Here is a 45,735-nt window from a genome sequence, read left to right as displayed (position 1 = left end):
ACCGGCTATGAGTTCGCCTACCTCGATGAGCCAACCTACGTGCTGCCAGAGACGAACCGTGACGGTTCGGTCTGGACGACGACGCTGGTGATCTTGGCCGGCCTCACCGCTGCGGCCAGCATCGGTCTCCGGGTGCGAGGTGCCAGGCGCGCCTAGGTCTCCTCTGTGCCGAGCGCCGACCTCCGTCGACGACAGGCAACACTGAAGAGCATCTAACTGGATCGATTCTGGTCGCGCTCGCTGCACGAAGCGCAGCGCTGGAGACGCGGTGTCTTGGGAAGCAGACGCTCTACCAACTGAGCTACTCCCGCGTGGGGGGTGAGGATAGCGTATGGGCCCGCCGTGCTGGCTCCGACAGGAAGGCGATGCTCAAGCACCACGAGCCATGGGGGTGCCTCGCACGGGGGATCGGGTTCGCGTGGCGATCCGTTCGAGCTGCTGGGCAACAAAGAGGGTCGCCTCCAATGGTGCCGTGGTGTTTGCAGCGCCCTCTGTGATCAGAGCGAAGTCCTCGATCATGAGTTGGAAGGGGTCAACGGGTGCGAAAGTTTCCTCGACGCCAGCCAGGGTCAGGGCGCTTGGTGCGTGCCACGAGGTGAATGCCTCGCCAGTGGTGAAGTCAATCGTGGTGTCCGAGCCCCTGACCTTAATGTGCTGTACAGGAGATCGAGTGAAGGAGACGACCGACGTTGCGCTGATTGTTTTATTGATCCGCGCCGTGAAGGAGGTTGTCATGTCAACGCCACGTGCGCCAAGCTCCCGCTCGACCGTGTCGTAGTCGATCTGCGCCATGTTTCCAGTCAGCGCCGACCAGAGATGCAGCTGATACGGGCCAAGGTCGAGCAGACTGCCACCACCCATCGCGGGGTCAAGGCGGTAGTTGTCGGGTGCATCCAGGACGAAGGAGAAGCCGGAGTCGATCGTGGTGATTGGACCGATTGCGCCACGTGCAACAAGCTCAGTGAGGCGGCGCATGCGGGGGTGCCACTTGAACCAGATCGCCTCCATCAACGTGCGCTGGCACTCGGCGGCAGTGGCGATCATGGTCTGGGCTTCACTCGTAGATGTGGCGAAGGGCTTTTCGCAGAGCACGTGCTTGCCGGCTTTGAGTGCAGCGATCACCCACGCCGCGTGCAGGTGGTTCGGAAGGCTGATGTAGACCGCATCGACCTTTGGGTCGGCGAGTAGGGCGGTGTAGTCAGAGTAGGAAGTCGTGGCACTCAACGCTCGGGCTTTAGTGAGGTCGCGAGACGCCGCTGCCTGAAGGTGTGCACCTGGGCTGGTGTGAACGGCGGGAGCGAGCGCACGGGAGGCTACATAACCCGCGCCAATGAACCCCCAGCGAAGCGGTGCCATCTAGCGGCTGATGAGCGCGGGCCGAATGAGTGCACCGGAGGTCAGTGCGGACTCCTCGGCCGCCTGCATGATCGCAACGACATCGCGTGACTGCTCAGCGGTAACGGGCATTACTGTTCCGCTCTGCAGGTATGCGCCAACGCTTGTGTGGAATGACGTGGCTGGGCGATCCATGAGGGGAATATGAGTGGCTGCACCATCCTTGTGTACCGTGATGATCGCTGGCAGATCGGCAACCGCGCCAGTCCCCGAAGTGTCCCAGTCGCCAACGATCGCCCCCTTGGTTCCAAGGACGTAGAACTTGGGCTTGCGCGCAGCGGCAAGGTCAGAATTGATGAAGGTTGCCTGCGCGTTTCCCTCAAAGTTGATGGTCACCTGCGCGTGGTCTGCATTCGTCGTGTGGTGCCAGACCCGCTTCTGATTGAGACCCGAAACGCTCTGAATCTTCGCAGGCACCACCGCCATGATCTGATCAATGAAGTGACTCCCCCAATCGAAGATCGCGCCACCTGAAACATCGGTCATTGAGTGCCATAGGGCGCACGGCTCGGAGTAACCGCCAACAAAACTTTCATAGGAGAACACCTCACCGATCTCTCCACGGTCAATCAGCGCCTTCAAGGTGATGAAATCTTGGTCGTAGCGCCGATTCTGGTAGACGACGAGCAGGAGGCGATTGGCCTTGGCCAGAGCCATCAGCTCATCGCACTCGTCTGTGGTCAGTGCCATCGGCTTCTCAAGAATGACGTTCAGGCCAAGCGTCAAGGCACGCTGTGCCCACCTAAAGTGACTGTTTGGAGGCGTGGAGATGACGACAAGGTCGATCCCGGATCGTTCAAGCATTAGTTCGGCGTCCGTGAAGGTTTGAAGGTCGGGGGAGATGGCGAGGGCGGCGCGGATGCGATCCGGATTGGTGTCACAGACCGCGGTGAGGGTTAGCCCAGGAGCCGAGCGGATCGCGCGGTGGTGCTCGTCTCCGATCGCACCATAGGCGAGGAGCCCGACCTTGAATGAGGAGTATGGCACTTGATGCTCCTTTCGGTGTTTGCGCAAGTGTAGAGAAAGTGGGTTCTAGACGTGCGGTGGAGGGGTTGAAGGGAGCCAAGCGCGGGTAAATGTGGGTGCGAGACGCTACGCTCTGGCCATGGAGTTTGAGCACCGTTGGCTCGGAAGAATCGGCTACGACGAGGCGCATGCCCTGCAGCGAGCGCTGCTGGCTGAGCGGGCTGCGGGTCGTGGTTGCGACACCCTGCTCACGTTGGAGCACGAGCCGGTGATGACCCTCGGGCGTAACGCCGACCCTACACACCTGCTCCTCGCAGAGTCGGACTACGCCGCGCGCGGCATCGCCGTGCGACACGTGGAGCGCGGCGGTGAGGTGACCTATCACGGCCCTGGACACCTGGTGATGTATCCGATCGTGGCGCTGCGCGAGAACGGCATCTCGCTGCGCGTGCACATTCGTGCGCTGGAGGCGGCGCTAATGGCCGCGTGTGCGGCGTTTGGCATTGCAGCGGAGCGGCGTGATGGAGCACCTGGTTGCTGGGTGGGCGACCGCAAGATCGGTGCGGTCGGCGTGCGCGTAGAGCGTGGTGTTGCCTGGCACGGCCTCGCTCTCAATGTTGGGCGGGATCTTGCACCGTTCGATTTAATCAATCCGTGTGGTCACGCCGGCGTCGTCTCCACCTCGATCGCCCTGGAGCAAGATTGGGCGGCGGCGGCACGCGGCGAGCGCGATTTGATTGGTGCTGCTGCACCAGATCTTCGGAGCGTGGCGGATCTCGTTGCTCGTGCATACGAGAGCGAACTTGCCGCGTACGGCACGAGCACTAGCGTTCATGTGAACAGCGCGGTTCCTGCAGCTGCCGGGGGTTCACGATGAGCGGTGATATCTGGGAGCTGCGTCGCGATGAGATCACCGGGTGGTGGTCGGCAACCGTGGTGGACCGCGAGTTTGAGCCGCAACGATTCCACGAATCGCGGACGTCGGGTGCTCGGGAAGAGGAGTGCGCTAACTGTGCACAAGCCGATGCGTCGACGGTAACGCGACGCGTGCTGCGCCAGGGCGCCTTTCACTCCGTTGGGACGCGCGCGGATGCCGCCGCAGGGGAATCTGGATTTCTCACGCTGAGCGATGTGGATCGCGCCGGCTCGTGGTCAACGTTGATCGCGCCAGGTCGCGAGCATGGTGAACTCGACGAGGTGCCGGTGGCCGTGGTTTCGGCGTTCTTGATGGCAATCCGCGATCACCTACGCAGCGCGCGCGACTTAGGCGCGACTGCGTACATTCAATATGTGCGCAACGCAGGGGGCCAGGCTGGTGCCATGACCGATCACCTCTGCTTTGAGGCCTACGACCTGCCGCAGGTGCCGCACCGACTCGCCGAAGAGATTGGTGGCGCAGCGCGCCTCTCGATTCGCGCCGGCGGCTGCGCCTACTGCCACCTCGTCGCCGATGAGTCGCAAGGCGGGCGACGCATGCTCCATCGCGATCCGTTCGGCCTGGTCGTTGCCCCATTTGCCAGCCGTTCGGCGTTTGAGACCTGGATCGTTCCGAACAACCACAGCGCCGACTTCGCCGACACCGATGCGGCGACGATCAACGGATTCGCCAGCACCCTGCAGACCGCGGTCCGGGCACTACGGGCGATCGGCATGCCGCCCTACAACCTGATGCTGCATACGGCGCCCCTGCGCGAGCGGGTCGACGGCACCTATCACTGGCACTGGGAGCTCCACCCGCGCCTCCGCCCGATCGGTGGGCTGGAACTCGCCTCAGGCATCCCCGTGGTACCGATCTCCCCTGAGGAGGCGGTTGTGGAACTGCGCCGCGCCCTGGCCTAGCCGCCCTGCTATCGTTCCGCAGCACCCGCAACGTGGTCGGCAGAGATCGGCCGGCGGGGCAAAGGAGTGAGCCATGGCACGACAGGTGATGAACGCCGAAGAGATCCGCAGGGCACTGACCCGCATCTCTCATGAAATCATTGAGAAAGAGGGGACCGAAGGTCTCGTCGTCGTTGGCATTCAGCGCCGCGGCGTACCGCTTGCCAAGATCATTGTTGACGCGATCAAAGAGCACGAAGGCGTCACCGTTGAGTCGGGGACCCTCGACATCAGCTTCTACCGCGATGATCTTTCGACGATCGCCGTTGCCCCAGTGCACCGTGGCACCTCAATCCCTGGCGACATCACCGGCAAGACGATCATCTTGGTTGACGACGTGCTCTATACGGGCCGTACGATTCGCGCCGGCCTCGACGCACTCATCGACTACGGCCGCCCAAAGGCGATCCGCCTCGTCGCACTGATTGATCGCGGCCACCGTGAGCTGCCAATTCGTGCCGATCATGTGGGGAAGAACATCCCAACGACCAGCGAAGAGGTCGTGCGCGTCTGCGTACAGGAGATCGACGGCGAAGAGCTCGTCAAGGTGGAGCTGCTCGCCGAGCATCTCGCCGCGAACGAGGCGGCCGCCAAGGCGAAGGGCTGAACCGGCACAAGGAGGGTTGACGATGGTCACCCAGGCCGCCCCGACTGAGGAGCGCAGCCGCCGCCATCTGCTTGACGTCGCCGGCCTCGATTGGCGTTCACTCCAGAAGCTCCTGGTGAGCGCGGGTGAGATGCAGCAACTCCTCGACTCTCCCGCTGGTGGCAGTGATGCCCTGCGCGGTGTCGGCGTTACCACCCTCTTCTACGAGCCCTCAACCCGCACGCGCATCTCGTTTGAAGCGGCCGCCACGGCACTGGGCGCCCGCGTCACCACCTTCAACGTCGCCACCTCGTCCGTAGGTAAGGGGGAGTCGCTGATCGATACCGTCCGCACCCTTGAGGCGCTGCGCAGCCAGGTGATCGTGCTGCGCCATGAGCGCGCTGGTGCAGCATGGCTCGCCGCACGCCACTTCGGCGGGAGCATCGTCAATGCGGGCGACGGCTGGCATGCGCATCCAACGCAGGCGCTCCTCGACCTCTCGGTGCTCTCACGGCACCTCGGTGACAGTGGCGGATCCCTTACGGGTCGACGAATCGCCATCGTCGGTGACCTGCTGCATAGCCGCGTCGCGCGCTCCAACCTGCACACGCTCACCGCAGCGGGTGCCACCGTGGTGCTGACTGGCCCTGCGTCGCTCACCACCGGATTCGCCGAACATGCGGCGTCGTTCCGCGACACGCCAGGGAGCGTGCAGCTCGTGGCAACCATTGACGAGGCGCTGCATAACGCCGATGCGGTGATGGCGCTGCGCATTCAGCGCGAACGACTCACTCCTGGCGAGCTCGATTCGCTTGAGTCGTATCGGGCCGCGTGGGGGCTGACCGAGGCGCGACTTGCTGCGCTCGCACCACACGCGCTGGTGCTGCACCCAGGGCCCATGAACGAAGGGGTCGAGATCGACCCCGACGTTGCCGACGGCCCACGCAGCCTCGTCCTGGAGCAGGTACGCGCGGGGATTCCGATGCGCATGGCCGTTTTGGCGCAGGTGGTGAGTGGGGCGCGCGCATGACCGATCTGCTGACCGCGAACTTTGCTGGTCACTGGGTGGTTGATCCCGTCGCTGAGCTCGCCGGTGTCGCAGATGTCAGCGTCGCCGCAGGTCAGGTCGTGTCGGTGACCTGGCGCGATGGCGAAGCGGCGGCACGCGCCTGCTGGGCGGCCGGTGCGAACCCTGGCCCTAGCGATCCAACCGTGGCACTCCTGCCGGCGCTGATCGACCTGCATGCCCACTTTCGACAGCCTGGGGCGAACGCGTCGGAGGATGTCGAGAGCGGCACGCGTGCCGCAGCACACGGTGGGTACGGCACCGTCGCACTGATGCCCAATACCGAGCCAGCCGCCGACAACGCCGAGACGCTTCGGGCAGCGATCGCGGGCGAGCGCCACGGCGTGCAACTCCTCTCCATTGGCGCTGCCACCGTTGGTCGAGCCGGAACGCAGGTGAGCGATGTGGCGACGCTGGTCAAGGCTGGAGCCATCGCCATCTCCGACGACGGGAGCCCCATCGCTGATCGCAATGTCTTCCGCGCTGCACTGCTCGCCGCTGCAGCTGCAGGGATTCCACTGATTGAGCATTGCGAAGAGCCGTCACTCACGGCTGGCGGTGAGGCTGCCGACGGACTCGTCGCCTCGCGACTCGGGCTGCGAGCCTGGCCCGCTGCTGGAGAGCTCCGCGCCGTCGAGAGCGCCATCGCCGTGCTGCGTGATGTTGCTACCTCTGCGCCAACAGCGCGTCTACACCTGACGCACCTCTCAACAGCGGCGGCACTCGCGGCGGTACGTTCTGCACAGGGTGAGGGTCTAGCGCTCACCTGTGATGTCACGCCGCACCACATCGCGCTGACCGATGCGTGGATTGCTGGCGATCGACGCTGGGCATGGGAGGTTGCGAGTGGTCACGAGTTCCTCACCCCAACCGCTGATGCCTTCGATTCGAACCTGCGCGTCTGTCCGCCACTGCGCGCCTTTGGCGATGCGGCCGCCTGCCGCGAGGCGCTCCGTAGCGGCACCGCACTCGCAATCGGCACTGACCATGCGCCGCACTCGCGCGAGAAGAAGGAGGTGGAGTTCGGACTTGCCGCCAATGGGATCGCCGGCATCGAGACGAGCCTCAGCGTTGCGCTCGCCGCGCATCGCGCAGGGGAACTCTCACTGGCGACGATCGTTGCTGCTCTTACGACAGGGCCAGCGCGACTGCTCGGTGTCGCCGCAGCGGGTGTGACTCCGGGTGCTGTGGCATCGCTCGTACAGATTGATCTCGCAGCGAGTTGGTGTCCGAGCCGCGCAACGTTGCAGGGGCGCAGCATCAACACGCCGCTGGTTGGGCGAGAGCTCCCTGGCGTGGTGCAGCTGACCGTTCTAGAGGGCCGCCAGGCCTATAAGAGGTACGTCGCGAAGTGCGCCACAATAGTCCCATGAGCACCACACCTACACCCGAGGTCATGCCCGAATACAAAGGGGGGCCACTCAACGCCGACCGCGGCCCCGGCCTCGGCTGCTTCTGGATTCAGGCGGTGGCGCTCGTCATCGCGATGATCATGGCGCCGCTCTCGGCGGTGCTGAACTGGCCCGCCCCGATTGCGATCGGGCTCCTCTTCCTTGTGGTGATCCTCCTCCTCCTCGTGGGGCAGACCTCGATCTTCCTGCTGCGCCTCGTGGCGGCCGACCGGAAGGGGCGCCGCGCACCGATGCGGAGCGCCACGAAGACGGTGGGACAGCTTGAGGATGAGTCGAAGGACGACAAGGGGAGCGGCGGCGTGGGAGAATCCCGCTAATGCCAGTGCTTGCAACCTACTTCTCGATTCGACGGGGGCGCGACCCCTTCTTTAAGTTTTTCATGCGCACCCTCTTCCCGCGCACGGTGAAGGAGTACGAGAAGAAGTTCGGCATTAAGTTCATCGGCTGGTACAACGTGGCGCACGGTTGGGACTTTGACAACGTGATCATGTTCGACCTACCCGACTACGCCACCCTCGACAAGCTCGAAGCCGACGAATCGTCACGCGCCCTCGGCCATCGCGCGGGCGAGTGGATGTTCGAGCGCCATCACTCCATGTTCCTGCGCGAGCGACTCTCTTCAGATCTGGAGTACACGGGCTGATGATCTTCGGTCGAAAGCCAAAGGTTGAGGCTCTCCCGGTAGAAGGGACGCCCGTGATCTCGCAAGATGCTGCGCGCCGTTACGCCGACGCCGCCGAAGCGGCAGGCTCCGAGCGAATGCTGGCGATTGAACATGCGACCGAGCGGCTGAGCCGCTACCTACGCGAGCACCGCAACGTGTTGCAGAGCGCAGGCCCACTCATCCTCGCGGGCACGGCTGACGCCGCAGAGCTCGTGTTGGAGGAAGAGGGCGGCTTCACCATGAGCTCAACCGATGCTGAGGGCGTTGCCTCGATGGACCGCGTCAGCATCTCTGAGGTGGTGGAGCTCTGGGGCGCCGCTGACCTTTACGACCGAATTGAGGCGGCACTGCGTGCAGCCGCTGGACTTGCGCCACGACCAACCGGTGCGATCGTGGCGGGCCTCGGCGTGGCCGGGGACGACCGCGCGTCGGTCTGATTCGCGATGGGCAGCACGCCCGTCGCCGGTGAACTTCTCGCGATTGGCGAACTAGCCCCTGGGCGCATCTCCCTAGAGTTCCGCGCACCAAACCTGATCGCCGCACTGCGCCCTGGTCACGCGCTCCACCTGGTACGTCCGGAGTCGGGCGGCTATCGCGTGCGTCGCGTCGCTCCCGTCTCGCGCGTCGACCTCATTCGCGGGAGCGTTGAGGTTGCGCTGCAGCCACGAGCCGATGGCGGCCAAGACGCACTCGCCGGGCTACGCATTGGCGAAGTCATTGAACTGATCGGACCGATCGGTCAGCCGATCCTGATCAATAAGGCCACGATGCGACTACTGCTCATCGCCGACGGCGAAGGGTTCGCCTGGGTCCGTGCGCTGGCAATTGCTGCTACGAGTGCGGGGATCAGTGTGACGATGCTCCAGCAGGCGGAGACGGCGGCTGACCTGCCACCAGCCAGCCTCCTCCCCGATGTTGTGGAGATCGTCGCCGCTACGAGCGATGGCAGCATCGGCCACCGCGGCACCGTCGCCGACCTGCTCGCCGAATACGCCGCCTGGGCGGATCAGGCGGTCGTCGCAGGTGCCGCCGACATTCGAGCCGCTGCAACATCTGCCGCCCTTCGGCGCCGCACCGCAGATCGCACCACGGCAAGTGGCAAGCCTGCACGCGCCCGCACCGCGCCTGCTGGCGACCGTGCGCCGTGGCTCCAAGCGCTGCTGGCACACGAGATCGGCTGTGGCATTGGCGCCTGCGGTGGCTGCACCGTGGCAACGCGCGCCGGCCAGGTGCGCCTCTGTCGCGAAGGTCCAGCGGTCGACGCAATCGGCTCCGCATCGAAGGGTGGTGCATAAGTGCCCCCACGCAAGCGCACGAAGGTGGCTGCGCCGCGCACGAGCCGAACCGCGCAGATTGCGGTGCAGGCGAACGAACGCATCAATCCGCTCACCGTTGACCTTGCCGTCACCCTTGGCACCGAGCACCCGCTACGACTGGAGCGACCGATTGTTGTCGCCAGTGGGCCACTCGGCTTTGGTAACGAGGCTGGTGGCGCAATTGACCTGCGAGAGGTCGGCCTCTTCGTTGTGCGCGGCATCTCACTACGACCACGCTTTGGCGGCCTGATGCCACGGCTGGTGGAGGTGCCTGGCGGCCTGATGCATGCGGTGAACCGCGAGAATCCGGGTGCTGATGAGGTGATTGATCGACACGGCGCAAGTTGGCGCTCCGCTCCGTGCGCAGTTGCCCTCTCCCTCGTCGCCTCCTCGGTGAAGGAGCTTGCACAGCTGATCGCCCGAGTGGAACGGCGTGCCGACGAGCTCGGCATCGCGGCGCTCGAGATTGATCTCACCGCCCCGTGTGACGGCCTCGATGGTGGCCGATGGGAGTCTTCGGCGGATGAGTCGCTGCGCCTGATTGACACGGCACGCGGCGCGACCGACCGACCACTCATCGCGAAGGTCTCGTCGGCGGCGAGTGAGCTTCGCCGTTTGGCGAGCGAATCAATCGATGCGGGGATTGATGTCCTCTCTGTGAGCGGATCACCGCACGGCTTTCTCCCTGATCGCGCGCGGCGTGGGCCAGCCTTAGCGGCGGGCATCGGTGAACTCTCTGGGCCGCTGGTGCGCCCCGTCGCACTCGCGGCGATCGCTGAGGCGGCGAGTGGTGCCGGTGCGCCGATCATTGGCGGGGGAGGGATCGGCTCACCGGCCGATGCTCTCGACGCCTTCGCTGCGGGCGCAAGCGCAGTGAGTCTTGGAACCGCACTCTGGGCAGACCCGCGACTCCCTGGAGCGGTGGGTGATTCGCTGCGGCGTGCTGTGGCTGCCCGTGGTGAGACCAGCGTTCTCGCGCTGCGCGGGAGCGCGCTAGGCTCTCGCCATGAGTGAACCACTTCGCCCACTGCGCGAGTCACTGACGCCGCCCACCGGCTACCCCGCCGCCCCGGTTGATCCGCGTGATCGCGCAGCAACGGCGCAGCGAATCGAGGGCCTGCTGCTTGCCACCGGCGCGCTGCAACGCGGCCACTTCCTGCTGAAGAGCGGACGCCATGGCGACCAGTACCTCGAGAAGTGGTCGCTCCTGCAGCATCCATCTGCCGCTGCAGAGATCACGCATGCACTCGCCGTGCAGAGCCTTGAGAACGTTCAGGCGCTTGGTGGTGACATTGACCTCGTCGTTGGGCCAACTACGGGCGGCGTCCTGTTGGCATATGAGGTGGGCCGACTCCTCGGGGTGCGCGGCCTCTTCGCTGAGGAGGTGCGTGGCACCGACGGCGCCACGCGTCGCGAGTTCCGTCGTGGCTTTCAGATTCCACCACGTGCTCGCGTCCTGTTGGTTGATGACATTCTGACGACGGGCGGGTCACTGCAGGCACTCCTCCCGCCGCTCTATGCCGCGGGTGCCCATCCGATCGCCGCCGCGGTTGTGGCAAGTCGCACGCCGGGGCTCAGCTCCATTGAGGCAGAGGGACGAGATCCAATTCCACTGATCGCTGGGATCACGCTGAACTTGCCGACATATGAGCCAGCTGACTGCCCACTCTGCGCGGCGGGGGAGCCGATCGGCGCCCCTGGGAGCAGTGGGCGCTAGTTAGTTCGCGGCGAGTTCGGCGAGCGCAGCGTCGAGCTCCTCTGGGCTAACGATCCCCTCGAGGGAGCGCAGGATGCGCCCGTCGCCTCCGACCGTAAAGATCCATGGCTCAACCGGCACCTGCCACGCCGTGACGATGCTCGTCGCCTGAAGCCCTCCGCCGGTTGCAAGTACCGGGAGCAAGCGGGTGCCGTTCCAACTCATCTGATACGGCTCAACGTGCAGCATCACGACCCCCGGATGTCGATCGGCAGCGTCCTTCAAAAGTGTGAGTGTTGGCCCACACGCCTGTGAGACACAGAACGCCGGCGAGGCGAAGGCGATGAGGAAGGGGGTGCCTGTTGCAAGGAGCTCTGTGGCTGAGTTCGTGTAGAAGTCGGCGCGTGGCTCTGTATCTGTTGATACGCCCGCAACGCCCTGTGGGCTTGTGGCTGCGATCGGTGTCACCACGTTCGGCGCCGCATCACCTGGACGCGGTGCAGTGCCATTTGCCTGCACGAAGGAGGTGAAGCGGACGAGCACCGTAGCGCCAGCGGCGTCAGTGCCACTGATGACGAGTCCGATCTCACGCGCGCCAACGGGGATTTCGGTGGTGCCGATGAAGAAGCCGCGTACGTCGGTGATCGCCCATGCGAAGGGGAGTGGCGATGAAGCGGCGAGCGGTGTGCAGCCGTCGGTAGTGATGTCGAAGATTTCGCTCTTCAGCGTCCAGGCGGGGGAGCCGAGTGGGAAGCTGGCGCCGTCGATGAGTCCGAGGATGAGTCGAGTTGCACCAGGGGCAAGGTCGCTATTTACCAGCATGGGGAGTGGCCCAGTGGAGCTCGCCTGACCCGCGGCTGGCCATACGTCGGTGCAGCCGCTCCTAGCGCTTCCGCCACCGCTGGCGCTGGGGGAGGGGGTGTCGCCACCGCAGGCGACGAGCGCCACACAGAGGGTGGCGAGAACGGTGCTCTGCAGGTATTTCTTCACATACTCAGTATATCCCACGTTTCTGGGGCTCGGCGTACCATCTACGTATGAAGAGTTTCCGCGCAACACTACGAATTCTGCTCGGTGCCACGATCGGCCTCGTGGTGATCGGCGTCATCGTTCGTGCAACGGAGTCGGGGATGGGCTGCCCAGATTGGCCCCTCTGCTACGGTCAGGTGATCCCGCCAACGACTGATTCAGGCGACGTCATTGCCTATAAGGCGTGGCTCGAGTGGATCCACCGCACCATCGCGGCGGTGATTGGACTGATCGTTCTGGCGTTAGTCTTCATCGCGCTGCGAAACCTGAAGGGCCGCCGATCGCTGCAGGGGGCCTCAATCGCCCTCCTCGCGCTCGTCCTCTTCCAGGCCTGGCTCGGACGTCAAACCGTTCTTGAATCTAACTCAGGGGCATCTGTGACCGCGCATCTCGCCTCGGCGATGGCTTTCGTCGGGTTGCAAGTTTGGATGCTTGCCAGGAGTGGATACGATGAAACCCTCGCCGGTATTCGCCGCGCGAGCGGGAGCGTCGTGGCACCAATCGTTGCCGCGGGAGCCATCTACGCGCTGCTCCTCTTCGGCTCGAATGTGACGGGCACCGACACGGGCCTGCTCTACCCGGACTGGCCACTGATGGGTGGCACCCTCTTTCCGCCAATTACCGAACTCTCGACGCCGATGATCGTGCACCGCTACGCGACCGCGATTGTGGCGCTCATCCTGATCTCGGCGCTCTGGATCGTTCGCCGCGAGAAGGGGAGTCCTGCTCGCGTCCGCCAACTGCTCACCTACGCCGCAGTGGTCTTCACCGTGCAGTGCGTGATCGGTGCCATTCAGATCTTCACGAAGCTCGCACCGTGGACTCAGACGCTCCATGTCGCCCTCGCAACCATGATCTGGATCCTGACCGTCGGCGCCGCGTCCATCGCACTGCTTGAGGGGCGTGGCGCGGGTCGCAGCTTAGCCGTCGCAGCAGAGCGCGCGCCACAGACTCGTCGTGAGACGCTCGCCGCCTACATCGCACTGACGAAGCCGCGGATCGTCGAGCTGCTACTGATTACCACCGTTCCGGCCATGCTCCTCGCAGCGCAGGGATTTCCGCCAATCACGCTCATTGCCGCCACGCTCGTTGGTGGGAGCCTCAGTGCGGCGAGTGCCAACGTCTTCAACTGCATTATTGACGCCGATATCGACGCGCAGATGGCGCGTACCGCCGCACGCCCGCTCGTCACCGGCCGTATCAGTGTTGGCGCGGCACTCCTCTTTGCGAGCACTCTTGGCGTTGCGAGCTTTATCTTTCTGGCGCTGACGACAACGATCATGGCGGCGTTCATCTCGCTTCTCGCCATCGCCTTCTACGTGCTCATCTATACGTTGATCCTGAAGCGCTCAACCCCACAGAACATCGTGATTGGTGGAGCGGCGGGTGCCCTTCCACCGGTGATCGGCTGGGCCGCGGTGACGGGCGATATCTCGCTGGTGCCGATCCTCCTCTTCGCCCTCGTCTTCTACTGGACGCCGCCACACTTCTGGGCGCTCGCACTGCGCATCGGTCCCGACTACGCCGCCGCGGGGGTGCCGATGCTCCCCGTCACCGCTGGACCAGTAGAGACTGCGCGGCAGATCTGGCTCTATACGATTCTTCTTGTGGCAATGAGCCTGATGCTTTGGGCGGTGGCTGGGATGGGCCTCGTCTATCTAGGAGTCGCCGTAGTGGGCGGCGGGATCTTTCTGCTGCGCGCCTGGCGCCTGCGCAGCGATGTGCTCGGCGATGGACTGCTGCGTGGCGCGACGCGCCTCTATCGCTTCTCGATCAGCTACCTCACGCTGATCTTCGCCGCGATCGCGATCGACTCAATCCTGCCGCGCTAACGGCAAGGCCTTAGCGTCGATCGGCCGCCGCTGCCTGTCGCTCCGCGCGACCGCCACGATCAAGTCTGCCGAGCCAGAACTGCACCTGCGGCCCGATGGTGAAGGCGAACCAGATCGTGCCGAAGCCGAAGGTGCCACCGAGCACGATCCCCAAGACGCCCACCACGACCTCAATGGCGGTGCGCATCTTCCAGATCGGTTGTCCGGTGCGGTGGTGGAGCCCGGTCATCAGACCGTCGCGCGGTCCAGGGCCGTTACCGCTGCCAATGTAGATGCCGGAGCCGATGCCAACGATCGCAGTGCCAGCGATGGCGAGTGCACCAGCGAGCAGTGGCGCTGTGGCGATCTCTGCTGCGGGCGGGACGCCAGCAAGGGCGAGGAGGGCAAGCTCCACGTTCATCATCCAGCCGATCACCACGATGTTGCTGAGGGTCCCCAATCCAGGGCGCTGTCGAAGGGGGATCCAGAGAAGCAGCACGAAGATGCCGCTGAGCTGGGCGGCGGTGCCGATCTGAATGCCAAGCTGAAAGCTCAGTCCTTGATGCAGGATCTCCCATGACGGCAGTCCGACTCCTGCCGCAAGCATGAAGACGAGTCCTGTGGCGAAGACCACCTGACCAGCGATGGATTGCGGGAAGCGCTTCAGCGCATCGGCGGTGATCGCTTGCGAGAGCCAGTTGCTGCGCGGTGTGGTCATGCGATCCCCCTTACTGCGGCGTGGCTGCTGCGCGGCGAAGGCGGTCCGCAATTGCCGAACCGAGGCCGCCCTCAGGATAGGGGGCGGCGATGATTCTCGCGGCGGGTACTGCACGGCGGATCAGATTGGCCTCAAGTTCATGCAGTCGCTCGAAGAGGTGGGCGGCGGCGGCGACTGGATCCAGCGTTTCGGAGAGCGCAACGCTCGCATAAACGGTGACCCCCGCAGCCGCGGCGAGCGCCTCCAGGCGCGTGAGGGCTGCACGATCTGGTGCGAGGAGTGCGCACTCTGTAACGCCAGGAGGGAACGTCGTCGTTACCAAAAGAAGCGGGACCATCGGCGCATAGTGCGACTCGGTCATACCGGGCGCCTGCAGCCGCACGCCAGGCTGCGCCGTTGGTGCAGCAGCAACGGCGCCGCCGTGATCGGCGAGCACACGTGCGAGATCCTCAAGGGGGATGCCGCCGTGCCGCAAGAGGCGCGCAGGCCCGGCACTGTCAAGCGCGACCACGCTCGACTCAACGCCAATCTCCGTTGCCTCGCCGAGCAGCACGGCGTCAATGCGTCCATCGAGCTGTTCGAGCACATGGTCGGCGGTGGTGGGCGAGAGGCGACCGAAGCGATTCGCGCTTGGTGCAGCAATCGGCGTTCCCGCCGCGCGAATCAGTGCCAGCGCCGTCTCGTGTCGCGGCAGGCGCACGCCAACAGTCTCGAGCCCGGCACGCACCAAGCCAGGCACCTCAGGTCGCGCCGCGGCAACGATCGTGAGTGCTCCTGGCCAGAAGGCATCTGCAAGAAGTGTGATGCGCGGATCGGCGAGCGCAGCGTCGGTGAAGAGGTGGGTTAGATCGGCGCGATCGGCGATGTGCACGATGAGCGGGTCAAAGGTTGGGCGACCCTTCGCCTCAAAGATGCGCGCGACCGCTGGCGCATCAAACGCGCTCGCTCCGAGTCCGTAGACCGTCTCGGTGGGGAAGGCGACGAGGCCGCCAGCCCAAATGATCGCCGCGGCACGCGGCATTGACTCGGCGGCGGAGTGTGGCGTTCGTGCGCGCAGGCGTTCGGTGATCACGCCGGTCGCGCCACGTCAATCATCAGCGCGGCGTGATCCGATGGCGACTCACCCTTGCGTCCGTCACGGTCCACACCGCTGCTCACGATCGCACCAGCGCGTGGCTCCACGAGCAGGTGATCGATGCGCATCCCCCAGCCGCGGTGGAAGGCGCCGCCGCGGTAGTCCCACCAGGTGAACGGTGCACGCTCCCCATCAGGGGCGACGGCCTGCGCCGCATCAAGCAGCCCAAGGTCAACGAGGGCGTTCCAAGCGCCGCGCTCCCGTGGGGTGACATGTGTGGCGCCGACCAGTGCGGCTGGGTCCCACACATCGGCATCGGTCGGAGCCACATTGAAATCACCGCCCAGAAGTAGCGGGGCAGGCTCGGCGATGCGCGCCGCCGACCAGGCGCGCAGTGCGCCGTACCAGTGCAGCTTGGCGTGGAAGTGTGGCGCGTCCACCTCGCGTCCATTCGGCGCGTAGACCGACGCAACGCGCAGGCCGCCACAAATGGCACTGATCAGGCGCGGCTCACTGAGCAGGTCGGGAAGTGTGGCGTCGCCTCCCTGCGGCGCGTAGTCGGCGATGCTCTCCTGCACCTCGCTGAGGCCGTGTCGCGATGCGATCAAGACGCCGTTGCGCCCACCTGCGCCGAGGGCGGCAACTTCGTAGGAACGCGTCGAGAAGAGCCCTTCTGGAATCTGGGAGGGGTCGCACTTCGTCTCCTGCAGCAGCACGATGTCTGGCTGCGCTGAATCGAGCCAGGCGGCGACGCGCTCAGCGCGGGCGCGAAGGCCGTTGACGTTCCAGGTGGCGATGCGCAGGGTGGGTGCGGTCATGGGTGCCCCAGGCGCTAGGAGCGAGGTCCGCGCAAGATTGCGCCGATGATTCCCGCGTCGAGTGGCGCGCCCTCCTCGCCGGTGGGATCTGACTCTTCTGTGATGGGGTGGAGTCCGAGTGCGGTGAGTGCGGCAATAGCCGTCTGCAGCTGCGCGTCGGGGACGCCGAGGTGGAGCGATCCGTCTGACTCCGGGGCGCCCATGATCCCGTCAACAGGGATACCCGCCGCGGCGAGCGCAGAGGTAACGGCGGCTAGGCTGCCGACCTTCGGGGAGACCGCAACGGTAAACCAGCCGCTCATGCGCCAATCATAGGGGTGGAGCTGCGCCGACGGGTGCGATCCGGGCGCACCCCCAGAGGGGCACGCCCGGAGCCACTTACAGTTCGGCTGGTGCGCCCTTTGCTCCGCCACGGAGCGGGATCTCCTCGATCAGCGTTGCGGCGACAAGCGCCACGAGGCTGGCCACCACGGAGAGCCAGAAGATCGAGCCGATCGCATCGGCAATACCAGACTTGATCGCCGGAAAGAAGGCGTCAAGATACTGCACAGGGATCAGGCCGATCAGGGCCTGGTCGAACTTTCCACCAACATTGGTCAGCTGCGAAAGGTTGCCGCCAATCGCGGTGAAGAACGGGGTGAAGGTGCCCGCTGGGGCCGCCTTCGCCAACTCGGTTGGGATGGTGGTCGCAAGCTGCCCACCGAAGTAGGAGCCGACGAGCGCCAAGCCTACCGACCCGCCGACCTGGCGGAAGAAGGTGAGATTTGACGTCGCTGCGCCAAGGAACTTGAATGGCACCGCGTTCTGCACCACGATCGTGAAGACCGACAGGGTCGGCCCAATGCCGAGACCGGCGAGGAACATCCAGAGGCGCAAGGCCCATGGATCGGTGTCCGCCTTGATGTTCGTCAGCAGCACTGAGGCTGCTGCAACTACCACGATGGCACCGAGGATTAGCGTCTTATAGCGTCCACTTCGTGCAACGATTAGCCCGGCGGCGACCGAGCTGATGATCACACCCAGTAGAAGCGGAAGTGTGGCGTAGCCAGAGCTCGTCGCCGTCTCACCGAGCACTGTCTGGAAGTAGCGCGGCAAGAAGATGATCGAGGTAAAGAATCCGATTGAGGCGAAGAACGAGGCCGCAGCGGCGGCCGCAAATGTGCGGTTACGGAAGAGCTCGAGCGGAATGATCGGCTCTTCGACCCTCGCCTCAATGAAAAGGAAGAGGCCAAGGAGTGCGAGTCCGAGCGAGATGAGCCCCGCAACCTCTAGGGTCGCAAATGCGTTGGTCTGTACGTTGGTGAGGCCGATAAGTACAGGAATAATTCCGGCGGCAAAGACGAGAGCGCCCAAGAAGTCGATCTTCTGATTTGCTCGTCCCTTAATGGTTGGCAGCTCAATCAAGATGATTGCAATGCTGATCAGGCCGATTGGCAGGTTGACGTAGAAGATCAGGTGCCAGCTGAAGGTGTCGGTGAGCCAGCCACCGAGCGCTGGGCCAATGAGGCTTGCCAGTCCGAAGACGGCGCCGAAGAGCCCCTGGTAGCGACCGCGCTCCTTCGGTGAGTAGAGGTCACCAATGGTTGCCAGTGCAATAGGGAAGAGCGCACCGGCGCCGAGTCCCTGGATGCCACGGAAGATGATCAGCTGTTCGATGTTCTGCGAGAGGCCAGAGAGCACAGATCCGATGAGGAAGAGGCCAACTCCGATAAGGAGGAGCGGCTTGCGGCCGTACATGTCGGAGAGCTTGCCGTAGATCGGCACCGTAACGGTGCTGGCAAGCAGGTAGATCGTGACCACCCAGGTGTAGAGGTTTGCACCACTCAAATCGGTGATGATCTTTGGCAGAGCTGTGCCGACGATCGTCTGGTCGAGCGCACCCAAGAAGAGGGCCATCATGATCGCGAGGATGATCCCTTGCTTGGCGCGCTTCGAAAGGTCTGCCCCTGCGGGTGCAGGCGCCGCCTTCGCGACTGTGCGCCGCTTTGCCGCAACAGGGCGACGAGACTTGGCTGTGGCCATCCGGTAAACCTCCATACCGCGCCGCCAGATCTCCGACGATATTTCGCGTTGCAACTACCTTACCCCTCACCGCGGATGCCTGCTGAGCGGTAGGGTTCCCCTATGCAGATTGCCGTGGTCATTGAGGGGCAGATGAACCTGTCGTACGAGCAGCAGCTCGCCGCCGCCCGTCGAGCCGAGGCGGTCGGCATCAGTGGCTTCTTCCGCACCGACCACTACCAATCATTCCCAGGCTCCGACGACCAGGCGACCACCGACGCTTGGAGCGTGTTGGCGGGAATCGCGCGTGAGACGACATCAATCACCCTCGGCACGCTGGTCAGCCCCGTCACCTTTCGGGCGCCAGGCGAGTTCGCCAAGGTGGTCGCCACCGTGCAAGAGATGGCGGGGCGGCCGATCCATGCCGGCCTCGGCACCGGCTGGCATGAGTCGGAGCATCGCCGCTACGGCTTCCCGTTTCCTGAGATGGCCATACGCGCAGAGATGCTCGAAGAGCAGCTCGAGATCGTGCGCGGTCTCTGGGCCGGACCCGACGGCTGGTCGTTCAGCGGCAAGCACTACAGCGTGAGTGACGCCCTCTTCCGTCCGAAGCCATCGCCCGTTCCGTGGATCATCACTGGCGGAGAAGGCTCGCCGCGCGGCATGCGCATCGCGACGAAGTACTCGGATGAATTCAACCTCACCTCATCCACCCCCGAGACCGCCCGCGAGAAGTTCGCGCAACTTGATGCCACATGTGTCGCAGCGGGCCGAGCGCCAGAGAGCCTTGCGCGATCGGCGATGACGGGGATGATGATCGGTCGAACTGAGGCTGAGTATCTCGAGAAGATCCGCGGCTTCATGTCGCGCATTGGCGCCGCTGGTGATCCCGAGGAGTATCTTGCACCACGCCGAGCGCGATGGCTGGTCGGTACCCCCGATCAGGCGCTGCTGCAGATGCGCGCATTCCGCGATACGGGGGCGAACCGTCTCATGGTGCAGCACATGGATCCCACGGAGACCGCATCACTCGATCTACTTGCGGAGCTGCACGCGCAGCTCTAGCGCGCGCCATTAGCGCGCAGCGGGGATTCGCCCCCTACGGCCACGCGGCCCAATTCGAAAGAGCACCCTGCCGCGGAGTGCGCTGAGCGGCTGTGCGCCGTCGTGGCGCGAGTCGCGCGAGAGCGCGGCGTTATCACCAAGGAGCCAGAGCCCTGAGACGCCAGCGGGCGGTTGGGCGACGCGCTTTACGTCGAAACGACCCTCGCGCTCAACGATCACCACGCTACCGATCGGTGGTGCGCCTCGGAGGCCAGGGAGACCGTTAGGGCCCGCTGGAAGCACAAGGAGCCGGTCCCCCGAGATGAGGGCCGGCTCCATTGAGCGTTCAGCAACATCGGCGACCCAGATCCGTCTGGGTCGGTTGATCACAGTGGCGCGTTACGCCTTCGACGCGACGAACGTAGCAGCGAACGCCTCGGTCGCAGCGACAAGCTCTGCCGCCGCCGCCGCATCTACGTTCTGCTTGTTCTTGGAGGCCAACTTCAGGAGCTTCCAGACCTGATCGTGCAGGTCGGGGAACTTCGCCAGATGCTCTGGCTTGAAGTAGTCGGACCAGATGACCTGGACCTCGTGCTTCACCTTCTCGGCGTGCTCCTCTTTAGCGGTGATGCAGCGCACGAGCTTATTGCGCGTGGCGCTGTCGGTCACCTCGAGCTGGCCGATCAGCTCGACCATGCGAGCGACCGTCTTGGCGGCCACCACCGCACCTGATGGGTCGTAGATGCCACACGGCACATCGCAGTGCGCGTGGACGGTGACTGGTGTGAACTCGGCGAATAGGTTACGCATGTAACTCTCCTCTCTACTTAACAAATACGGAAACGGCCACGTTGAGTAGCGCCAGCACGCCGATCGCGTGATAGGTGTTCGCTGCAATGGATACGTCCTTACGACGCGGCCACGCGAGCAGCAAGATCACTGCCGCTACGGCAATCTTGATGCCGAACTTGGCATAGTTCACCGGGTCGGCGCCCATCTCGGCGATCCCAATGAGCAGTACGCCAGTCAGGAACTGGAGCAGGGTGCCGTGGGTCATCCCCGCCGAAAGGCGCTTCGGGGAGATCGATAGGCCCGTGAAGTATCCCCCCACGATTGCGGCCATGCCGAGTAGGTGAATGAAGACGAGGACGAGATAGGCACCCTCCATGGTTTCCCCTTTCTACTGCGCGGCCATGGGGGCCGCCCCTCTGTACGGTAGCGGACTGTGCGGCGCGCGACGAGCCTCGGTCGTGGGGGGTAGGAGCGTGTAGGGTTTCAGGATATGAGCGAACGAAAGGTCCGGGCCTACAGCTCGTACAGCCGAGATGCCTTGATCCCTCCTGCAGCGGGCGAAGGGGTCGCGTGGCTTGGGCGTCAGCCGTGGGCCCACGCAAGCCTTGCCTATCGTGCGCTGCGCTTCACCCTGCGCGTGGTGCTCGGTGCGTTCGGGATGCGCATACGGGCCAGCGGGCTTGAGCGCCTCGCCACGTCTGGACCGCGAATCCTGGTCGGTGCTCCGCACCGTCGCTACTACGAGGCCTTTGCGCTCGGCATCGTCGCCCCCGCAGCGCCGCGGATCTGGTGGCTCGGCCTTGGCCCATTCATTGTTGGTCGCGGTCGCGTCCGCTCGGTGCTACTGCGGCGACTCGGTGGCCTCCTCCCGGTGTGGCGTGGCACGAGCGGCATTGAGACGCACCTGAATGCGGCGACCGCCGTCTTCGCCGCTGGCGCCCACTATGGCGTGATGCCCGAGGGTGGAACCGGCGGGCCAGCAGATCGCTTCGCAGAGTTCCGCCCCGGTGCTGCGATTATCGCCATGCGCACTGGAGTGCCGGTCGTGCCGGTGATCTTCCGATTCCGCAATCGCAGATTCGGCCTGCCGAGCGTTGAGGTGATCGCACTCGACGACACCTCGCCATGCACTGATCGCCCAACTCCGGAGGCGGGGAGCCGAGAGGAGCTGACCTTTGCCGCCGCGTGGAGCGAAGCTCTGGCCGATCGTATGGAGAAGATCTGGCGTAACGGGGCAGGATCGCCGTCATGAGCGCCAACGTTTGCCCCTTTATTGCGACGGGGGCAGACTCCTCGAAGCGATCGTCAGGGCCGAGTGCGGCGCACTCCTGTTTCGCGACGCGCCCCGCAGAGCCGATCAACCTGCAGCGGCAGAGTGACACCTGCCTCACCCCAACATTTACCGCCTGCCCAATCTTTCTTGCTTGGGCCTCGCGCGAGGCTGCGCAAACGATCGATGCCCCCGCCCCCCAGCCACTCCCGTTCGGTACCCCCGCAGCAAGTGCTCCAGTCGATCTCGCCGCTGCAACGCTCGGCATCGATGAGATTGATGGCGAGTACGAGGATCTCCCCGAGGGGAGCATCTGGTCAACGGCGCCGGCGCCAGGTGAGCCGCGCTACGAGCTAAGCCCCACCGAAGAGGAGCGCGTCCGTGTAGTTCCGCTGCACAAGCGTCGCTCCATGGACGACGAGGCACCACGTGCCGCACTGCGGCTCCCGAAGATTCCAGGGGGAACGCGAGGCGCCGCTGCGCTGCTCGTTCTTGCTGCGGTAGTTCTCTTCTCAATCCCGACGATTCTGAAGGGGGTGAACGGCTTCATTGCTGGCGTGACGGCTACACCTTCGCCAAGCGCCTCACCGACCAGTGACGTCAGCCCGTCGCCAACCCCAACGCCGACAGCAGAGTCGCTGCTCTATCGCGTGAAGTCGGGCGATACGCTGGGGAAAATTGCTGCGTTTCACCAAGTGAGCATTGATGCCATCTTGAGCGCGAATCCCACCATTGATCGTCAGACTCTAACAATCTATGCGGGTGACGAGCTGATCATCCCGCAGGGGATTCCCGACGTGGTGACGTCACCGAGCCCGTAACGGGCGAGGGTATTAGCGGTCGCGCGGCGAGAAGTTGATCGCGGTGATCTTGCCAGCTTCGACCTTGATCGTTGCGTCAATCTTGCTGCTCTTGGATCCGGGTCGCACGACCAAGATGTCGCACTCGACCTGATGGCCGGTGTCCTTGACTTCGCCTGGGATCATGCGCAGCCCCTTGTCGGCGCGCAGGAACCAGCCGCCAACGCGTTCGTGTCCCTTCAACAGTTGAACGCTGTCGGCGACGTGCACGCGCATCTCGATGCGCTCGTCCATGAGCTTGAGAGCGCCTACGCGGTCATCCGCGTTCAGCAGCTCAAAGAAGGCGTCGGTTGTCTCTTCTGCACCCATTCGCTGATGGTACCCTGCCGACGATGATTGATGCCCTCGACGCCGCCGGCCTCCTCGCCCGCTTCGCTGCACTGCACCCAGTTGCGGCCACGGGGATGGGGATCCATGACTACGACGGATCGTGGGGCGAGCATGGCCCCGCCGGTCGCGCGGCGCGGCTGGGCTGGTGCGATCGCGAAGAGGCACGGCTGGTTGCCATCCCGGTGACGAGCCTCAGCCCCGACGACCTCTGCGATCGCGACCTAGTCCTTGGCACGATTCGCGCGATCCGGTTCGAACTACAAGAGGTGCAGCCTGAGGCGTGGGACGCCCTCCACACGGTGTCCGTCATTGGCGGCGGGCTCTCCCCCCTCATCGCACGCGGCTTCGGAACGGCAGAGCGTCGTGCCAGCGACCTTGCCAGCCGGCTCGCGCAGGTTCCCGCCCTTCTCGATGCCGCCGTTGCCGACCTCACCGGCCTCCCTGAACTGCGGGTGCCCGCCGACGATGGCGCACCGCGACGCGGGGGAGATCTCCCGCCGGCAGGCACAGCCACGCTCCCAGCGCGGCCAGTCAGTCGCCTCCATACCGAAACGGCGATCGCACAGGCACCAGGCATCGCCGAGCTCGCTGAGCTCGGGGTCACGACCTACGGTGAGGCGCTGCGCGGCCCAGCCGATGCGGCCATCGCCGCCACAGATCGGTTCATCGAGCGGCTGCAGCGCGAGGTTCTCCCGAAGAGTTCCGGCGAGGGGCGCTACGGCGCAGCACTCTACGACCGCGCCTTGCGCCACACCCTCTTCGGATCACACGACCGTGCCGCAATTGCAGCCAAGGGGGAGCAGGAGTTCGCCGCGGTGCGCGCGCGCATGATCTCGATCGCCCAACGCATTGCACCGGAGTGGCTCGGGGAGCGGGCAACCGCAGCACTCAGCGGCGATCGTTCAACGCTCGTCGCTGAGGTGTTGCACGCGATTGGCGGCGATCACTGCGCCCCCGAAGAGATGCTGGATCGGTCACGCGCCGAGACGGCGCGGTGCGAGGCGTTCATTCAGCGCACTGGGCTCGTTGACCTACCGAAGGAGCCGCTCGAGATCATGTGGACGCCGCTCTTCTTGCGCGCCTATGCTGGAGCCTTCCTTGATGCGCCAGGCCCACTTGATCGTGGTGAGAAGAGTTTCTTCTACGTGACGCCAGCCCCCGATGATGCAACTCCCGAACAGGTTGAGTCGAAGATGCGTGAAGACAACAACCGGATGTTGGCGCTGCTCGCGATCCACGAGGCGATCCCAGGTCACTACCTGCAGCTAGCCGCCGCGAATCAGACGCCGCGCCCACTTCGCGCCGCCTTCGGCTCTGGCGTCTTTGCCGAAGGGTGGGCGGTCTACGTCACGCAGGTGATGATTGATGAGGGGTTCGGTGATGGCGACTTGGCGCTCGAGCTGGTGCACTGGAAGTTCTACCTCCGCTGCATCGCCAACGCGCTACTTGATGCAGGCATTCACGCGGATGGCCGCGATGAGGCGTGGGCGCTGGACCTGATGGTTGGCCAGAGCTGGCAAGAGGAGGCGGAGGCGAAGGCGAAGTATCTGCGCGCACGTCTCATCTCTACGCAGCTGCCGACCTACTTTGTCGGATCAATGGGGTGCTGGGAGGCTGAGGATCGCGCACGGCGTGCCGCTGGTGGGCCAGTTGCGCATGTTGACGGCGCGGATCTGCCTGGGAACCGAGTGGAGACGCCGGGCTTCTCGCGACCGGACCACCTGCGCGCGGTGCTCTCGCACGGCACGCCACCGATCCCGCTCCTCGAGCGACTCCTCGGCCTCGCCGAGTAGAGCGACTAGGAGGGGAGCCCCTCCTCTGCAGTGATGTCACGGCTCAGGCCGCAGGCATGCTCGGTGCGTACGGTGACTGCTGCGTTCGGCAGAAGCTCAATGGAGCGCACGAGGTGCAACGAGCTTCCCTGGTATACGCGCTCGAATCCACCCTCCGAGTTGGAGATCGTTTCGATTGGCGCCCATGCGGCGGCCGCCTGCGGCGCACTGGTGGTCGTCAGTGCAATGCCGAGATAGTCGTTCCCTGAGCTGAGTGGCGCGCTGGCTTGCGCCTCGCCCGGTGCGTCATGCGCAGTGCGCGCCCCCGCCACAGTCCAGTGCGCCGCGGGATTACCACCGCCACCGAGCAGCATCAGGTTCCACTCTTCATCAAGGACAGCGCTGAGGGCTGGGCCGCCGGTGTGCGCGAGCGTTGTCTCAACGGCGAGGGTCGGATCCATTCGACCCCCCGCTAGCCGAATCGTTCGCGTCGCCGCGATGGTCGTGCCAGCAATCTGCTGCGTAGCGGTGAGCGTTGCACTGCGATCGTCATGTTCCGTCAGCACCCAAGGTGTTGAGACAAGGGTGCAGATCGCCTTGGCGGCGCCGTCGGCGATCGCGCGACCGCTCGTACCAGCAGGGTAGAGGCGCAGTAGGGCGGAGCGGCGTTCGTAGTCGTCGTACTGCAGCTTTGCCGCCAGACCTGGCTCTTTCACGGAGACGATTTCGTGAATCGATGCCACACCACCACTCTCGCTTGCAGGGTTCGCCGTTGTGCCGGCCGCCTCAGCTTTGGCATGTGCGCGCAGCTTCTCGTGATACGCCTCGGGGCGTCGGCGCATCACCGCCAGGAGCGCGTGGTGGGGGGCGCGTAGGTCAAACGAGGTGATCGCACCACCTTCGGTGGGGTCGATCTGCAGTCGCGCACCGGCGTTGGCGAGCTGGAGCTCACTGGCCCCATCAAGGTCGAGATCGGCAAGGAGCGCTGGCAGCGCCGCGCCCGCACTCGTGCGGCGGTAGGTGCCGTCGGCGATGTCTTCGGCGGCGATGAGGTGCTCGAAGGTGGCGAGGCGCATGTGCGTGATGTACACACCGCCGAAGAGTCCGTGCCAGTAGCAGTCATTTGATTGGCCGCGGTGCAGATGATCCTCGGCGGCTAGCCGCACCGGCCCCGCGGGCATGGCGGCCACCTTGGCACTGGTGCGCAGCATCTGCTTATGCAGATCATTGATCTCGCTGTACTTCACCTGGAAGTTACGCCAGAAGCCGCCGCGCAGATAGCGCGCCTCAGGGCTACGCGCATCCTGTGCCGCATGCAGCGTCGGCCCAAAGACCTGTGACTCCTCTGGTGGCAGCACCCAATCGCCCATCTCGGCATACGACGAGGTCGGCAGATAGACGCGACCGATCGGGCCGCGCTCATCGAGCCAACGCGATGGCGTGGTGGTGGTCAGCCAATCAGCGTTCTGCTCAAGGGCGGTGAAGAACTTCTCCACCCATTCCCCCTCGCCCCAGCAGTGATCCCAAGTGGTTGGCCACGAGCCGAACTTCTCACCGTCGTCACCCATCGTGCCGATGCGCTCGCCGTCGGGGGTGGCGTGTTCACGCAGATACTCAATCACGCTCTCGACTGTGCCGAAGGGGATGCGATATCGCAGCCCCTGCTCGGTGCCGAAGACGGTGAGCGGCTTCCCCTCATCTTCGGTGAGGTAGGCGCCCCAGAGTGCATCTTCTGGGATGGCAGCGGCGCGGAAGTGCGCATCGTCGAGGATCGTCCAGCGATAGCCGCCATCGTGCAGTGCCGCTGGTAGTGATGGCTCCCAGACGCGCTCGGCGAGCCATGCACCCTGCGGCGCAACGCCGACGAGCTCTTTAATGCGCTCGCGCATGCGTCGTAGCTGCGCGACGCGATCCGCAGCGGGGAGTGAGGCGAGGATCGGCTCGTAGAGTCCGCCACCAACGATCTCAACCTGGCCGCGTTCCACAAGTGTGCGCACGCGCGCAAGGAAGTCTGGATGCGCGGCGGCAAACCACTCGAGCAGCGGTCCGGTGTAGTGCAGTGAGAGTCGCACCTTCGGGTGGCGCTCCAGCGCCTTGATCATCGGCAGGTAGGCCTTCTCGTAGATCTCATCAAAGACCCAGCCGAAGTTGCCGACCGGCTGGTGGTTGTGCAGGGTGAGCGCGAGCGAGATCCGACGGGGTGCGCCACTGCTACTCATGGGGAGAGGTTAGCGGTGGGACCCCGTTTGTGGGGCGGCGGCGGGGAGGTAGAGCCGCTCGCAGTACTCGTGGAGCATGCGGGTGGTGCTGAAGCGCCAAAGGGTGCTGCCGATTGATGCACGCGCCAGGTCGAGCCAAGCGGCGGGGAGGCCATCGGCGCTGCGATCGTAGTAGCGCGGTACGACCTCGTTCTCCAGGATGCGGTAGAGGCTCTCGGCGTCAGCCGCGTCTTGTGCCGCGTCATCCGGGTTGATGGAGGTGTCGCCGATCGCAAAGCCGTTGCTGCCCGTGTACCCCTCGTCCCACCAGCCATCAAGGATCGAGACATTCACGGCGCCATTGGCGGAGGCCTTCATTCCAGAGGTGCCCGACGCCTCAAGCGGTCGACGCGGCGTGTTGAGCCACACGTCGCAGCCGGCGACGAGATAGCGCGTCGTGCGCATGTCGTAATCCTCCATAACAAAGATGCGCCCACGGAAGGCGTCGGCGCGGCTCTTCTCCCAGATGTCGCGAATCACCTCTTGGCCGGCGCGATCAGCCGGGTGCGCCTTTCCGGCGAAGACAATCTGCACCGGCCGGTCACTGTTGCTCAAGATGCGGGTGAGACGCTCAATATCGGTGAAGAGAAGATTAGCGCGCTTGTAGGTGGCGAAGCGGCGAGCGAAGCCGATCGTCATAACGTTGGGGTCAAAGAAGGTGTCAGCCTCGCGAAGTGCGTCGGGCGAGTCACCGTGTCGCCCGAGCTGTCGGCGGATGGAGTCACGCAAGAACTCTCCGAGTGCCACCTTCTGCCGAGCGTGGGCGTCCCACCAGGCGCGCGCATCAACGCCCCCGAGGCGCTCCCAGAAGCCTGCCGCCTCTGGTCCATCGGTGTCGAGTCGATCGAGGTCGGCGTTCAGGAACTGCTCATAGACGACGCGCGTCTCGCGCCCCACCCAGGTCGGCATGTGCACCCCATTGGTGATCCCAAGGATCTTGTTGGTGATGACCGGTGACCAGGTGGCGTTGGCCGTCTCTGCGTGTAGCTTGCTCACGGCGTTCGCGCCAACGCTCAGTCGAAGTGAGAGGGCGGTCAAATCAAAGGCACCACGATCACCCTCAGCGCCAACGGCGAGATCAAGCATGCGCTGCAGCGGTACGCCGCCGGCGTCGGCCTCACCGGTGCCGTCACAGAGTGGCCCCACCACGCGGCGCACCAGGTCAACGGCGAACTTCTCATTCCCTGCCGAGACCGGGGTGTGAATGGTGAAGACGGTGTGACGCTTGACGTGATCAAGCGCGCTATCAAGCGTCTCGCCCGCGGCGACGAACTCGCGTGTGCGCTCCACGAGGTTCAGGGCCGAGTGGCCTTCGTTCAGGTGATAGACCGACGGGGCGACGCCGAGGGCGCGCAGGGCGCGAATGCCGCCGACGCCGAGCACCATCTCCTGGTGCAGGCGCATCTCCCGGCCACGCACGTACAAGATGTGGGTGATTGGTCGGTCAGATTCGCTGTTGGCGCTGATGTCTGTATCGAGGAGCAGAACAGGCACGCGACCGATCTGTGCAACCCATACCGCCGCCGAAACTCGGCGGTCGCCGAGCGGAATCGAGATAACGAGCTGCTCGCCGGTCGGACCTGCGGCGCGGACGAGGGGCAACAGCGAGAGGTCAATCTCTGGGTAGGCGTGCTCCTGATGCCCATCGGCATCGATGGCTTGGCGGAAGTATCCGCGGCGATAGAGGAGTCCGACGCCGACGAGTGGGAGCGCCATATCTGAGGCGGCCTTCATATGGTCGCCGGCCAAGACGCCGAGGCCGCCGGAGTAGAGGGTGAGGCTCTCGTGCCAGCCGAACTCGGCACAGAAGTAGGCGATCGGGTTGGTGAGGTCGGCACCGTGTGCGCGAGGGAACCAGTGGTCGCTGCCGCCGGCCATGTAGTTGTCGAACGCAGCAACGACCTCGTCGACCTGGGTCAGGAACTTTGGATCCTCAAGGAGCGGCTCCCAGTCAATTGGGCCAGAGCAGATCGCAACGGGGTTACGCGTAGCGATCCAGCGCTCGGGATGAATGCGGCGGAAGAGGGCGCGAGCCTCAGGGTGCCACGACCACCAGAGGTTGTACGAGACGCGGCGCAGCCCCTCGAGGCGAGGTGGGACGCGGAACGAATCAGGTGTCGGTAGCGTGCGCAGCACGACGGAGCTCGTCATCAGTTCGTATCCTCCCCCCAACTGGCCACTCCGCCGTACGACGGCTCGTGGCACGGGCGGATTCTAGCGCCCGCCGCGCCCCTGTCGCTCGGCATCGGTCTCGGGGTACGAGACTGGTGCGGAGAGCGCTGCGGTTGCTGCCGCCGAGTAGGCCGTATCGGCTGGGCTCGACGAGCCCTTCACCGTGACCGACTTTGCGCCAACTGGCGGCTGCTCCGTTGCAGGCAGGATCGAGCGGCCGGGGAGCCGATGTTCGAGCTTGACCGTTACGTCGTAGTCCTCGCAGATGTCGAGGAATGGATCTGGATCCATCATGTCGGGCGACTTGACCCCCGCGCCACCCCAGACGCCCTCGGCGATCAGCTCCATGGCCATGATGGGCATGACACCCGTCTGCCAGGCGACTGGCTGCAGGTTGTATCGACCCATCGTCTCCGCGGCATCGCACACCTGATAGTGGAACGTTTCGCGCGGGCGGCCATCCTTTGTGCCGCTGACTAACGTTCCAACGATCGCACGACCGATCATGCTCTTACCGAGCGTTGATGGGTCAGGCGAGAGGGCGGCGATCACGTCGCGCGGTGCAACTTGGACGCCCTTCACGTTAATTGGGTTCTTGCCGTCGAGCCCGAGCCGATGCAGCAGCTGCAGCGTCTCGATGAAGTCGGCGCCGAGCGCGTACTTGAAGGTGATCACATCGGCCTTCATGCTGCGCGGCAGCTGCACGATCTCTTCATGCTCGACGTTCACGCACATCACGGGGCCAACCCCTTCAGGGAAGACGAAGTCCTCCGGCTCGCTGAACGGCTCGCGCACCTCAATCTTGCCGTTACGCCAAACGATCGGCGGGTTCAGGCACTCCTCGATGACGGTCCAGAGGCTGAAGACCGTCGCAAACGGGTAGCCCTCAATGCGCAGGTCGCCACCGTCTCGCACGTGCACCGCAGAGATGTCGTCGAAGGTCCACTTCTTGGCGTAGGCGGCAAAGATGTTGGAGAGGCCCGGGTCCATCCCCATGCCGATGAGCGCCAACTTGCCGCGGTCCTCCCAGAGCTTCTTGCGCTCCTCTTGATACGCGCCGAGCATCACCCCTGGAACGGTGAATGGGTTCTGCACATCAGGGACCGAGAGGCTCGTCGCCATGTCGATGTAGTGCACGCCAGCCTCAAGGGCGGCGTCGAACACTGCAGGAACGAAGCGAGGGTCAACGGCGTTCAAGACGAGGTCTGCCTTGGAGCTCGCGATGAGCTCCTTCAGCTGCGCCGCGTTCCCCGCGTCAACCTGGGCAACCTTGTACCCAGCGCCGACCGCATCGGCGACCGTGCGTGCACGGTCGAGGGAGTAGTCCGCAAGGGTGAGGGTGCCGAGCCACTTCTTTCCTTTGATGAGGTGGGCGATTGCCTCGCCAACCGTGCCAGTACCGACTACCAGAACGTTCATCGTTCAGTGCCTTTCACGCGGGGGCCCAGGAAGCCGGGCTGCACCCGCACCAGGGGGAGTCCTCAGAGGGCTCAACCCAGTTGCTCATGGCAGCCTACGCCTACCCCCCGGGGGGTCGTCAAACAGCACGGAGTTCGTGCGGGGAGTGGTCGTATACTGAACCTAGGCGACAGATGTCGCCACACGCGAAGTGAAGGGGGATGCCATGGAAGGACTACTACCGGTTCTCGTGATCGTTGGTGTACTCGCACTCGTTGCGATCTCTGCCTTTAACGGGCTGGTGAATGGGCGCAACCGCGTGGACGAGGCGCTCGGTCAGATTCAGGTGCAGCTTAAGCGCCGCTATGACCTCATTCCAAATCTAGTTGATGCAGTCAAGGGGCAGATGGGCTTCGAGAAGGGCGTTCTCGAGAGCGTCACGAAGGCGCGCGCCGCTGCCGTCAACGCCGGTACCTCTGGCGACACCGCGGCGCAAGCGAAGGCTGAGAACATGCTGACCAGCTCGCTGCGCACCCTCTTCGCCAACGTCGAGGCTTACCCAACCCTGAAGTCGAATGAGAATGTGATTCAGTTGCAGGAGCAGCTCACCTCAACCGAGAATCAGATCGGGTTCAGCCGACAGCATTACAACGCATCCGTGCTCTCTTACAACAATGCCGTGCAGACCTTCCCAGGCCTGCTCTTTGCGAGCGCGTTTGGATTCATCAAGCGTGAGTTCTTCGACGCCCCTGATTCCGAGGAGGCCGTTCCGAAGGTCAACCTCTCCTAGTCGGCACCGGTCGACGCGATGGCAACCTTCTATGACCTTGCGGCGGAGAATCGACGAAAGTCGCTCCTCCTCGTCTTGATCGTGGTGGCGATCCTCGCCGCCTTCGGGGCGAGCGCAGGGATCGCCCTCAGCGGCAGCGTTGACGGTGGCATCCCCTTCGCCCTCGGCGCGTTCGTCCTCGGGTTCTTCCTCACGCTCGGCGCATATTTCAGTGGCGATAAGGCGGTGCTTGCCGCCGCGGGTGCCAAGGAGCTCGACCCCTCGGCCGGCCGAGAGGAGCGCGAACTCGACAACATCGTCAACGAGCTCTGTCTCGCCGCGAATATGCCGAAGCCGAAGGTGTACACCATTGAAGACACGGCGCTGAATGCGTTCGCCACGGGGCGCGATCCAGAGCACGCAAGCATCGCGGTCACCGAAGGGCTCATGCGCACGCTTGACCGTGAAGAGATGAGTGGCGTGATCGCCCACGAGCTCTCGCACGTGCGCAACTTTGATATTCGCTACGGGCTACTCGTGGCCGCCCTGGTGGGATCGCTCGCACTGCTAAGTGACTTGGTGGTGCGCTGGGCGTTCTGGGGCGGCGGTCGCCGACGCAGTAACGACCGCGAGGGTGGAAACGCTCTACAGGTGATCTTTATCATCCTCACGATCGTGCTCGCCGTCCTCGCGCCGATCGCCGCGCGGCTGGTTCAGCTCGCCGTCTCGCGCCAACGCGAATACCTAGCCGATGCATCAGGGGTGGAGCTCACGCGCAACCCCGCCGGGCTGGAGCGGGCGCTGGCTAAGTTGGCTGGCGATAAGGAGGTCCTCGAGGTTGCGACCAAGGCCACGGCGCACATGTACATCATCAATCCGGTGAAGCACTTCGAAGAGCGCTCAGCCGGATTCTTGGCCACGCACCCACCGCTCGTTGATCGCATCAACCGTCTGCGTGCCCTCCGTAGCGCGAAGCCGCTGGAGTCGGTGACCGAGGCTTAGTCGCGACACTCCGCAACCCAGGCGGCCCACTCCGTTGGGTACAACTCGGAGTAGCGCGGCCCGCTCCCTGAGTTATAGAGGCGGATCAGATCGCCGCGTCGCTCACATTCAGCCAGGTTGACCGCGGTGATCAGCAAGGCGACGAGGAGTCCGATCGCGATCGCCCCGACCGTGAGCCCAACCCAGAGCCCCTGCCGGTCGCCGTAGTCATCCATGCCGCCTCCTTGCTATGGTGTGTCTCGCGCGGGAGTAGCTCAGTTGGTAGAGCACTTGCCTTCCAAGCAAGATGTCGCGAGTTCGAGCCTCGTCTCCCGCTCCAACCCCCTCTTTGTGGTTAGGCGTGCGTGTCGGCGATGATCGCGCGCGAGACCCGCTTTGCGACGGCCAGGATCGTGACCATCGGGTTCACGCCGAGCGCCGTCGGGAAGAGCGACCCGTCGGCAATATAGAGACTCTTGATCAGGCCGCCGTGCGGATCGTTCGGGCGAGGTCGTGGCGTAGAGCGAACGCGGCCCCACGGATCACAGACATGGTAGTTCGAGTCTGATCCCATGCGGGCCGTGCCCATCTGGTGCGCAGAGAAGACGGTGCCGCGATTTGGGGAGAAGTCGAAGCGGTGCAGCCGGCGCAGGTAGACCTCCAAGGCCTTGCTCCCTTCGCTGCGGCGCCAGCTCATCGGTGGTGATCCCGCGGCGATGATCTCGCTCGCGCCAGCCGCCTCAGCGATGCGTGACATTGAACGGAGTGCGTGGCGCAGTCCGCGCTCGTCACGCGGCGTGGTGCGGTAGTTGATCTCGGCAAAGCCGGCGCGACTCGCCGATACGCTGCCGCCGGCGTCATCTTTAACGATCGCCAATATGGGGGCGATGTATCGACCCAACTTCATCAGGCGCTCATGTTCGGCGCGAGAGGTCCACGGAATGCCGAGTGCGAGAAGGCCAGGGTGACCAGGGGCACTCTCAATGATGTAGCCGTTGCGCTCCTCATCTGGGTCAATGAAGCGCGAGCTCTTCGCCGCCTGCATCGTGCCGCGCCACATTTCAACCGGCTCGTCGAAGACTCCCGCAACCAGGCTGACCGGATGTAGTCGCAGGTTCTTGCCGATGGCGGGGTGGGTGAGGCCGCTGCGCTGCAACAGAACAGGTGTCCGGAGAGCGCCACCTGAAACGACCACCGTCTTCGCGATGATCTCCAGCGTGCGAGGCGACCCAGCGCGCGCGCCGAAGGTGGTGATTGCACCAGTCGCTGTGCCCTTCTCAATGACAAGTCGCTCCGCCTTGCAGTCGGGCAAGATGCGCGCACCGTTAGCAACCGCCTGCGCCAAATGGAGGCGAAGAGAGGATTGCTTCGATCCGACCTTGCAGCCGAACGTGCAGGTCCCACAGTCGCTGCACTCAGCGCGGTTGACCTGAAGCCGCTCGCTGCTCCAGCCGAGCTTCTCGGCGCCGCGAATGATCGCCGCATCCTTGAGCGGCACGTTCTGGGATTCCTTCGCGCCGATCTCCTTCAGTACCGCGTCGAGGTCTCTTCCGAACTCGACTCCAGCGGCACCGGTGACGCCGTGCTCCCCCTCCCACTCCTCGCGCACCGGCTCGGGGGTTGGGATTGAGGCCATCCAGTTCACGGTGGTGCCGCCACCAACGGTGCCGCCGGCAAGGATCGCGATATGTGCATCGGCCGTGGCGGTGAAGCCAGAGTCGAGATAGAGGCGCTCGTAGGCATCGCGTTCCTTTGTTGGGAAGGTTGCTTCGGCATAGAGGCCACCCGCCTCAATGACGAGCACTTCGCGACCTGCGGCCGATAGGTCACGTGCAATGCTCCCGCCGCCAGCTCCCGAGCCGATCACCAAGACATCGACAGCAATGCGCTCCGCGTCGCCAGGGTCGAAGGCGGTGATCTGTGTGACGTTGGCGGTCGTGGGGTTCGGCGTTGGGTTGTAGCCGAGAGCGCTCAGTCGCGTGCGCACGAGCTCATCGGCCGGCTCGTCGGCATCGGAGTAGGCAATGAACGAGAGGAGCTTGCGGAAGACGGCGGCACCGCTGCGGAGCATTGGCACCGGATGCTGAACCCAGCGGCGCAGGAACTCGTCTCGCTGCGTCGCCTTCAACGTGCCGAAGCGCGCCAGGCGTCCGCCAATGAGCAGGCTGCCAATGCGTGTGTCGAGAAGGTTGAGGACCAGCCGCAACTGGCCGTGAAGGGCGGGGTCAACCACCTTGGCGATCGCCGTCTCCGCGGCCGCGGCGCGTGCGGCACCACCGCCAGCGACGAAGCCCTCCGCTAGGGCTGTGAGGGTGCGGCGCTGTGCCTCGCTAAAGATGCCCACGGCGGGCGTCGATGGGGCGGCGGGCGTCAGTCGCTTATCGGTAGCCATGCCGCATATCTTGCCTCTTTATGCGTGCGTCGGCAGACGGTGGCGCGCCGCTGGGGTACGATCGGCACCGTTGGCGCGTGGCCAAGCGGTAAGGCACCTGCCTCTGGAGCAGGGGATCCTAGGTTCGAATCCTAGCGCGCCAGCCAACTATTTTCGTGCGAAACGCGCCCGCTAGCGCAGCGTGTCGAGCCAGCCTCCGACCGCGCCAATGAACGCGGGGACATCCTCTTCAAATGGCACATGCCCAATCCCTGGCAGCACGACCCACTCCGCCTCTGGCCGGTCTGCGCGGAGCACCTCACCGCTCGTCAGTGGCACCCAGCTGTCGTCTATGCCCCAGAGGATCAGCGTTGGCGGCGTGCCGGCCGCCGCACTCAGAGTGGCAATAGTTTCAGGAAGTGTGTTCTTGGCACCGTCACGAATGATGCCGAGGAGTGCCAGGTCCCAATCGCGCAGCAGCGATGAAGCGGCGTAGCCGGCGACCAGGGTCGGAGTGGCGGCGCTCTTCACGGCGAAGGCCGAGGAGAGCAGTTCGCCAAACGTCGCGGGGCTGAAAGCGTTGCGGATCACAATACGTGCGAGGCGTCGGATCGGCGGCACGTCGAGCAGCAGAGCGGCAGCGGACGGTGAGCTGCTGACACCACTCTTCGGCTGCACAACGGCGGCATCGATGTAGGCAAGGCCAGCAACGCGTTCGGGGGCGAGGGTAAGCATCCAACTAATCACGTTGCCGCCCATGCTGTGGCCGAGCAGCACGGCGCGATCAACCTTCAGCTGGTCTAGGACCGCGAGGGCGAAGGTGGCCTGCGCCTTATGGCTGTAGTCGCGCCCCCATGACTTCTCGGAGAGGCCAAACCCTGGAAGATCGATCGCGATCACATGCCAGCCGCGCGCGGCGAGCGGTTCCATCACATCGCGATAGCCGAAGGTACTCCCGCCAAAGCCGTGAATGAGCAGCAGGGCAGGATCTTGCGGATCACCCGCCTCGGCGATGACGCTCTGCACCCCATCGGCAGTGATCAGGCGCGCGCTTGGGGCGGCCGCCGTTGCCAAGAGCGTTGCGGGGTCAGCATCGGCACCCTTCGGAATATCGACCAGGTAGGGGAGCGTAGTAAGGCCCACCAGAACCACGAGCAGTGCGATTCCGAGCTTACGCAGACGCTTCATGCCACGAGGATAGCGCGCTGGTAATGGGGCGATAATCTATGTCGCTAGAATGTTCCCATGAGCAGCACACGCGTCCTCTTCCTCTGCACCCATAACAGCGCACGGTCGCAGATTGCCGAGGCGCTCCTGCGTTCGCGTGGACGCGGCGCCTTCGAGGTTGAGAGTGCCGGCACCGAGGCGACCCTGGTTCGCCCCCATGCCCTTACCGTCCTGAACGAAATCGGCATTGATGCCTCCGCCCAGACGAGCAAGACGCTTCACCAGTTCCTTGACGAGACATTCGATTACGTGATTACCGTCTGTGACGCAGCGAACGACGCCTGCCCGATCTTCCCCAATGGCGGACAGCGCGAGCACTGGTCGCTGCCAGATCCCTCAAAGGTAGTAGGGAGCGAGGAACATCAGTTAGAGGCGTATCGCGAGGTGCGCGACGATCTCGAGATCCGCATCATGGAGTTCATCCGCCAGGCTGAGGCGAGCGCGAAGAGCTAGCGGCGACCTCGCTGCAGGCGAATCATCTGCGCCTTGGCGATTAAGTCGCGCGGGAAATCGAGAAGGATCGGTTCGTAGCCGAGTGGAATCTCCATGTGGAGCCCGGCCTTCGTGAGCTTGCGTACCAGGCTCAACTTATCCATCTCATCGGGGGCAACGAAGCTGACCGCCTCACCGAGTGCGCCAGCGCGACCGGTGCGGCCGATGCGATGCACGTAATCCTCAGGGTCGAAGGGGAGCTCGTAGTTGATGACCGCGGGGAGTGCCTCAATGTCGAGGCCGCGCGCAGCGACATCGGTGGCGACCATCACGCGCGCCTCGCCTGCCTTGAACGCCGCAAGCGCACGGTTGCGCTGCTTCTGATCCTTGTCACCGTGAATCTCGACCACGGAGTGCCCATCGCGATGGAGGAAGTCACCAAGGCGATTCGCCTCAACCTTACGGTTCACGAAGACGAGCGCCTGCTCCCACGGCTTGGTGCGCAGCAGGTCACTGAGCAGCTGTCGTCGGCGTCGATCATCGACGGCCATGATCACCTGGCGAACGTTCTCGGCGGTCTGGTTGCGCCGCGCGACTTCGACGGTGATCGGGTCGCGCAGGAAGTCCTGCGCCAAGGCGCGAATCGGCTCAGAGAAGGTCGCCGAGAAGAGGAGGCTCTGGCGCTGCTTTGGGATGAGCGCAAGGATGCGCTTCAGGTCGGGCATGAAGCCCATGTCGAGCATGCGGTCGGCCTCATCAAGCACCAGGATCGACACCTGCGAGAGGTTCACCGTCTTGGAGTTGGCATGGTCGAGGAGTCGACCCGGTGTGGCGATGAGAATCTCGAGCCCTGCGAGCAGCATCTTCTGCTGTGGTGGCATCGGCACGCCGCCGTAGACGACGCCGCTGCGCAGTGGCAGGTGTCGGCCGTAGGTTGCGGCGCTCTCGGAGATCTGCACTGCAAGCTCGCGCGTCGGCGTGAGGACGAGCGCGCGCACCGGATGCCGCGCCGGGCTCGGCGATGACGATGCCAGCGGCTTCAGTAGCTGCAGGATTGGCAGCACGAAGGCGGCAGTCTTTCCTGTGCCGGTCTGGGCAGCGCCGAGAAGGTCGCGACCCTGCAGCACGTACGGGATCGCCTGCGCCTGGATCGGGGTCGGTTCGGTGTACCCCTCGTCGGCGACGGCTCGTAGGAGTTCGGGGGCAAGTCCTAGTTCAGAAAAATCGGGCATCAGTCGGTCAAGCGTACCCGAGAGCGGCGCGAAGGGTGCGATGATCAGTGAGATGAAAGAGAGGGCAACGCTCCTTGGTAGTCTCGCGCCAGCGCAACCCCTCGCCGCTCGGATGCGCCCAACGACACTCGATGAGGTGGTCGGCCAGGGTGCACTGGTCGGGCCAGGCGCACCGCTACGGCGACTCCTTGAGCGCGGTGAGGCGCCCTCGCTGCTGCTTTGGGGGCCACCGGGGAGTGGAAAATCGACACTCGCCGCTGTTATCGCCGCGTCGCTGAAGGCGGTCCCCACGAGCCTCTCCGCGACGAGCGACGGCGTGGCCGAGGTCCGCAAGGCGGTCGCTGCAGCGATCGAGCGTCGTGAACACGGCGAGCAGACGCTCCTCTTTATTGACGAGCTGCACCGCTTCTCGCGCACGCAGCAGGATGCCCTGCTGCCACACGTGGAGGCGGGCACGATCATCCTGGTCGGCGCCACGACTGAGCCGCCACCACGTGCGATCTCGCCGGCACTCCTCTCGCGCATGCGCACCTTCCGCCTGGCTCCACTCGGCAGTGACGATCTTGAGACGCTGCTCGACCGGGCGCTCAGCGATGCGCGTGGCCTTAATGGCCTCGTACAGGTTGATGCCGACGCACGCCGCCAGTTAGTCGGCTATGCATCGGGTGATGCGCGTCGACTCTTAACGCTGTTAGAGATGGCCGCCCTGATGACGACAGAGGGGAGGGAGATCACGCCGCGCGAAGTGCTCCTCGCCGCGCAAGACCGAAGCCTGCCGTACGACCAGTCTGGCGTCACCTCAGCGCTGATCAAGAGCATTCGTGGCAACGATCCTGATGCGGCGATCTGGTGGCTGGCGACAGCGCTGGAGGGCGGCGAGGATCCACGCGTGATCGCGCGACGACTGCTCGTCTCCGCATCGGAGGATGTGGGCAACGCTGATCCTGCAGCGCTCCCGCTTGCCGCGGCTGCAGCACAGGTTGTAGAGCTGGCGGGATCACCAGAGTGCGATTGGGCACTTGCGCAGGCGGTCACTTATCTCGCCTCTGCGCCGAAGTCGCCACGCGCAGGCGAGGCACTCGCCGCTGCGCGTGAGCAGATCGCCGCCAGCGGACAACTGCCAGTCCCTGGCCATCTGCGCGCGTCGGCAAAGACGTATCAGTCGCCACACGCGGCCGGCGAACCGTTTGACATCGATCAGGAGTATCTGCCGCGCGAGATTGCGACGAAGCGCTTCTATACGCCGTCGGGGAGTGGCGCGGAGGCGGAGCTGCGCGATCGCATTGCCGCGCTGCGCGCCGCGCGCGCCAAGGGGGCGAACTCTTAGGCGAGTCCGTGCGCGAGCAGGAGTTCGCGGTTCGCCAAGATCTCGCTCGTTGATCCATCGGCCACGATCACGCCGCGATCAACCACGATGCTGCGCGGGAATGCGGCGCGAGCCAACTCAAGATCGTGGGTGCTGACGATGAGTGTCTGCGTGAGCGACTGCAGCAGCTCAATGAGTTCACGTCGCCCGCGCGGGTCGAGCCCAGCAGATGGCTCATCGAAGACCAAGATGCTCGGGTTCATCGCCAAGACGGTGGCCAGGGCGACACGCTTACGCTGACCGATTGAGAGGCGCATCGGCGCGCGCTGCGCGAGGTCAAGCGCGCCAACGGCGGCAAGTGCGCTCTCTACGCGGTCATGAATTGCACTGGAGGTGAGCCCCATGTGCGTTGGGCCGAAGGCAACGTCGTCCCACACCGTTGGACTGAAGAGCTGGTCATCGGGATCTTGAAAGACGAGTCCCACCTCGGCACGTACACGACCGATCGTCTCGTTCGATACCTGCGCCCCAGCCACATGCACGGTGCCGTGGGTGGGTCGGTGAATCCCGTTGAGGTGCAGCATCAGGGTGCTCTTCCCCGCGCCGTTCGGCCCCAAGAGCGCAATCTTTTCGCCGCCGGCGATCGCTAGATCAATGCCGCGTAGCGCCTCGGTTCCATCGGGGTAGCGGAAGTGCAGGTGGGAGATCGCGATGGTGCCGTCGCCAGTTGGCGCGAGTGCCGCATCGTGGGCATGTTCGTGACCATGGCTGTGCGGCAGCGGTGCCCCTGGATGCGTATGTGGGTGCTCGTGCTGATCAGTCATTCGTTCAGCCTACAGTCGCGGCAGCAGCGCGCCAAAGAGCGTCAGGGCGAGCACCAGAGCGAGAACGCCGATCACCTTGATCGTGAGGCGCGGGTCGGCCGTCGGCATGGTCCCGACAGAGAGTGAGCCAGTCGCCCCGCGCGAGGCGGCGGCCTCCTCAATGCGCTGCGCTCGGGAGTAGGCGCGCAAGAAGAGCGAGCCGACCAGGTTCCCTGTTGTTCGCGCACGCCACGAGATGCTGCCGCCGATTCGCTCTCGGCCAGAGCCCTCAGGGCTCGCGGAGCGTGCGGTGCGGGCGCGGAGCATGCGTCGCGCCTCATCGCGGAGGAGCTCGAGATACCGAATGGTCAGCCCAGCACTCGTGGCGATCACTTCGGGGAGCTTCATGCGGCGGAGGGCGGTGACGATGGAGGGGGCACTAGCAAACGCCAAGAGCAGCATGGACGCCTGCACGCTGATCCATGCCTTGATGAGTGCGGTGAGCGCAATGCGCAGCCCCGCCCCAGAGACCTGCAGGGTAAGGGGGCCGACTGAGCCAGCCCAGAGCAGCTCGTCGCTCCGCAGGAACACAATCGGCACCGCTGCGACCACAAACGGCAACGCAACCAGTCCTCGTCGGGCAAGGCGCGTTGGGCCTATGCCGAGCAGTGCACCGGCAAACGCGAGCAGGATCCACGAGAGCAGCAGTGCCAGATACGAGCCAGGGGGCAGAAGTGCGACCGCGGTGACAAAGGCGAGCGTTGCAATGACGGCAGCACGTGTGTCACGGCCAACGCCACGCGGTTCGGCGATCACGATTGTGCTCGACTTCGCGCGAGGCGCCCCAGTGCAAACAGCACGCCAATCACCACGATGATCCCAAGTACGCCGGCGACAGCGGTCGATGCGCCGCCATCAAGTCCGGGAATGGTGTAGCCGGGGAAGAGTTCGAATGGTGACACCTCTCCAGCGTTCAAAAATCCAAGCTGCACTGCAACGGCCTCGAGGCCATCTGGATCAGTCGATGCGAAGAGGCTCGCGAGTGTGGCCACCCCACCTGCAATCGCTACTCCGGTCACCAGGCGACGTACTGGCGATGCCTTTGATGGTGCGCTCACTCCCGCCAAAATGTCTGGGGCCGTTTGTGCGATGAAGGTGAGCGCGGCAACGGTGATTAGTGCTTCGCCAATGCCGATGAGGGCATGCACGCCGAGCATGGCGGGAAGCCCAATAGCAACATTGGTCGTGCCGGAGAGGCCGAGTTGCAACGTAGTGAATCCTGATGCTGCAACGACTGCAAGCCAGGCGGCGGCTCCTGCGCCGAGGATGGATGCGCTGCGGCTGCCGCCGAGCGCCGTGCCGACACCTCGAGCGACAAACGAACCGCCAAGCGTTCCGATGATCCCCATGTTGAAAATGTTGGCGCCGAGCGCCAACAGACCACCATCCTGAAAGAGGAGTGCCTGGATTCCAATCACCGTTGCCATCACGATCGTGCCCGCCCACGGGCCGAGCAGATAGCCGGCGAGTACCCCACCGAGCAGATGGCCACTGGTGCCCGTGGCGACCGGGAAGTTGAACATCTGCGCCGCGAAGATGAATGCACCGAGCACCCCCATCAGGATCGGCTGCGATGCGAGCAGCCTCACATCAGCGCGCCCGGATTTCCGCACGGCGATCCCCACGAGCACTGCAGTCGCGACCCAGAGCAGGAGGGAGAGCTGCGGCGACAGGAACCCGTCGGGGATATGCAACTGTGGGTACATCAAACCTCCTCAGCTCCAGCATCGACCGCTGGGCGACCCACCTAGTCTATCGCAATGCATTGCAATAAGGATTCCCGTATCCTCCCTGGGATGAAGCCCACGCCCGATCCGCAAGGCAGCCTCGCCACCCGCCTGCAGGCGGCGGTGCAGGGGCGCGGCCAGCGTTGGACCGAACAGCGGCAGCTGATCGCCGACGTGCTCGCCGCCTCGGACGGCCATGCGACTGGGGCCGAGCTAGTGGAGCGTGTGCGAGCCGCAGATCCGTCGGCAACCCCCTCCACGGTCTACCGCACGCTCGGTCTCCTCGAAGAGCTGGGGTTCGCCAGCCACCATCATGGGGTCGATGGGCGAGAGACTTACCACTTAGAGGAGGTTCTCGCGCACGGGCACCTGCACTGCCAGGGGTGCGGCGCCGAGGTGGAGCTTGATGCCGCGGCGGCGAAGCCGATCCTTGCGGCTATCGTGCGGGTCACCGGCTACGCCGCCGACCTCGACCACCTCTCGCTCCAGGGGCGCTGCCCCTCCTGCCGAGCCGTCGCCGCGCGGTAGACTCAGCCCGATGGCGCGCCACATGTGCGCCGCACAAGTAAGGATGGACCCATGGCTGAGAAGTTGAAGATCACGTACGCCACACTGAACGACTCCAATGAGGAGATCCATATTGGGTACGAGGCCGGCCTCGCGCAGGCTCGCGCCATGATGGGCGGCACACACGGCAACTTCATCAACGGCAGCTGGTCTACCGCGGGTGACACCTTTGTTAAGAAGTCCCCAATCGACGGCAGTGTCGTCGGCACCTTTAGTAAGGGCGACCGCAGCACCGCAAAGGCGGCGATCGCCGCGGCGAAGGCGGCGTACCCAGCCTGGTCGAAGCGACCATGGCAGGAGCGCGTCGCGCTGATTCGCGCGGCGGCCGAGCTGATCAGCGAGCGACAGTTCCTCTACTCCGCACTCCTCTCTATTGAGGTTGGCAAGAACCGCCTCGAGGCACTCGGCGACGTCGAAGAGACCGCCGACTTCTTCCGCATCTATGCGGGCGAAGTTGAGCGCAACAAGGGCTACATCCACACCATGGGGAATCTTGGTGACGCAAAGGTTGAGACGACCACCGTTCTGAAGCCGTACGGCGTCTGGGCGGTCATCAGCCCATTCAACTTCCCCTTCGCCCTGATGGGCGGTCCAGTTGGTGCCGCACTCGTTGCCGGCAACTCGGTGGTGCTGAAGCCTTCGTCAGAGGCGCCGCTCTCGGCGGTGCTGCTCGCGCAAGCGATTAGCGATGCAGGAATTCCTGCCGGTGTCTTCAACATGGTGATGGGACCAGGCGAAAGCGTCGGCGCGGAGCTGCAGGAGAACCACGATGTCTCCGGCATCACCTTCACCGGCTCAGCCGAGGTGGGCATGCAGGTCTACCGATCGTTCGCCAAGAACTATCCGAAGCCCGTCATTGTTGAGATGGGCGGGAAGAATCCAACGATCATCTCGAAGCACGCAGATCTCGAGAAGGCGGCCGAAGGGGTCCTTCGCTCTGCGTTCGGTCTCGGTGGGCAGAAGTGCTCGGCGAATAGCCGCGTCTATATCGAAGCGTCGGTTCATGACGAATTCGTGAAGCACCTCGTAGAGAAGACAAAGGCGCTGACGGTCGGCGACCCAACGGTGCGCGGCGTCTTCCTTGGGCCAATCATCAACCAGCGCTCCGTCGATACCTTTATGCAGGCTTGCGACGAGGCGAAGCGTGATGGAACGATCGAGATCGGCGGCGGTCGCCTGACCGATGGCGATCTCGCCAAGGGCTTCTACGTCACACCGACCGTGGTGACGGGCCTCCCCGCAACGCATCGCCTCTTTACGGACGAGCTCTTCACGCCGTTCGTTGCGGTGGCGAAGATCGCCTCGTTCGAAGAGGGGATCGCCCTCGCCAACGAGAGCGAGTACGCCCTCACCGCCGGTTGCTATACCGAGGATGAGGCCGAGATCAAGACCTTCCTCGACACCATTGATGGCGGGGTCATCTACGTAAACCGCCGGGTGGGCTCCACGACCGGCGCATGGCCGATGGTCCAGCCGTTTGGCGGCTGGAAGAAGTCGGGCACGACGGGGAAGTCGGGCGGTGGCCTCTACTACGTGCCGCAGTACCTGCGTGAGCAGAGCCAGACAATCGTCCGCTGAACGGGGGTTCTCCTCGTATACACTCCGCATAGAAAGCATCCATAGGAGGGGCACCATGACGATCGCCGAGAAGCCTGCAACCTGGCCAGCCACGCTGCCGCACCTCGTCACCAAGGTGCCCGGCCCAAGGGCCCTCGCCCAGGTTGCTGCCGACCAGGCCGTCGTCTCCGGAAGCCTGCCCCGCGCCTATCCGTTTGCCCCCGTACGCGGCTTTGGGATGGGCGTAGAGGATCAGGACGGGAACGTCTTCCTCGACTTCTGCGCCGGCATCGCCGTGAACTCCACGGGTCACTGCCACCCGCGTGTGGTCGACGCGATCGTGCAGCAGGCGCAGCGCCTCTTGCACTACAGCGCATCCGACTTCTACGAGCAGCGCTACCAGGAGCTCGCATCGGCACTCGCCGCATCGGCACCTTGGAAGGGGCCATCAAAGGTCCTCTTACAGAACTCAGGAACCGAAGCGGTTGAGGCCTCCATCAAGTTGGCGCGCTACATGAGCGGTCGCCAGTGGATCGTCGGTTTCGTCGGCGGCTTCCACGGACGAACCCTCGGCGCACTGACGCTGACAAATTCCAAGGCGAAGTACCACGCGCACTTTGGCCCACTGGCGCCAGGCTTCTTGCACGTGCCATTCGGCAGCGAGGGCCTCGACGAACTTGAAGAGCGCATCATTGCGCGCACCATCCCTGGCGACGAGATTGCCGCGTTCGTTGTTGAGCCGGTGCAGGGTGAGGGTGGCTACATCGTTCCCGACAAGGACTTCTTCCCGCGACTGAAGGAGATCGCCGACAAGTACTGCATCGCCATCGTTGTCGACGAGGTGCAATCAGGCATTGGTCGCACTGGCAAGATGTGGGCGATCGAAAACTTCGGCATCGAGCCCGACATCATCGCTGCGGCGAAGGGTCTCGGTTCAGGAATGCCGATTGGCGCAGTGATTGCCAAAGAGCATTGGATGCGCTGGAAGCCTGGCTCACACGGCTCTACGTTCGGTGGCAACCCAGTCGCTGCAGCTGCGGCTATCGCCACCTTGGAGGTGATTCGCGATGAGAACCTGATGCAGAACGCGATCGACCGCGGTGCACAAGCGCTCAAGGGGCTGCGCGCTGGCCTTGCGGGAAATAAGCATGTCACCGACATCCGTGGCATCGGCCTGATGATCGGCGTCGACTTCACCGATGCCGACATCGCCGGCGAGGTTGAAGTTGAGGCGTTTGAGCGCGGCCTCCTTGTGCTGACATGTGGCGACCGCGGCGTCCGCATGAGCCCACCACTCGTCGTGAACGAAGCCGAAATAAATACGGCCGTCCGCATCTTCTCTGAGGCCGCAGCGGCAGTCGCCGCACGGCACTGAGCGAGCGCCCATGCGCGGGCCTCTATCAGCGTGCGCAGGGGTGAGCAGGTGAGCACCTCGAAACTCGTCGATATGCGCACGGCGATCGCCGCGCACGTGCACGACGGCGACACGGTGGCAATTGAAGGGTTCACCCACTGCATCTCGTTTGCGGCCGGGCACGAGATCATTCGACAGAGGCGACGCAATCTGACGCTGGCGCGAATGACACCCGATCTCGTGTACGACCAGATGGTTGCTGCAGGCTGCGCCAAGAAGTTGATCTTTAGCTGGCTCGGCAATCCTGGCGTCGGTTCGCTGCATGCGATTCGTCGACGCACGGAGCCAGCCGCGCTCGCCCCCGGCGAGAGACTCCTTGAGATCGAGGAGTACAGCCATCACGGCATGGTCGGTCGCTATGTGGCGGGCGCGCACCGCCTCCCGTTCTACCCGCTGCGCAGCTACTCCGAGAGCGACCTGCCGAAGGTGAATCCGCTGATTCGCACCGTACAGAGCCCGTTTGGTGGTGAAGGGGTCTACGCCGTGCCGCCGCTCAACCCCGACGTGACGATCATCCATGCCCAGCGCGCCGACGCTGAAGGGAACGTACAGATGTGGGGCCTACTCGGCTGCCAGAAGGAGGCGGCATTCGCTGCGAAGCGCGTGATCGCCGTTGTTGAAGAGATCGTGCCAACCAGTGTGATCCGCGCCGATCCGAATCGCACCATTGCTCCTGGGCTGATCGTGAGCGCCGTAGTGTGCGAACCGTTCGGTGCGCACCCGTCGTACGTGCAAGGTTCGTACGATCGCGACAATGCCTTCTATCGCGAATGGGACACCATCAGCCGCGATGCCGCCGCCACCGAGGCGTGGCTGCAGGAGTGGGTCTACGGCGTAAAGGATCGCGCCGCCTACGTGGCGAAGTTCGGTGGCGACTACTTCAAGGGGCTCACCCCAACGAGTGCCCCATCTGGTTCGGTTGACTACGGAGACTACCGATGAGCGCGCAGCGTCCGGCGAGC

The 45,735-nt window shown here is 64.5% G+C and carries 47 protein-coding genes and 2 tRNA genes (1 of these 49 only partly in view); 27 read left to right on the top strand and 22 right to left on the bottom strand.

Going from position 1 to position 45,735, the window contains the following annotated elements:
- Positions 1-369: 369 nt before the first annotated feature.
- Complete coding sequence (locus AC3LB0_RS04860; protein WP_488650037.1) at positions 370-1,356, bottom strand: Gfo/Idh/MocA family protein; 987 nt, start codon at positions 1,354-1,356, stop codon at positions 370-372.
- On the bottom strand, positions 1,357-2,382 hold the full coding sequence (locus AC3LB0_RS04855) for a Gfo/Idh/MocA family protein (RefSeq protein WP_488650036.1): 1,026 nt from the start codon (positions 2,380-2,382) through the stop codon (positions 1,357-1,359).
- Positions 2,383-2,500: 118 nt separating this feature from the next.
- On the opposite strand from AC3LB0_RS04855, the gene lipB reads away from it, so the two are divergent.
- The 11 genes from lipB to AC3LB0_RS04800 all read left to right on the top strand — a co-directional run bounded on the left by lipB (position 2,501) and on the right by AC3LB0_RS04800 (position 11,000).
- Complete coding sequence (gene lipB, locus AC3LB0_RS04850) at positions 2,501-3,238, top strand: lipoyl(octanoyl) transferase LipB (RefSeq protein WP_488650035.1); 738 nt, start codon at positions 2,501-2,503, stop codon at positions 3,236-3,238.
- Positions 3,235-4,200, top strand: a complete 966-nt coding sequence (locus AC3LB0_RS04845) for a galactose-1-phosphate uridylyltransferase (RefSeq protein ID WP_488650034.1) — start codon at positions 3,235-3,237, stop codon at positions 4,198-4,200. Before lipB ends, AC3LB0_RS04845 begins: the two co-directional genes overlap by 4 nt.
- A gap of 73 nt (positions 4,201-4,273) precedes the next feature.
- The gene (pyrR, locus tag AC3LB0_RS04840) at positions 4,274-4,846 is read left to right on the top strand and encodes a bifunctional pyr operon transcriptional regulator/uracil phosphoribosyltransferase PyrR (protein ID WP_488650033.1); all 573 of its coding nucleotides are present in this window, start codon (positions 4,274-4,276) and stop codon (positions 4,844-4,846) included.
- 22 nt (positions 4,847-4,868) lie between these two features.
- The gene (locus AC3LB0_RS04835; RefSeq protein ID WP_488650032.1) at positions 4,869-5,855 is read left to right on the top strand and encodes an aspartate carbamoyltransferase catalytic subunit; all 987 of its coding nucleotides are present in this window, start codon (positions 4,869-4,871) and stop codon (positions 5,853-5,855) included.
- On the top strand, positions 5,852-7,264 hold the full coding sequence (locus AC3LB0_RS04830) for a dihydroorotase (protein WP_488650031.1): 1,413 nt from the start codon (positions 5,852-5,854) through the stop codon (positions 7,262-7,264). Before AC3LB0_RS04835 ends, AC3LB0_RS04830 begins: the two co-directional genes overlap by 4 nt.
- Positions 7,261-7,620, top strand: coding sequence for a hypothetical protein (locus AC3LB0_RS04825; protein ID WP_488650030.1), 360 nt, complete (start codon positions 7,261-7,263; stop codon positions 7,618-7,620). The genes AC3LB0_RS04830 and AC3LB0_RS04825 overlap by 4 nt, the downstream gene beginning before the upstream one ends.
- The gene (locus tag AC3LB0_RS04820; RefSeq protein WP_488650029.1) at positions 7,620-7,946 is read left to right on the top strand and encodes a hypothetical protein; all 327 of its coding nucleotides are present in this window, start codon (positions 7,620-7,622) and stop codon (positions 7,944-7,946) included. Before AC3LB0_RS04825 ends, AC3LB0_RS04820 begins: the two co-directional genes overlap by 1 nt.
- Positions 7,946-8,404 (top strand): hypothetical protein, encoded by a 459-nt coding sequence (locus AC3LB0_RS04815; RefSeq protein WP_488650028.1) that lies wholly within the window; start codon positions 7,946-7,948, stop codon positions 8,402-8,404. The genes AC3LB0_RS04820 and AC3LB0_RS04815 overlap by 1 nt, the downstream gene beginning before the upstream one ends.
- A 6-nt stretch (positions 8,405-8,410) precedes the next feature.
- On the top strand, positions 8,411-9,262 hold the full coding sequence (locus tag AC3LB0_RS04810) for an iron-sulfur cluster-binding protein (RefSeq protein ID WP_488650027.1): 852 nt from the start codon (positions 8,411-8,413) through the stop codon (positions 9,260-9,262).
- Positions 9,263-10,297: a beta/alpha barrel domain-containing protein gene (locus AC3LB0_RS04805; protein ID WP_488650026.1), complete on the top strand. Its 1,035-nt coding sequence runs from the start codon at positions 9,263-9,265 to the stop codon at positions 10,295-10,297. It abuts the gene before it with no gap.
- Positions 10,290-11,000, top strand: a complete 711-nt coding sequence (locus AC3LB0_RS04800; protein ID WP_488650025.1) for a phosphoribosyltransferase family protein — start codon at positions 10,290-10,292, stop codon at positions 10,998-11,000. The genes AC3LB0_RS04805 and AC3LB0_RS04800 overlap by 8 nt, the downstream gene beginning before the upstream one ends.
- Here the strand turns inward: AC3LB0_RS04800 and AC3LB0_RS04795 are convergent, their stop codons facing one another.
- Positions 11,001-11,969, bottom strand: coding sequence for a hypothetical protein (locus AC3LB0_RS04795; RefSeq protein WP_488650024.1), 969 nt, complete (start codon positions 11,967-11,969; stop codon positions 11,001-11,003).
- Positions 11,970-12,016: 47 nt separating this feature from the next.
- Here AC3LB0_RS04795 and AC3LB0_RS04790 point away from each other — a divergent pair, with 47 nt between their 5' ends.
- The gene (locus AC3LB0_RS04790) at positions 12,017-13,840 is read left to right on the top strand and encodes a heme o synthase (protein WP_488650023.1); all 1,824 of its coding nucleotides are present in this window, start codon (positions 12,017-12,019) and stop codon (positions 13,838-13,840) included.
- A gap of 10 nt (positions 13,841-13,850) precedes the next feature.
- On the opposite strand, the gene AC3LB0_RS04785 is transcribed toward AC3LB0_RS04790, so the two are convergent.
- The 5 genes from AC3LB0_RS04785 to AC3LB0_RS04765 form a co-directional block, all read right to left on the bottom strand.
- On the bottom strand, positions 13,851-14,537 hold the full coding sequence (locus AC3LB0_RS04785; protein ID WP_488650022.1) for a YczE/YyaS/YitT family protein: 687 nt from the start codon (positions 14,535-14,537) through the stop codon (positions 13,851-13,853).
- 10 nt (positions 14,538-14,547) lie between these two features.
- Positions 14,548-15,609 (bottom strand): L-threonylcarbamoyladenylate synthase, encoded by a 1,062-nt coding sequence (locus AC3LB0_RS04780; protein ID WP_488650021.1) that lies wholly within the window; start codon positions 15,607-15,609, stop codon positions 14,548-14,550.
- Entirely contained in the window at positions 15,606-16,415 is an 810-nt protein-coding gene (locus tag AC3LB0_RS04775) for an exodeoxyribonuclease III (protein WP_488650043.1), read from the bottom strand. The genes AC3LB0_RS04780 and AC3LB0_RS04775 overlap by 4 nt, the downstream gene beginning before the upstream one ends.
- Positions 16,416-16,444: 29 nt before the next feature.
- Complete coding sequence (locus tag AC3LB0_RS04770) at positions 16,445-16,732, bottom strand: hypothetical protein (protein WP_488650020.1); 288 nt, start codon at positions 16,730-16,732, stop codon at positions 16,445-16,447.
- 76 nt (positions 16,733-16,808) lie between these two features.
- Complete coding sequence (locus AC3LB0_RS04765; RefSeq protein ID WP_488650019.1) at positions 16,809-18,452, bottom strand: MDR family MFS transporter; 1,644 nt, start codon at positions 18,450-18,452, stop codon at positions 16,809-16,811.
- A gap of 102 nt (positions 18,453-18,554) precedes the next feature.
- Here AC3LB0_RS04765 and AC3LB0_RS04760 point away from each other — a divergent pair, with 102 nt between their 5' ends.
- A complete protein-coding gene (locus AC3LB0_RS04760; RefSeq protein WP_488650018.1) occupies positions 18,555-19,496 on the top strand; it encodes an LLM class flavin-dependent oxidoreductase in 942 nt (313 codons plus the stop codon).
- A gap of 9 nt (positions 19,497-19,505) precedes the next feature.
- Here AC3LB0_RS04760 and AC3LB0_RS04755 read toward each other — a convergent pair whose 3' ends face one another.
- The 3 genes from AC3LB0_RS04755 to AC3LB0_RS04745 are packed head-to-tail and all read right to left on the bottom strand — an operon-like array spanning position 19,506 to position 20,643.
- The gene (locus tag AC3LB0_RS04755; protein ID WP_488650017.1) at positions 19,506-19,865 is read right to left on the bottom strand and encodes a S26 family signal peptidase; all 360 of its coding nucleotides are present in this window, start codon (positions 19,863-19,865) and stop codon (positions 19,506-19,508) included.
- Positions 19,866-19,874: 9 nt separating this feature from the next.
- Positions 19,875-20,285: a superoxide dismutase, Ni gene (gene sodN / locus AC3LB0_RS04750; protein ID WP_488650016.1), complete on the bottom strand. Its 411-nt coding sequence runs from the start codon at positions 20,283-20,285 to the stop codon at positions 19,875-19,877.
- A 13-nt stretch (positions 20,286-20,298) separates the two neighbouring features.
- Entirely contained in the window at positions 20,299-20,643 is a 345-nt protein-coding gene (locus tag AC3LB0_RS04745; protein WP_488650015.1) for a hypothetical protein, read from the bottom strand.
- Positions 20,644-20,757: 114 nt separating this feature from the next.
- Here AC3LB0_RS04745 and AC3LB0_RS04740 point away from each other — a divergent pair, with 114 nt between their 5' ends.
- Positions 20,758-21,519 carry a lysophospholipid acyltransferase family protein gene (locus AC3LB0_RS04740; protein WP_488650014.1) on the top strand — a complete coding sequence of 254 codons (762 nt, stop codon included), beginning with the start codon at positions 20,758-20,760 and terminating at the stop codon, positions 21,517-21,519.
- Complete coding sequence (locus AC3LB0_RS04735; RefSeq protein WP_488650013.1) at positions 21,516-22,358, top strand: LysM peptidoglycan-binding domain-containing protein; 843 nt, start codon at positions 21,516-21,518, stop codon at positions 22,356-22,358. The genes AC3LB0_RS04740 and AC3LB0_RS04735 overlap by 4 nt, the downstream gene beginning before the upstream one ends.
- A 12-nt stretch (positions 22,359-22,370) precedes the next feature.
- Here AC3LB0_RS04735 and AC3LB0_RS04730 read toward each other — a convergent pair whose 3' ends face one another.
- Positions 22,371-22,706, bottom strand: coding sequence for a hypothetical protein (locus tag AC3LB0_RS04730; RefSeq protein ID WP_488650012.1), 336 nt, complete (start codon positions 22,704-22,706; stop codon positions 22,371-22,373).
- Positions 22,707-22,729: 23 nt separating this feature from the next.
- Here AC3LB0_RS04730 and AC3LB0_RS04725 point away from each other — a divergent pair, with 23 nt between their 5' ends.
- Positions 22,730-24,520 carry a DUF885 domain-containing protein gene (locus AC3LB0_RS04725; protein ID WP_488650011.1) on the top strand — a complete coding sequence of 597 codons (1,791 nt, stop codon included), beginning with the start codon at positions 22,730-22,732 and terminating at the stop codon, positions 24,518-24,520.
- Positions 24,521-24,525: 5 nt separating this feature from the next.
- Here the strand turns inward: AC3LB0_RS04725 and AC3LB0_RS04720 are convergent, their stop codons facing one another.
- The 3 genes from AC3LB0_RS04720 to AC3LB0_RS04710 all read right to left on the bottom strand — a co-directional run bounded on the left by AC3LB0_RS04720 (position 24,526) and on the right by AC3LB0_RS04710 (position 30,348).
- Positions 24,526-26,718 carry an alpha-amylase/4-alpha-glucanotransferase domain-containing protein gene (locus tag AC3LB0_RS04720; protein ID WP_488650010.1) on the bottom strand — a complete coding sequence of 731 codons (2,193 nt, stop codon included), beginning with the start codon at positions 26,716-26,718 and terminating at the stop codon, positions 24,526-24,528.
- Between the two features lie 9 nt (positions 26,719-26,727).
- Positions 26,728-28,908, bottom strand: coding sequence for an alpha-glucan family phosphorylase (gene glgP, locus AC3LB0_RS04715; RefSeq protein WP_488650009.1), 2,181 nt, complete (start codon positions 28,906-28,908; stop codon positions 26,728-26,730).
- 63 nt (positions 28,909-28,971) lie between these two features.
- Complete coding sequence (locus tag AC3LB0_RS04710) at positions 28,972-30,348, bottom strand: saccharopine dehydrogenase family protein (RefSeq protein ID WP_488650008.1); 1,377 nt, start codon at positions 30,346-30,348, stop codon at positions 28,972-28,974.
- Between the two features lie 205 nt (positions 30,349-30,553).
- On the opposite strand from AC3LB0_RS04710, the gene AC3LB0_RS04705 reads away from it, so the two are divergent.
- Both AC3LB0_RS04705 and AC3LB0_RS04700 read left to right on the top strand, forming a co-directional pair.
- Positions 30,554-31,117, top strand: coding sequence for a LemA family protein (locus AC3LB0_RS04705; protein ID WP_488650007.1), 564 nt, complete (start codon positions 30,554-30,556; stop codon positions 31,115-31,117).
- An 18-nt stretch (positions 31,118-31,135) separates the two neighbouring features.
- The gene (locus tag AC3LB0_RS04700) at positions 31,136-32,098 is read left to right on the top strand and encodes a M48 family metalloprotease (RefSeq protein WP_488650006.1); all 963 of its coding nucleotides are present in this window, start codon (positions 31,136-31,138) and stop codon (positions 32,096-32,098) included.
- Here AC3LB0_RS04700 and AC3LB0_RS04695 read toward each other — a convergent pair.
- Positions 32,095-32,313: a hypothetical protein gene (locus tag AC3LB0_RS04695; RefSeq protein ID WP_488650005.1), complete on the bottom strand. Its 219-nt coding sequence runs from the start codon at positions 32,311-32,313 to the stop codon at positions 32,095-32,097. The genes AC3LB0_RS04700 and AC3LB0_RS04695 overlap by 4 nt on opposite strands.
- A gap of 28 nt (positions 32,314-32,341) precedes the next feature.
- Between AC3LB0_RS04695 and AC3LB0_RS04690 the strand changes: the two genes are divergently transcribed.
- Positions 32,342-32,417 (top strand) — tRNA-Gly (locus AC3LB0_RS04690).
- 15 nt (positions 32,418-32,432) lie between these two features.
- Here AC3LB0_RS04690 and AC3LB0_RS04685 read toward each other — a convergent pair.
- Positions 32,433-34,469: a GMC family oxidoreductase N-terminal domain-containing protein gene (locus tag AC3LB0_RS04685; RefSeq protein WP_488650004.1), complete on the bottom strand. Its 2,037-nt coding sequence runs from the start codon at positions 34,467-34,469 to the stop codon at positions 32,433-32,435.
- A gap of 71 nt (positions 34,470-34,540) precedes the next feature.
- Here AC3LB0_RS04685 and AC3LB0_RS04680 point away from each other — a divergent pair.
- Positions 34,541-34,615: transfer RNA gene (locus AC3LB0_RS04680), tRNA-Gln, on the top strand.
- A gap of 25 nt (positions 34,616-34,640) precedes the next feature.
- On the opposite strand, the gene AC3LB0_RS04675 is transcribed toward AC3LB0_RS04680, so the two are convergent.
- Complete coding sequence (locus AC3LB0_RS04675; RefSeq protein ID WP_488650003.1) at positions 34,641-35,636, bottom strand: alpha/beta fold hydrolase; 996 nt, start codon at positions 35,634-35,636, stop codon at positions 34,641-34,643.
- Between the two features lie 57 nt (positions 35,637-35,693).
- Here AC3LB0_RS04675 and AC3LB0_RS04670 point away from each other — a divergent pair, with 57 nt between their 5' ends.
- On the top strand, positions 35,694-36,128 hold the full coding sequence (locus tag AC3LB0_RS04670; RefSeq protein ID WP_488650002.1) for an arsenate reductase ArsC: 435 nt from the start codon (positions 35,694-35,696) through the stop codon (positions 36,126-36,128).
- Here the strand turns inward: AC3LB0_RS04670 and AC3LB0_RS04665 are convergent.
- Positions 36,125-37,339, bottom strand: a complete 1,215-nt coding sequence (locus AC3LB0_RS04665) for a DEAD/DEAH box helicase (RefSeq protein ID WP_488650001.1) — start codon at positions 37,337-37,339, stop codon at positions 36,125-36,127. The genes AC3LB0_RS04670 and AC3LB0_RS04665 overlap by 4 nt on opposite strands.
- A 52-nt stretch (positions 37,340-37,391) precedes the next feature.
- Between AC3LB0_RS04665 and AC3LB0_RS04660 the strand changes: the two genes are divergently transcribed.
- A complete protein-coding gene (locus AC3LB0_RS04660; RefSeq protein WP_488650000.1) occupies positions 37,392-38,666 on the top strand; it encodes a replication-associated recombination protein A in 1,275 nt (424 codons plus the stop codon).
- Here AC3LB0_RS04660 and AC3LB0_RS04655 read toward each other — a convergent pair.
- The 3 genes from AC3LB0_RS04655 to AC3LB0_RS04645 are packed head-to-tail and all read right to left on the bottom strand — an operon-like array spanning position 38,663 to position 41,214.
- Positions 38,663-39,469 (bottom strand): energy-coupling factor ABC transporter ATP-binding protein, encoded by an 807-nt coding sequence (locus AC3LB0_RS04655; protein ID WP_488649999.1) that lies wholly within the window; start codon positions 39,467-39,469, stop codon positions 38,663-38,665. The two genes, AC3LB0_RS04660 and AC3LB0_RS04655, sit on opposite strands and share 4 nt — an antisense overlap.
- A 9-nt stretch (positions 39,470-39,478) precedes the next feature.
- Entirely contained in the window at positions 39,479-40,264 is a 786-nt protein-coding gene (locus tag AC3LB0_RS04650) for an energy-coupling factor transporter transmembrane component T (RefSeq protein WP_488649998.1), read from the bottom strand.
- The gene (locus AC3LB0_RS04645) at positions 40,261-41,214 is read right to left on the bottom strand and encodes an energy-coupling factor ABC transporter permease (RefSeq protein ID WP_488649997.1); all 954 of its coding nucleotides are present in this window, start codon (positions 41,212-41,214) and stop codon (positions 40,261-40,263) included. Before AC3LB0_RS04645 ends, AC3LB0_RS04650 begins: the two co-directional genes overlap by 4 nt.
- A gap of 90 nt (positions 41,215-41,304) precedes the next feature.
- Between AC3LB0_RS04645 and AC3LB0_RS04640 the strand changes: the two genes are divergently transcribed.
- From AC3LB0_RS04640 to AC3LB0_RS04620, 5 genes are all read left to right on the top strand, one after another.
- Positions 41,305-41,763 carry a Fur family transcriptional regulator gene (locus tag AC3LB0_RS04640; RefSeq protein ID WP_488649996.1) on the top strand — a complete coding sequence of 153 codons (459 nt, stop codon included), beginning with the start codon at positions 41,305-41,307 and terminating at the stop codon, positions 41,761-41,763.
- Between the two features lie 51 nt (positions 41,764-41,814).
- Positions 41,815-43,380 (top strand): aldehyde dehydrogenase family protein, encoded by a 1,566-nt coding sequence (locus AC3LB0_RS04635; protein WP_488649995.1) that lies wholly within the window; start codon positions 41,815-41,817, stop codon positions 43,378-43,380.
- 55 nt (positions 43,381-43,435) lie between these two features.
- A complete protein-coding gene (locus AC3LB0_RS04630; RefSeq protein WP_488649994.1) occupies positions 43,436-44,734 on the top strand; it encodes an aminotransferase class III-fold pyridoxal phosphate-dependent enzyme in 1,299 nt (432 codons plus the stop codon).
- 72 nt (positions 44,735-44,806) lie between these two features.
- Entirely contained in the window at positions 44,807-45,715 is a 909-nt protein-coding gene (locus AC3LB0_RS04625) for a CoA transferase subunit A (RefSeq protein WP_488650042.1), read from the top strand.
- On the top strand, positions 45,712-45,735 hold the beginning of the coding sequence (locus tag AC3LB0_RS04620; protein WP_488649993.1) for a CoA-transferase subunit beta. 759 nt of this gene lie beyond the right edge of the window; the window shows 24 of its 783 coding nt (coding positions 1-24); its start codon is at positions 45,712-45,714; its stop codon lies beyond the right edge, outside the window. The genes AC3LB0_RS04625 and AC3LB0_RS04620 overlap by 4 nt, the downstream gene beginning before the upstream one ends.

The sequence above is a fragment of the Candidatus Limnocylindrus sp. genome (assembly GCF_040397235.1).
Taxonomy (GTDB): domain Bacteria; phylum Chloroflexota; class Limnocylindria; order Limnocylindrales; family Limnocylindraceae; genus Limnocylindrus.
Note: the sequence above shows the minus strand (reverse complement) of the source record. Positions and strands in the feature narration are given on the sequence as shown.

What these genes read in the sequence shown, in the direction of transcription:
- AC3LB0_RS04860 (WP_488650037.1), bottom strand. Translation starts at nt 1,356, where the DNA reads ATGGCACCGCTTCGCTGGGGGTTCATTGGCGCGGGTTATGTAGCCTCC.
- lipB (WP_488650035.1), top strand. Translation starts at nt 2,501, where the DNA reads ATGGAGTTTGAGCACCGTTGGCTCGGAAGAATCGGCTACGACGAGGCG.
- AC3LB0_RS04845 (WP_488650034.1), top strand. Translation starts at nt 3,235, where the DNA reads ATGAGCGGTGATATCTGGGAGCTGCGTCGCGATGAGATCACCGGGTGG.
- pyrR (WP_488650033.1), top strand. Translation starts at nt 4,274, where the DNA reads ATGGCACGACAGGTGATGAACGCCGAAGAGATCCGCAGGGCACTGACC.
- AC3LB0_RS04835 (WP_488650032.1), top strand. Translation starts at nt 4,869, where the DNA reads ATGGTCACCCAGGCCGCCCCGACTGAGGAGCGCAGCCGCCGCCATCTG.
- AC3LB0_RS04830 (WP_488650031.1), top strand. Translation starts at nt 5,852, where the DNA reads ATGACCGATCTGCTGACCGCGAACTTTGCTGGTCACTGGGTGGTTGAT.
- AC3LB0_RS04825 (WP_488650030.1), top strand. Translation starts at nt 7,261, where the DNA reads ATGAGCACCACACCTACACCCGAGGTCATGCCCGAATACAAAGGGGGG.
- AC3LB0_RS04820 (WP_488650029.1), top strand. Translation starts at nt 7,620, where the DNA reads ATGCCAGTGCTTGCAACCTACTTCTCGATTCGACGGGGGCGCGACCCC.
- AC3LB0_RS04815 (WP_488650028.1), top strand. Translation starts at nt 7,946, where the DNA reads ATGATCTTCGGTCGAAAGCCAAAGGTTGAGGCTCTCCCGGTAGAAGGG.
- AC3LB0_RS04810 (WP_488650027.1), top strand. Translation starts at nt 8,411, where the DNA reads ATGGGCAGCACGCCCGTCGCCGGTGAACTTCTCGCGATTGGCGAACTA.
- AC3LB0_RS04800 (WP_488650025.1), top strand. Translation starts at nt 10,290, where the DNA reads ATGAGTGAACCACTTCGCCCACTGCGCGAGTCACTGACGCCGCCCACC.
- AC3LB0_RS04790 (WP_488650023.1), top strand. Translation starts at nt 12,017, where the DNA reads ATGAAGAGTTTCCGCGCAACACTACGAATTCTGCTCGGTGCCACGATC.
- AC3LB0_RS04785 (WP_488650022.1), bottom strand. Translation starts at nt 14,537, where the DNA reads ATGACCACACCGCGCAGCAACTGGCTCTCGCAAGCGATCACCGCCGAT.
- AC3LB0_RS04770 (WP_488650020.1), bottom strand. Translation starts at nt 16,732, where the DNA reads ATGAGCGGCTGGTTTACCGTTGCGGTCTCCCCGAAGGTCGGCAGCCTA.
- AC3LB0_RS04765 (WP_488650019.1), bottom strand. Translation starts at nt 18,452, where the DNA reads ATGGCCACAGCCAAGTCTCGTCGCCCTGTTGCGGCAAAGCGGCGCACA.
- AC3LB0_RS04760 (WP_488650018.1), top strand. Translation starts at nt 18,555, where the DNA reads ATGCAGATTGCCGTGGTCATTGAGGGGCAGATGAACCTGTCGTACGAG.
- sodN (WP_488650016.1), bottom strand. Translation starts at nt 20,285, where the DNA reads ATGCGTAACCTATTCGCCGAGTTCACACCAGTCACCGTCCACGCGCAC.
- AC3LB0_RS04745 (WP_488650015.1), bottom strand. Translation starts at nt 20,643, where the DNA reads ATGGAGGGTGCCTATCTCGTCCTCGTCTTCATTCACCTACTCGGCATG.
- AC3LB0_RS04740 (WP_488650014.1), top strand. Translation starts at nt 20,758, where the DNA reads ATGAGCGAACGAAAGGTCCGGGCCTACAGCTCGTACAGCCGAGATGCC.
- AC3LB0_RS04735 (WP_488650013.1), top strand. Translation starts at nt 21,516, where the DNA reads ATGAGCGCCAACGTTTGCCCCTTTATTGCGACGGGGGCAGACTCCTCG.
- AC3LB0_RS04730 (WP_488650012.1), bottom strand. Translation starts at nt 22,706, where the DNA reads ATGGGTGCAGAAGAGACAACCGACGCCTTCTTTGAGCTGCTGAACGCG.
- AC3LB0_RS04725 (WP_488650011.1), top strand. Translation starts at nt 22,730, where the DNA reads ATGATTGATGCCCTCGACGCCGCCGGCCTCCTCGCCCGCTTCGCTGCA.
- AC3LB0_RS04720 (WP_488650010.1), bottom strand. Translation starts at nt 26,718, where the DNA reads ATGAGTAGCAGTGGCGCACCCCGTCGGATCTCGCTCGCGCTCACCCTG.
- glgP (WP_488650009.1), bottom strand. Translation starts at nt 28,908, where the DNA reads ATGACGAGCTCCGTCGTGCTGCGCACGCTACCGACACCTGATTCGTTC.
- AC3LB0_RS04710 (WP_488650008.1), bottom strand. Translation starts at nt 30,348, where the DNA reads ATGAACGTTCTGGTAGTCGGTACTGGCACGGTTGGCGAGGCAATCGCC.
- AC3LB0_RS04705 (WP_488650007.1), top strand. Translation starts at nt 30,554, where the DNA reads ATGGAAGGACTACTACCGGTTCTCGTGATCGTTGGTGTACTCGCACTC.
- AC3LB0_RS04700 (WP_488650006.1), top strand. Translation starts at nt 31,136, where the DNA reads ATGGCAACCTTCTATGACCTTGCGGCGGAGAATCGACGAAAGTCGCTC.
- AC3LB0_RS04695 (WP_488650005.1), bottom strand. Translation starts at nt 32,313, where the DNA reads ATGGATGACTACGGCGACCGGCAGGGGCTCTGGGTTGGGCTCACGGTC.
- AC3LB0_RS04685 (WP_488650004.1), bottom strand. Translation starts at nt 34,469, where the DNA reads ATGGCTACCGATAAGCGACTGACGCCCGCCGCCCCATCGACGCCCGCC.
- AC3LB0_RS04675 (WP_488650003.1), bottom strand. Translation starts at nt 35,636, where the DNA reads ATGAAGCGTCTGCGTAAGCTCGGAATCGCACTGCTCGTGGTTCTGGTG.
- AC3LB0_RS04670 (WP_488650002.1), top strand. Translation starts at nt 35,694, where the DNA reads ATGAGCAGCACACGCGTCCTCTTCCTCTGCACCCATAACAGCGCACGG.
- AC3LB0_RS04665 (WP_488650001.1), bottom strand. Translation starts at nt 37,339, where the DNA reads ATGCCCGATTTTTCTGAACTAGGACTTGCCCCCGAACTCCTACGAGCC.
- AC3LB0_RS04660 (WP_488650000.1), top strand. Translation starts at nt 37,392, where the DNA reads ATGAAAGAGAGGGCAACGCTCCTTGGTAGTCTCGCGCCAGCGCAACCC.
- AC3LB0_RS04655 (WP_488649999.1), bottom strand. Translation starts at nt 39,469, where the DNA reads ATGACTGATCAGCACGAGCACCCACATACGCATCCAGGGGCACCGCTG.
- AC3LB0_RS04645 (WP_488649997.1), bottom strand. Translation starts at nt 41,214, where the DNA reads ATGTACCCACAGTTGCATATCCCCGACGGGTTCCTGTCGCCGCAGCTC.
- AC3LB0_RS04640 (WP_488649996.1), top strand. Translation starts at nt 41,305, where the DNA reads ATGAAGCCCACGCCCGATCCGCAAGGCAGCCTCGCCACCCGCCTGCAG.
- AC3LB0_RS04635 (WP_488649995.1), top strand. Translation starts at nt 41,815, where the DNA reads ATGGCTGAGAAGTTGAAGATCACGTACGCCACACTGAACGACTCCAAT.
- AC3LB0_RS04630 (WP_488649994.1), top strand. Translation starts at nt 43,436, where the DNA reads ATGACGATCGCCGAGAAGCCTGCAACCTGGCCAGCCACGCTGCCGCAC.
- AC3LB0_RS04625 (WP_488650042.1), top strand. Translation starts at nt 44,807, where the DNA reads ATGCGCACGGCGATCGCCGCGCACGTGCACGACGGCGACACGGTGGCA.